The organism is Streptomyces viridifaciens, assembly GCF_001888885.2.
GTDB classification, from domain to species: domain Bacteria; phylum Actinomycetota; class Actinomycetes; order Streptomycetales; family Streptomycetaceae; genus Kitasatospora; species Kitasatospora aureofaciens.
Window position 1 is genome coordinate 2996373 of the sequence record NZ_CP090841.1, and the last position, 56799, is coordinate 3053171.

Genomic DNA, 56799 nt, shown 5'->3' on the forward strand with positions numbered 1-56799 from the left:
GCGCGGACCGCCCCTCCAGCCGGGCCAGCGGGGCCCCGATGCAGTAGTGGATGCCGTGCCCGAAGCCCAGGTGGGGGTTGTCGCTCCGGGCCAGGTCGAGGGTGTTCTCGTCGGCGAACCGGGCCGGGTCGCGGTCCGCCGCCGCGAGCACCACCAGCACCGGGTCGCCGACCGGGATCTCCACCCCGCCGACGGTCAGCGGCGCGGTCGCGAACCGCCAGGTCGCCAGCTCCACCGGCCCGTCGTAGCGCAGGAGTTCCTCGATCCCGGTCTCCAGCAGCGCCGTCTCGCCACGGACCACCGACTCCTGCAGCAGCGCCCGCTGCTCCGGGTTGCGCAGCAGCGCGTACGTCCCGTTGCCGATCAGGTTGACCGTCGTCTCGAACCCGGCGAACAGCAGGATGAAGGCCATCGCGGCGGCCTCGTTCTCGGTCAGGTGCTCGCCGTGGTCGCTCGCCCGGATCAGACCGGAGATCAGGTCGTCGCCGAGGTCCGCCCGCTTGCGGTGGATCAGCTCCAGCAGGTACGCCCGCATCCGCTTCACCGCCCGCCCCACGCCGCCGCGTTGGCCGCCTCCATGGCGGATCATCATTCCGGCCCAGTCGCGGAAGTCGTCCTGGTCCTCGGCCGGCACGCCCAGCATGTCGCAGATCGCGTAGATGGGGAGCGGGAAGGCGAACTCGTGGATCAGGTCCGCCGAACCGCGCTGCGCGAAGCCGTCGATCAACCGGTCGGTCAGCTGCTGCACCCGCGGCTCGAACTCGGCCACCCGGCGCGGCGTGAACGCCTTCGACACCAGGCGGCGCAGCCGGGTGTGGTCCGGCGGGTCGATGTTCAGCAGGTGGGTCATCAGGTCCGCCTGCCGCTCCCCCGGGATGCCCACCCGGCCGGTGCGGTGCGCCTGCTCGCTGTGGTGCGCCGGGTTCTTCGACAGCCGGCTGTCCGCGAGTGCCTGCCGGGCGTCCGCGTACCTGGTCACCAGCCAGGCCTCCACCCCGCTCGGCAGCTTGGTGCGGTGCACCGGGGCGTGCTCGCGCAGCCAGGCGTAGGCGGGGTACGGGTCGGCCGCGAACTCCCAGGTGAAGAGCTGCGGGGCGGACTGGGCGGCGGGCTGGACGCCGTCGGGCTGAGCTGGCATGGGTCGACCGTAACCGGTGGACCGCACGGGCCCGGGACGACCGCCGGGGAGCCGCCGCGTCACCGGTGCGCGAACCGTCCGTGAGCGGCGCGTGAGCGGCACGTGAGCGGCGCGCCAACAGCACGTGGACAGCCCTTGGACAGCTCTTGCCCGGGCGGCAGGCGTGAGCCTGGTCACCTGCGGGGTAATCCCTGTTGCGGAGGGTCAGGACGTGCCTACGATCCTCCGCAGTACGCGTGGGCGCCGGTGCGGTGCCGCCCACAGGGAGGAGCAGGCCATGCGGGTCAGCGGAGCAGTCGTCGTCATCGCGGTACTCGACGGCGGTTCGGGAGCCGACCTCGCCCGCCGGTTCACCGCGGCCGGCGCCGCCGGGATGCTGATCGCCGACCAGCACGTCGGGATCGCCGAGGACCTCGCCGCCGAACTCGACCGGCCGGGCTGCCCGGTGGTGGGCGTCTGCGGCGACATCCGCCGGCCCAGCGACGTCGCCGCCCTGGTCGACACCGCCGAGAAGCACCTCGGGCCGATCGACCTCTTCTGCGTCGCCGGCCCGGAGGGCGAGCGGGTCGTCTCCCTCGCCGACCTGCCCGACCACCTCGACCTGGAGCGCCTCGCCGAACTGGTCGCCCTGATCGGCGAGGCCATCGGCGAACTCGTGCCGCCGCAGCGTCGCCCCTCGGAGAGCACCGCCACGGCCGCCTGAGCCGGCCGTCCCGCCCTACTACGGTTCGAGCCCCTCGGCCGCGCGCACCGCGTCCCGGTAGCCGCGCGCGGCCGAGCGCAGCGCCGCGTCCACGTCCACCCCGGCGTCGTGCGCCCGCTGGGTCACCGCGAGCAGCAGCCGGCCCGCCGACTCCGCGGTCAGCTCGGCCGGCAGCTCGTACGGCTCGTCCGGCACCCCCGTGAAACCGGCCCGGCGCACCCGGGACACCAGCTTCGCCGCGTACGCCAGCGCGGGCAGCCCGGCCGGCACGCCGTCCAGGACGGACTCCCGGTCCGTCTTCTCGGCCGCCTTCAGCTGCTCCCAGTTCGCCTCCACCTCGGCGGCGCCCCCGGCCTCGACGTCCCCGAACACGTGCGGGTGCCGGTACACCAGCTTGTCCACGAGGTCCCCGGCCACGTCGTCGACGCTGAACGGCTCGGTGGGGTGCTCCTCGGCGATCCGGGAGTGGAAGAACACCTGCAGCAGCACGTCGCCCAGCTCCTCGCGCAGCGTGTCCCGGTCCCCCTCCTCGATCGCCTCGACCAGCTCGTAGGCCTCCTCGACCAGGTACTTCACCAGGCTCTCGTGGGTCTGCTCGGCGTCCCACGGGCAGCCGCCGGGCGAGCGCAGCCGGTCCATCACCGAGGCGAGGTCCAGCAGCCGGGCCCCGGGCAGGTCGTACGAGCCGGGCAGCACCTCGATCTCCGGCACCTCGCCGGCGTGCTCCACGGCGAGGCGGGCCAGCGCGTCCGTCAGCCCCGGGTCCCCGTCCGGGCCACCCAGCCAGACCGTCGGCCCGGCCTGCGCCGGCTGCCCGGTCAGCAGCCGGGCCAGGGCAGGCGCCGGCCCGGCCGGCACCACCTCGACCGTCACCCCGGCCTGCCGCACCGCCGCCACCTGCGGATGCCCCTCGTCGGCGACCAGCACCCGCCCCGCGGAGCGCAGCGCCTCCCAGGCCGGCCAGGCCAGCAGCCCGGGGGCCACCCGGTGGGTGGTGGTCAGCAGGATCAACTTCGCGCCCGGAGCGTTCGCAGGCACAGCATTCGTCGTCACACCTCGAACCTACCCGCCCCGCCCGGCCCGGGCCCCGCCGATCCCGGAGGGCGACGGCGGCCCGGGCCGGAGCCCGGGCCGCCGGTCGCCGGGGGCTACTTCTTCGCCCCCGCCAGGTCGTCGAACATCGCCGACAGGAACTCGGTGCACCAGTCCAGCAGCTCCCGCCCGACCAGCGGCCTGCCGCCGATGCGCCCGGTGCTCGGCCGCGGCACCAGCAGCTGCTGGGCCGCCGCCTTGACCTGGCTGCGCGGGTAGAGCCGGTTCAGCCGCAGCTGCTGGGACTCACGCAGCTCCACCGGGCCGAAGCGGACGTTCGAGCCCTGGAGGGTGATGTCCGAGATCCCGCACCGCCGGGCGTACAGCCGCAGTGCGGCGACCAGCAGCAGGTTCTCCACCGGCTCCGGCAGCTTCCCGTAGCGGTCCACGAGTTCGTCCCGGACCTGCTGGATGTCCGCCTCCGAGTTGACCGCCGCGATCGAGCGGTAGGCCTGCAGCCGCAGCCGCTCGCCGGGCGCGTAGTCGTGCGGCACATGGGCGTCGACCGGCAGCTCGATCTTCACCTCCAGCGGCTCCTCCTCCGGCTCCGCGCCGCCGTTGGCCAGCGACTCGCGGAACTCGGCCACCGCCTCGCCGACCATCCGCATGTAGAGGTCGAAGCCGACGCCCGCGATGTGCCCGGACTGCTCGCCGCCGAGCAGGTTGCCGGCGCCGCGGATCTCCAGGTCCTTCATCGCGACGTACATGCCGGCGCCCATCTCGGTGTGCTGGGCGATGGTGGCCAGGCGCTCGTGCGCGGTCTCGGTGAGCGGCTTCTCCGGCGGGTACAGCATGTACGCGTAGCCGCGCTCCCGGCCGCGGCCGACCCGGCCGCGCAGCTGGTGCAGCTGGGAGAGGCCGAAGGTGTCGCCGCGCTCGACGATCAGGGTGTTGGCGTTGGAGATGTCGATGCCGGACTCCACGATCGTGGTCGACACCAGGACGTCGAACTCCTTCTCCCAGAAGTCGACGACGACCTTCTCCAGCTGGGTCTCCCCCATCTGCCCGTGCGCGGTGGCGATCCGCGCCTCGGGCACCAGGTCCTTCAGCCGCGCGGCCGCCTTGTCGATCGACTCCACCCGGTTGTGGATGTAGAACACCTGGCCCTCGCGCAGGAGTTCACGCCGGATCGCGGCCGAGATCTGCTTCTCGTCGTACGGCCCGACGAAGGTCAGCACCGGGTGGCGCTCCTCCGGCGGGGTGGTGATGGTGGACATCTCACGGATGCCGGTGACCGCCATCTCCAGGGTGCGCGGGATCGGCGTCGCGGACATGGTGAGCACGTCCACGTTGGCGCGCAGCTTCTTCAGCTGCTCCTTGTGCTCGACGCCGAAGCGCTGCTCCTCGTCGACGATGACCAGGCCGAGGTCCTTGAACCTGGTCTCGGAGGAGAACAGCCGGTGGGTGCCGATGACGACGTCCACCGAGCCCTCGAACAGCCCCTCCAGGACGGCCTTGGCCTCGCTGTCGGTCTGGAAGCGGGACAGCGCCTTCACCGTCACCGGGAAGTTGGCGTAGCGCTCGGCGAAGGTGGAGAAGTGCTGCTGCACCAGCAGCGTGGTCGGCACCAGCACCGCCACCTGCTTGCCGTCCTGCACCGCCTTGAAGGCGGCCCGGACGGCGATCTCGGTCTTGCCGTAGCCGACGTCGCCGCAGATCAGCCGGTCCATCGGGACGGACTTCTCCATGTCGGCCTTGACCTCGGCGATGGTGGTCAGCTGGTCCGGCGTCTCCGCGTACGGGAAGGCGTCCTCCAGCTCACGCTGCCACGGGGTGTCCGGGCCGAAGGTGTGGCCGGGCGCCGCCATCCGCGCCGAGTACAGCCTGATCAGGTCGGCGGCGATCTCCTTGACCGCCTTCTTGGCCCGCTGCTTGGTCTTCGCCCAGTCCGCGCCGCCGAGCCGGTGCAGCGTCGGGGCCTCGCCGCCGACGTACTTGGTGACCTGGTCGAGCTGGTCGGTCGGCACGAACAGCCGGTCGCCGGGGTGGCCGCGCTTGGCGGGGGCGTACTCCAGCACCAGGTACTCGCGGGTGGCGCCCTGGACGGTGCGCTGCACCATCTCCACGTACCGGCCGACGCCGTGCGCCTCGTGCACCACGTAGTCGCCGGCCACCAGGGCCAGCGGGTCGATCGCGTTGCGCCGACGGGACGGCATCCGGCGCATGTCCTTGGTGGAGGACTTCTGGCCGGACAGGTCGGTCTCGGTGATGACGGTGAGCTTGAGGGCCTCGTCGACGAAGCCGTGCTCGATGGAGCCGCAGGCGACGTACACGACGTCCCGGGTGGGCGCCTCGGCGAGGTCGGCGACCAGCCGGGCCGGGATGCCCTCGTTGCCGAGTACCTCGGCCAGGCGGGAGGCTGGGCCGTGGCCCTCCGTCACCATGACGACCCGCCAGTCGGCGGCCAGCCGCTCCTTGGCGTCGGCGATCGCCCGGGCGGTGTCGCCCCGGTAGGCCTCGACGGCGTGCATGCCGAGGGTCAGCGTGTTGGCGTCGAACTCCAGGATGGTGTCGACCGTGGACTCGCTGGTCGCGAACGGGCTGACGGACCACCAGGGCAGCCCGATCTCGGCGGCGTGCTCGCGCACCTCGGCGAGCGAGCGCAGCGAGGCGGCGGAGACGTCGATGGTCTCCAGGTCGATCGGCCGGTCCCCGCCGGCCGCCGCGGCGACCCAGGAGGCCTGCAGGAACTCCTGGCTGGTGGCCACCAGGTCGGCGGCCCGGGTGCGGACCCGCTCCGGGTCGCACACCACCGCGACCGAGCCGAGCGGCAGCACGTCTACCAGCAGTTCCATGTCGTCCACCAGCACCGGCGCCAGCGACTCCATGCCCTCGACCGCGATGCCCTCGGCGATCTTGTCCAGGATCTCGGCCAACCCGGGCTGCTCGGCGGACAGTTCGGCGGCCCGCGCGCGCACCTCGTCGGTCAGCAGCAGCTCACGGCAGGGCGGCGCCCACAGGCCGTGCTCGGCGATCTCCAGCGAGCGCTGGTCGGCGACCTTGAAGTAGCGGATCTCCTCGACGTCGTCGCCCCAGAACTCCACCCGCAGCGGGTGCTCCTCGGTCGGCGGGAAGACGTCCAGGATGCCGCCGCGGACGGCGAACTCGCCGCGCTTCTCGACCAGTTCGACCCGCGCGTAGGCGGCCGCCGCGAGCCGGCGGGCCACCTCCTCCAGGTCGTGCGACTCCCCGCGCCCGACGGCCACCGGCTCCAGCTCGGCCAGCCCCTTGACCTGCGGCTGGAGCACCGAGCGGACCGGGGCGACGATCACCTGCACCGGACCGGCCGCCGGGTCGTCGGCCCGCGGGTGCACGATCCGGCGCAGTACGGCCAGCCGGCGGCCGACGGTGTCCGACCGGGGCGACAGCCGCTCGTGCGGCAGGGTCTCCCAGGCCGGGTACTCGGCGACCGCGTCGGGGGGCAGCAGCGAGCGCAGCGAGGCGGCCAGGTCCTCGGCCTCCCGGCCGGTGGCGGTGACGGCCAGCACCGGACGGCCCCGCTCGCCGGCGGCGTGCCCGGCCAGCGCGCGGGCCAGCGCGGCGATCGCGAACGGCCGGGCGGCGGGCGGTCCGACCAGGTCCAGGTGGCGGCGGCCGCCGGCCGCGGCTCCGGTGGCGGTGGCCGCCTCGATCGCCTCGGCGAGCGCCGCGTCCCGCGCGACGACATCGAGCAGTCCGGTCAGGCTCATCTGGGGTCTCTTCTTCGTCCCGTGGCTGGTGCTGCCTCCGGGCGGCGAGAAGCCCGCCGGGGCAACGCGAACGGCCCGGCACGCCGAGCGGCCGGGGGTCTCCAGCCTACGCCGCGGCACGGACGGGCACGCGGCGTACGAGTCCGGCGGGGCCGCGCCGACCGGGCGCCGGAGCGCGCGGGGACGGACCGGCGGGCGCACCCACCGTACTGTCAGGGACACGACCGCAGGCGAACCACTGGACGGAACACCGGTCGGCCGGCGGACGCACCGGCCGGACACCGGTCCGGGCCGGACCCCACCATCCGCCACGCACTGGACATACTCCTGTCACTGGCCGTCCATGGAGATCGCGCACCATGGTGAACGTGCCCGCCGCACCCAACCGTGGGGGATGGCTGTGGCGGCACTGTCGCACCCCCGATGGGGGTCGGAGGTGCGAGGCCGGGCGACCCTGGGTGGGGGCGCCCGCCCAAGCGCCGGGAACCGTGGCGCCCTTTCCTGGAGGGCGCCACGGGTCTCGGCCTCTTCGCCTTCGCCCTCCCGCCCTCGCTCTGCTGCCCCCGTCCACCGCTCCGGACGTCCGCACCCGTCCGGGCGGCGGGCAGCGCCGTGCCGGGACTACCAGCGGGACAGGTTGATGTCGTACATCATCACCTGGTGGCCCTGGTTGGCGTTGAAGTCGTAGCGCTCCCAGGTGAAGACGGTCCAGGAGCCGAGGCCGCCGCCCAGATAGGTGATGACCTTGTTGTTGCCCGCGTCGATCCGGTCGACGTTGTAGATCCGCACCGCCATCCAGCCGTCGTTCGCGAAACAGAGCTGCCCGCTGTAGCCGTAGTTCCACACCTTCGCGAAATCGTCCCGGCCCCCGCAGTCGATCCGCTCCACGGCTCGCGCCGCGGTGGTCGGCAGCAGCGTCGCGGCGGCGGCCGTCAGAACCGCCAGCACGCCCACCCGCCGGGCTGCGCCATTTCTTCCCCGACCGGCCGTGCGGGGATTAGTGCGGCGAATCATGTAACCCCTCCATCGATAGCGGTTGGGCACCCGAGATTTGCACGGCGGGGCAGCGCCGGACAGCCGTTTTCCGGCCAAGCCGGGCTTTCGACGGAACTCGGTGAACGTACCCGGACGAAATGAGCTAGGGTCCCAACACGCCTGCCGCGCTGGAGGATCGGAGCAAAAGCTTGGCACGACCCGACAGATTGGGACGATTCACCGCAGCCGCCCTGGCGGCCGTTCTTCCGGTTTTATCCGCGGGCTGTGCGGACAACTCCGGGAAAGGATCCTCCGATTCCGCGCCGACCCCGCCGGAGATCGGTTCGACGGCCGCTCCGGAATCCGGTCGGGGCGGAATGACCGGACTTCCGCTCTCCGCTTACCAGGCCGACGACCGGTCCGCGGTCAAGGAGATCCAGGCGCGGAACGCGCTGATCGTCTCGTGCATGCACCGGGCCGGCTTCTCCGCGTTCACCGGGGACGGCCTGCAGGCAGCGCAGCCGCCGGACAACGCGACCGCGCTGCCGGCCGGCGCCTGGGGATACCTCGGGGCCGAGGCCGCGGCCACCCTGGGCTTCCACCCGCCGAAGCGCACCCCGCCCCGGCCGAACCCCGCCCCGGCCGGCTCCGGCGAGGCGTACGACGGCGCCCGGGTCGACTGCGACCGGCAGGCCGCCGAACGGATCGGCTCACCGCCCGCCGCGGGCAGCCGGCTGGTGGGCCGGCTGTTCGACGAGTCGACGAAGGCCACCGCCAAGGACGCCCGGGTGGTGGCGGCCACCCGGCAGTGGAGCGCCTGCATGACCACTGCCGGGTTCGGGGCCACCACTCCGGAGGAACTGCCGCAGCGGTACCAGACCGCGCCGGGGGTCACCCCGGCCGAGCTGGCCGCCGCCCGCGCGGACGCCGACTGCACCGCCGGAACCGAGCTGGCGGGCCTCTGGTTCGCCGTGCTGGCCGGCTACCAGCGCCAGCTGATCGACCGCAACGCGGAGGCCCTGACCGCCCAGAAGGAGGCGGTCAGGGCCCAGGACGCCAAGCTCACCGAGCTGATCGCGGGTGAGGGCGGCAGCTGACGACCGACGGCTAGCGGCGGCGGTAGGTCACCGTGTTGGGGGCCGCGTAGCCGGCGCCGTCGTCCACAATGATGATCTTCGGGATGATCCGGGTCTCCTCGACGCCGTCCGCACCGTCCGCTTCCGCTGCGCCCGCCGCGCCGTCCCCTTCGGCCGCCGGCAGGGGCGGCACGGCCGGCTTCGGGGGCACCGCGACCGGGGCGACCGGGCCGGTCACCACCTCGGTGTCCTGGGCGCCCCCTGGGGCGGCGGCCCTGGGGAGAGCCGAGACGGCCGAGGAGCCACCGAGCACCGGCCGCCGCACCGCGGTCGTCCGCTCCTCGGCCCGGGCGTCCGCCCCACTGTCGGCCGGCACCGCCTTCGGCAGGTCCGGCGCCGGGATCTCCCCGGTGTCCGCCTCGGAGTCCACCGGCTCCGCGTCGGCCACCGCGTCCACCGGAACCGGAGCCGCCGCGGCCCCGGCGGCGGCGAGCGCCCCGGGCTCGATCTGCCCGACGGCCGCGCCGGTGAGCGAGGCCAGGGTGGCCTTGATGTGGTCCAGGTGCTGCTGCACGGTCTCCAGCCGGGCCTCGAACTCGCGCTGCTCGCGCTCGCTCTCCGCGTTGATCCGCTCGGCCTCCCGGCGGGCGTTCTCGATCAGCTGGTCGGCCTTGGCCTGGGCGTCCGTCTCCAGTTGCTTGATCTGGTTCAGCACGGTCTCCCGGTGCTGCTCCGCCTCCTTGACCCGGCGCTCGGCGGTCGCGGAGAACTCGGCCTCCTCGGCGTCGGCCTTGGCCAGTGCCGCGGCGAAGGCCTCGTCGGCCCGGCGCCGCTTGGCGGCCAGCTCGGCCTCGGCCTGCTCGCCGGCCTCGGCGGCGGCCACCCGGACCTTGGCGGCGTAGGCGGTGGCGCCGTCGCGGGCGGCGCGGCTCTCCCGGTCGGCCTCGGCGCGGATGGCCTCGGCCTCGGCGCGGGTGCGCTCCTCGGTGCGGCGGGCGGCCGCGTCGGCCTCGGCGCGGGTGGTGGCGGCGTACTCCTTGGCCGCCTCGGCGAGCGCCTGCCCCTGCTCGTACACCTCGTCCCGCAGGTCCTCGGCCAAGCGCTCGGCCTTCTCCCGGACGGCGCGGGCCTCGTTCACGGCCATCTCGGCCAGGCCGGCGGCCTGCTCGCTGAGCACCTGGTAGTCCGGCTCCGGGGCCTCGTCGGCGGCGCGGCGGATCGCCTCCAGCCGGGTCTCCATCTGCCGGATCCCGGCTCCCAGGACGCTCAACCGCTCCCAGGCCTCGTCGCGTTGTGCGGTCAGGGCGACGAGCGCCCGGTCGACCTGCTCGGGCGCGTAGCCGCGCCGGGCCTGGGTGAAGCCGTACTGGGGGACGGCGTCGCTCATGGGCTCTTCCCCTCGTTTCGCGGGCTGCGGAGCCCATGATCGGACGGAACGGCCGGATCCGGAACCGGTTGGGAGACCGGGGCCGGATTCGACCGTCGTGCGGACCGGAATAGGTCGAGGACCGGGCGAACAGACCCATCCTCTTGACCTATTTTGCGCAGATCCGGACGAAACCCCAACGAGGCACAGCTGCCGGGACGTGCCGGAGAGGTCGTTCCGGACACCGGAACGACCCCTCCCCACCTGCGAGGATCGCGACGGTCCGCTACAGCAGACCGTCCCAGAACTGCTCCAGCAGCACGGCCCACCAGGTGTCCGTGGACTGCAGGGCCGCCGGGTCGATCGCGGCGAGCTCCGCCTGGAAGTCGGTCGTCCAGCGACCGGCCTGCTCCGGCGTCAGCCCGTACCGCAGCCGCCACATCCGGCCCAGCAGGGCCAGCGCGCGGACGAACTCCGGTACACCGCTGTTGACGAAGCGCGGCGGCTGGCCGGTTCCGTCGACGTCCACGGCGACCACGTTCGCGGTGCCGTACTGGACGCACAGCTGGCGGCCGTAGTCGTTGCCGAGCACCAGGTAACCGCCGAAGTCCGCGGCCGCGGGCAGGCCGCGCTCGGCTGCCAGTTCGGCCAGCGTCGGGATCGGCCGGCCCTCCTGCGCCTGGGCCCAGAAGAACGGCCCGAAGTCGCGCGGCAGCCCGGCCCACATCAGGGTCTGCGACACCGGCTCGGGCACGCCCTGGCGGGAGACGGCGCGCTGCTCGTAGCGGAACAGGTTCTGCCCGAAGGCCGTCCCGAGCTCCTGGGCGAGCTGCTGGGGCGGCAGCGGGGGCAGCGGCTGGACCGAGCCGGGCGCGGGCAGCGGGGCCCGGAACGGGCGGACCCGCTGGGCGCCGGAGGCCAGCTGGTGCAGCTCGTCCAGGTGGTCCAGCAGCTCCGCCATACCGGCCTGCCGGGAGGCGTGGTCGCGGCCGTACGGGGCGGTGTGGGTGAGCCGCACGTTCGGCCAGGAGGCCGCGATCATGCGGTTGCAGTAGCCGCCGGGCAGATCGCAGGACTCCAGCTCGGTGTACAGCTCCAGCACCTGCTCCGGGGGCACGTTCAGCCGGCGCAGGTCCTGGAGGATCTTCCACTCCGGGTGCGGGGTGCCGGGCTCGCTGCGGTGCAGCAGCTTCTGCTCCGAGCCGTCCGGGCCCCGGTAGCTGAGCGCGGCGAAGTAGCCCGGGCCGACCGCGGGCACCCCGGGCGGCACCGGCGCGCCCGGCGGCGGGCCGGTGACCGGAGTCGGCGGGACGACGCCGGGCGCGGCGCCCGCGTTCGGGTAGCCGTACCCGGCCGCGGGCGCGGCGGGGGCGGCCGGGCCGCCGGGCGGTGGCGGGACGGCGGGGCCGCCGGACGGCGGGGTGCCCGGGTCCGCCGGGCCGCCGAGCAGCGCCGGGTCGATCGCACTGGCCAGCTGGGTCGCCTCGTACGCCACCCCGGCGGCGGCTGGAGCGGGCGCGCCCTGGGGGGCAGGGGCGGGAGCGGCACCGGCGCGCAGGCCCGCCGGGGGCGGGGGCGGCGGGGTCGAACCGGCCGAACGGCCGCCGGGACCGCCGGCGGGCGCGCCGGAGCCGGGGGTGTGCCGCAGCTCGGCGGGCGGGGGCGGCGGCGGGGCGGACCCGGCGGTGCGGCCCGGCCCTCCCGCGCCGGACGGTCCGGACGCGCCGGCCGCACCACCGCGCAACGCACCCGGCGGGGGCGGCGGCGGAGCCGAGCCCGGGGTGCGGCCGAGGCCGCCCTGGGCCGCGACGGCGGGCGGGGCGGCCGGGCCGGGGGCGCCGGGCAGGCCGGCCAGCCCGCCGGGCGAGGCCAGCATGGTGGGCGCCTGCTCCACCGGGGCTCCGCCGACGGGCGGGGCGGCCGGGGTGCCCGGCGTGGCGAGCATGGTCGGTGCCTGCTCGACCGGGGCACCCGGAGTCACCGGGGCACCGGGCAGGCCCATCAGGCCGGGCATCGCGTCCGGCGGCGCGAGCAGCGTCGGTGCCGGCTCGACGGCCGCGGCGGGTGCCGGGACCGGCGGGGCGACGGGGGGCGCGGCCGGGGGCTGGGCGGCCGGGGGCTGGGCGCCGACCGGCGGGACCGGGGGCATGCCGTGGCTGCCGCTGCCCGGGGGCATCAGCATGGTGGCGGCCTCGGCCCCGGCGGGGGCGGGCGCGTCGGGCAGGTCCGAACCGGAGGTGCGCAGGCCCTCGGGCATCAGGACGGTCGCCGCCTCGGCACCGACCGGGGCGGCCGGCGGGCCGGGTGCGACCGGCGGCACCGGCGCCGCGGCCGGCGACTGCGGGGCGACGGGCGGCTCCTCACCGGGCGGCGGGGCCAGCATGGTGGGCGCGTCCCCGGCGGGCCGGTCGGAGACCGGCGGCTCGGTCAGCACGGCGGGCGCGGACGGCACGGCGGCCGCGGGCGGCACCGCAGGCACCGGCGCAGGCGGCTGGGGCTGGGGCTGGGGCTGGGGCTGGTCGGCGGACACCGGAGCAGCCGGAGCGGGAACCGGAGCAGGCGCAGCGGCCGGAGCGGCGGCAGCGCCCCCCAGCTTCTCCGCCTCCGCCGCGATCGCCGCCGCCCCCGCCTCCTGCAGCCACTGCGGCGGGCTGAGCAGGAAGGAGGTGGCCTCCACCGGCCCCGGTGCGGGCTTCGCCGCCCCGGCCGGGTTGGCCGCGACCGGCCGGCCGTACACCTCCTCGTACTGCCGGACCACCTCGTTCACGGGCAGCGCGGGCCACAGTGTGCTGGCGCCCGAGTCACGGGCGATCACCAGCCGCGCCTCACCCGAGCCAGAGCCAGAGCCAGAGCCCGGACCGGCTCCGCCGTCGGCACCGGCAGCGACCGCCGCCTCCGCGGGCGAGACCGCCCAGCAGACGAAGCCCAGGTCGAACTCCCGGACCCGCACCTCGCGCTGCTGCCCGTGCGGCACGCCGCCGTTGATCCACTCCTCGGCGAGCTCCTGCGCCTGCGCGTACGTCACCACGCCCGGTTCACCCCTGTCCCCGTCGTCCCCACTCGTTCCCTCAACGCCGTTCCCGCGGTCACGTCAGTCCACCGGGACGGCCCGGGCGAACCCGCCGTCCACCATCAGCTCCGCGACCGTCTCCAGCTCCGGCGGGCTGCCGGCCAGCCGCAGCAGGAAGGCGTCGAAGTCGTCGCCGCAGGGCAGCAGCAGCCGGGCGCAGCGCTCCTCCGGGGCCTCCGGGGCGCCGGAGTCGCGGGCGTCGTCGTACAGGTGGAACCAGACCGAGCCGATCCGGTCGCCGCGCACCTTGAGCGCGACGATGCCGCCCTGCGCGTAGGCGATGCCCAGGTAGTCCTTGGTGAGGTGGTCGCGCAGGCACTTGTTGGCGTACACGACGTCCTCGGTGCCGTACTCCTCGGTGAGGGTCAGGAACGGCTGGTCGAGCAGCATGCCGAGCTCGGTGTCCAACGCCACGCCGACCGGGCCGCGGCCGCCGCCCAGCTTGAGGAAGGTGCGGTAGGCGCCGGGCAGCCGGTAGCCGAGGCGCTCCTCGGCGCGCTGCACCAGGTCCTCGGGGACGCCGATCGGGTCCCCGCCGTCCCTGGCCAGCGAGAAGTGGACGGGCCGGCGCTCCTGCAGCGGGCGGGTGCCGCGGCGGGTGTGGTCGGCGGGCGAGGTGGCCAGGCCGCCGTGGTGCCGCAGCAGGGCCTTGACCTCGACCGGGACGAGCTCCATCCGGCGCCAGCCGGGGGCGGCCCGGCCGACCGCGTGGTGCCAGGTCCAGCCGGGCGGGGTGGCCACGGCGGTCTCCAGGTCGGCCCAGAGCGGGTGGCCCTGGGTGAACAGCGCGACGTTGGCCGAGACGTAGTCGGTCAGCCGCAGTTCGTCCACGCCGAAGCCCTCCGGCGGGTCGGCGACCTCGGCCGCCGCGGCGGCGTACGGGCCGAAGTCCGGGTAGCCGGACTCGTCCACCCGGACCCCGGCCGGGTGCCGCTCCGCGCGAACCGGGTCCGGGAACTGCACCACCTGACCTGCGTACGCCGCGTTCGGTGCGGCGGCGACGCCGGGCCGACCTGTCGTCATCTGGGAGCCCCCACTGGCTGCTGCAAATTCTTCGGTGCGCTTGCTGGGCACCAGCCTATTGGTTCACCCGCCCGGCCGATCCCCCGCACCCGGAGCCCGTTCCAACACCTCCACGACCCGCAGTTGCCGCGCCTCCGTGAGGTGCGGGTGCAGCGGCAGGTCGAGCGGTTCCCGGGCGGCCCGCTCGGCGGCCGGGAGACTCCGGCGGGACCCTCCACGGCTCCCGCGCCCGGGGCGGACCGGCGCCCGGCCGACGGCCTCAACGTCCGGCGCGGGCACCGGAGTCGGGCCCGCCGACGGTTGTCCGCACGCCGGCCGCGCCTCCTCCGGCCGCTGCCGGAACCGTACCGGCCGGGGTCCGGGCCGGGGGGCGGTTTCGGTAGATCGGTGGACAAGTCATGACGAGACCGTGCGGATCCGGCCCCGGCCCGGCCAGGATGCGGATGGGCGGGGACGCGATCCGCCAGGAACCGTACGGGTGTTCGCCCGGCCCGCACCCCGGTTGTGCGGTTGTCGGGGTCGAATGACAGGCTTGCCCCGGACCCCACGGGACCGACAGGAACCGGACCGCCAGGAACGAGGAGGAGGAAGCCGCATGACCACCGGTGAGCCGGCGGGCCCGCCCGTGCTGCGCCACCACCGCGACAGCCTGCTGCCCGCCGTCGCCGCCGCGCTGTCGCTCAAGGGCGGCGAGGTGCACACCCTGGCGGGCGCCAAGGAGGACCGGCGCCCGGTCCTGCACCCGCTGGTCGGCGAGTTCCTGGACACCCTGCCGGTCGAGGCCCGCGAGCGGTTCACCGGCCGCTGCCCGGAGGCCGTCCTGCTCTCCCAGTACCTGACCACGGTCGACGGGAAGCGCTCCAAGCGCGCCGCCCGCAAGCCGATGAGCCTGCACGAGGCCCGCAAGGCGCTCAAGGGCGCCCGGATGACGACCCTGCGGATACGCGAGGAGGGCGACCCGGCACACGGCACCCACGCCCCGCCGTGCCGCTCCTGCGCCCCGATGCTGGAGCACTTCACCGTGCAGAGCGTCGCCGTCGGGCCGCCGGCGCGCTGAGCCGTCCGCCCACCGGACCCCGCGCCCGCAGCCCTTCGTACGCCCCCGTCCCCGAGCCTCCGGAGCACGCCCTGAATCCGCCCAGCCCGCCCCCGCCCGCACCGGCCGCACTGGCCCCGGACACCCTCGCCCCGGGCAGCCCGTCCCCGGCCGCCGCCGGACGGGCCCGCCCGCGCTTTCCGGCCGACGTCGCCGCCGAGCTGAAGGCCTCCGGCTGGCACCCCGGCCGCTGGCAGATCCGGCAGGCCGAGGAGTGGGCCGACACCCTGGTCGGGTACGGCGGTCCCGGCGGCGTCCCGCACGCGGTGTTCCCGGCGGCCGTGGAGGCCTGGGCCGAGTTCGGCGGCCTCGCCTTCGACCTGTCCGGCCCGGGCCGCCAGCTGGCCCGCACCCCCTTCCTGATCGACCCGATGTGCGGCCTGCACCAGCCGCGCACCCTGTTCGACCTCGGCCGGGCACTGGGCACCCAGCTCGCCCCGCTCGGCGAGGAGGCGTACGGGCAGGCACTGCTGGCGGTCGACCAGGAGGGCCGGGTCTACAGCCTGGACCACACCGGCGAGTGGTTCCTCGGCCACGGCATCGACCAGGCGCTCAGCACCCTCGTCCTGGGCACCGCCCCGGAACGGCTGCGCACCGCCGAGGCGTACGACTAGGACCTGTCTGCAAACTCGCGTCTGCGGGGCGGCGGATCCTGCCGGACCGGCCTGAAGCGCTACCCGAGCCGGTCGCTCCGGACGGCCAGCCGGGACGGCAGCACCGCCTCCACCCGGAACCCGCCGTCCGCCTCCGGCCCGGACGAGAAGGTGCCGCCCAGCGCGATCACCCGCTCCCGCATCCCGACCAGCCCGTTGCCGCCGCTCGGCAGCTGCGCCGCGCCCCGCTCCCCGCCCGGGCAGGCGTTCACCACGCTCACCCGCACCCCGTTCGGCGCGTACGCCAGCAGCACCGACACCTGGGCGCCGCCCGCGTGCTTGTGGGCGTTGGTCAGCCCCTCCTGGACGACCCGGTAGGCGGTCTGCTCGGCGTCGCCGGTGAAGTCCTGCCGGCTGCCGCTGACCGTCAGCGTCACCGCCATCCCGGCCGCCCGGGACTGGTCGACCAGCCGGGGCAGCCCGGCCAGCGAGTCCGGCTCCGGCTGCCGCTCGTCGTCCATCCGCAGCACGCCGAGGATCTCGCGCAGCTCGTTGAGCGCCTGCCGGCCCACCTCGCCCATCAACTTGGCGCTCTGCGCGGCCTTCTCCGGGTCCTTGACGGCTATTCGCTCCAGCGCCCCGGCGTGCACCACCATCAGCGAGACCCGGTGCGCCACCACGTCGTGCATCTCCCGGGCGATCCGGGTGCGCTCCTCCAGCCGGGCCCGGCGGGCCCGCTCCTGGGCCTGCTCGGCCAGCAGGTCCAGTTCGGTCTCCAGGCCGTGCGCACGGTCCTTGAGCGACTCGATCAGCCGCCGCCGCGCCCCCACGTACAGGCCGGTCACCACCGGGGCGACGGTCAGGCCGACCGCCACCAGCAGCGAGAACAGGATCTGGATCCACAGCGGCGGCTGCTCCACCGACGAGTCGCCCGGCACGATCAGCGTCACGGCGATCACGGCCGCCGCCTCGGCGAAGGCCAGTCCGGACAGCGCCACCACGCGGCGGCGCCGGGAGGGCCACTCCCAGGTCTCCGCCAGCGTGTACAGCGACACCACCAGCAGCAGCACGCCCAGCATCCCGGGCGTCACCAGCAGCGTCGCCAGCACCGGTACGGCCGGCCAGCGCCGGCGCACCACCAGCGAACCGCCGGCCAGCGTGCCGAGCACCGCGATCCCGACCGCGCCCGCGAGGCTCACGTGGATCCGGGCGGACAGGAAGGCGATCGTACCGGCCGAGCACTCGACCGCGGCGAGCAGCGCAAGCCCGATGTCGAGGAGGGCGCTGCGCCGCCGCTTCCACCACCAGAACGACCGGACCGGCACGCGCTCCCCAGGCGACTTGCTCATGCCTGACAGGTTAAGCGGCAACCCCTTCCCTTCCCCACCGGGATTGCGGGGTACGCCGATCACGCCCGTCAAGTGGTCCAGACCACAGGCGGTCCTCGGCAGCCCTGTCCGCCATCCGGCCACCTCTCGGACAGCAAACGCCCCGACACCTATGCTGGTCGCGTCGGACAGCGCGGTCCGCACGCGTCACACCCGCCACACTGCGCGTGGACCTGTGACGATGAGCCGTTGCCGAACCCCACCACCACAGGGAGCCAGCCGTGACCGCTCCGGTCCCCAACCCGGCGGACAGCCCCACCGCCATCGCCGACAATGCCGCCCTGCGTGCGGACATCCGCCGCCTCGGCGACCTGCTCGGCGAGACGCTGGTCCGCCAGGAGGGCCCCCAGCTGCTGGGCCTGGTCGAACAGGTCCGCCTGCTCAGCCGCACCGACGGCGAGGCCACCGCCGAACTCCTCTCCGACATCGACCTGGACACCGCCGCCAAGCTGGTCCGCGCCTTCTCCACCTACTTCCACCTCGCCAACGTCACCGAGCAGGTGCACCGCGGCCGGGAGTTCGCCACCCGCCGCGCCCGTGAGGGCTCGCTGCTCGCGCAGACCGCCGACCAGCTCGCCGACGCGGACCCCAAGCACCTCGAGGACACCCTGGCCCACCTCGCGGTCCGCCCGGTCTTCACCGCCCACCCCACCGAGGCCGCCCGCCGCAGCGTGCTCAACAAGCTGCGCCGGATCGGCGAACTCCTCGACCGCATCCACCACGAGGAGCTCGCCTCCGGCCTGGCCGCCGCCGACCCGGCCCGCACCAGCAGCGCCAAGCGCTCGGCCGACCGCCGCCTCGCCGAGGTCATCGACCTGCTGTGGCAGACCGACGAGCTGCGCATCGCCCGCCCCGAGCCCACCGACGAGGCCCGCAACGCCGTCTACTACCTGGACGAGCTCTACCGCGAGGCCGTCCCCGAGGTCCTGGAGGAGCTGCACGAGGAGCTCGCCCGGGTCGGCCTGCGCCTGCCCGACGGCGTGCGCCCGCTCACCTTCGGCACCTGGATCGGCGGCGACCGCGACGGCAACCCCAACGTCACCCCGCAGGTCACCTGGGACGTCCTCAACCTCCAGCACGAGTACGGCATCAAGGACGCCCTGGACGCGATCGACGACCTGCGCAACACCCTCTCCACCTCCGAGCGGCTGGCCGGCGCCTCGGTCGAACTGCTCGCCTCGCTCAACACCGACCTGCACCGGCTCCCCGAACTCAGCCCCCGCTACAAGCGGATGAACGCCGAGGAGCCCTACCGCCTCAAGGCCACCTGCATCCGGCTCAAGCTGGAGAACACCCGCGAGCGCCTGGCCGGCGGCACCCCGCACGTCGAGGGCCGCGACTACGTCGGCACCCGCGAGCTGATCGCCGACCTGCGGCTGATCCAGGACTCACTGCGCGCCCACCGCGGCGAACTGATCGCCGACGGCCGCCTCGCCCGCGCCATCCGCACCATCGAGGCCTTCGGCCTCCAGCTCGCCACCATGGACGTGCGCGAGCACGCCGAGGCCCACCACCACGCCCTCGGCCAGCTCTTCGACCGGCTCGGCGAGGAGGCCTGGCGCTACGCCGACATGCCCCGCGAGTACCGGCAGAAGCTGCTCGCCAAGGAGCTGCGCTCGCGCCGCCCGCTCGCCCCCACCCCGGCCCCGCTGGACGCGGCCGGCACCAAGACCCTCGGCGTCTTCAACACCATCCGCGAGGGCTTCGAGCGCTTCGGCGACGAGATCGTCGAGAGCTACATCATCTCGATGTGCCAGGGCGCCGACGACGTCTTCGCCGCCACCGTGCTGGCCCGCGAGGCCGGCCTGATCGACCTGCACTCCGGGATCGCCAAGATCGGCATCGTGCCGCTGCTGGAGACCACCGACGAACTCCAGCAGGCCGACCGCATCCTGGACGAGATGCTCTCCGACCCCTCCTACCGGCTGCTCGTCTCGCTGCGCGGCGACCTCCAGGAGGTCATGCTCGGCTACTCCGACTCCTCCAAGTTCGGCGGCATCACCACCTCCCAGTGGGAGATCCACCGCGCCCAGCGCCGGCTGCGCGACGTCGCCCACCGCTACGGCATCCGGCTGCGCCTGTTCCACGGCCGAGGCGGCACCGTCGGCCGCGGCGGCGGCCCCTCGCACGAGGCCATCCTGGCCCAGCCCTGGGGCACCCTGGAGGGCGAGATCAAGGTCACCGAGCAGGGCGAGGTCATCTCCGACAAGTACCTGCTCCCCTCCCTCGCCCGGGAGAACCTGGAGCTGACCGTCTCCGCCACCCTCGCCGCCTCCGCGCTGCACACCTCCCCGCGCCAGGCCCCCGAGGAACTGGCCCGCTGGGACGCCGCGATGGACCGGGTCTCCGAGGCCGCCCACACCTGTTACCGCGCCCTGGTCGACCAGGAGGACCTGCCGAAGTACTTCTTCGCCTCCACCCCGGTCGACCAGCTCGCCTCGCTCCACCTGGGATCCCGCCCGTCCCGCCGCCCCGACTCCGGCGCCGGACTGGACGGCCTGCGGGCCATCCCCTGGGTGTTCGGCTGGACCCAGTCCCGCCAGATCGTCCCCGGCTGGTACGGCGTCGGCTCCGGCCTCGCCGCCGCCCGTGCGGCCGGTCTCGGTGACGTGCTGGACGAGATGTACGGCCAGTGGCACTTCTTCCGCAACTTCTTGTCCAACGTCGCCATGACGCTGGCCAAGACCGACCTGCGGATCGCCCGCCACTACGTCGAGCAGCTGGTGCCCGCCGAGCTGCGGCACATCTTCGACCAGATCGTCGCCGAGCACGAGCTCACCCTGCGCGAGGTGCTGCGGCTCACCGGCGAGAGTGAACTGCTGGAGCACAACCCGGTGCTGAAGCAGACCTTCACCGTCCGCGACGCCTACCTCGACCCGATCTCCTACCTCCAGGTCGCGCTGCTGCGCCGCCAGCGCGAGGAGGTCGCCGCCGGCCGCCACGAGGACCCGCTGCGCGCCCGCGCGCTGCTGCTCACCGTCAACGGCATCGCCGCCGGCCTGCGCAACACCGGCTGACCGCCGCCCGGGCACGCGTCGGGGCCGGTGCTCTCCACGAGCACCGGCCCCCACGCCGTTTCAGAGGCCGACCGAGACCAGGTTTCCGTACTGCCGGACGATCTCCGCCCGCGCGGTCTCCGCCTGCGGGGTGTGGACGATCACTCCCTTGCCGTCCAGGGCGATCTCCACCCACGCGATGTACACGCCCTTCGTCGCCGACCAGTCCCCGGCCTCGGCCCGGATCTCCTTGGCGAGGGTCAGCTGCGAGGGGTACGAGGGCGCGGCGACGAACCGCAGCTTCACCGTGGGCCACGGGGCCACGGCCTGCGACGCGGCGGCGTCCAGGCCCGTCGGGGCCGGGTTGCGCATCACGACCAGCGTGCCCTCGGCCGTGTCCAGGCAGGTCGCGAAGTAGTGGTCCCCGTACTCCTGCCGCGCCATCCGCTCGACCGCCCGGCCCGCCGCCACCAGGTCCGCCCCCGCCTGCTGGTCCGACGCCGGTGCCGAGGACGGGCCGCTCCGGCCGCAGCTCAGGACGGTCTTCACCCGCTCGTCGGTCTCGGCTCCCCGCGATGTTCTGCCCGGGGTCCCGGTCGGCGTCACGACCGCGGTCCCGGTCGGCGTCACGACCGGGGTTGCCGCCGGCCCGGCGCCCGAGGCCGCGTTCCCCCCGCCGCCCAGCTGCGTCAGCGCCCCCGCGCCGACCGCCAGCACCGCCACCGCCGTGACGGCCCGCACGACCCCCCGTCGCCGGGCCCGTCGGCGTCCCGCCTCGCGCAGCTCGGCCAGCGGCGGGCTGCCGCCGATCCCCGCCGCCCGGGCCCCGAGCCGGACGGACAGCTCCTCCTCGAACTCGTCCTCAGCCCTCACGCCCCACCAACTCCCTCGCCGGTTCCACTTCCTGTCGAAGCGCCTTGAGCCCCCGCGCCAGGTGGGTCTTCGCCGTGGTCACCGAGCACCCCAGCTCCACCGCCACCTGGGCCACGGGCAGGTCCAGGTAGTAGCGCAGCACCACCGCCGCCCGCTGCCGCCGCGGCAGACCGGCCAGCGCCGCCGCCAACTGCCCGTCCCGCTCGGCCTCCTGGACCGCCGGCCCGTCCGGCAGGACGGATGTCAGCACCTCGCGTCTGGTCCGGCGCCACCGCGAGACGTGGGTGCGCACCATCGTCCGGCGGACGTAGCCCTCGGCCGCGCCGGGCTCCCGGATCGCCGACCGCTTCGGGTACACCCGTGCCAGGGCGTCGTGCAACAGGTCCCGGGCGTCGTGAACATCCCCGGTGATCAGGTACGCCCCCCGCAGGAGGGCCTGGTACCGCGCCGCGACGAACTCGTCGAACGGGTCGGATCCGGAACCCCCCGGGCGCATCGATTCGCGCTTCATACCCTCAGGACGCACCGGCCGCCGGAAACGGATGACAGGACGACGAGGGGCCGGTGCCCACTTCCGTGGACACCGGCCCCTCGCATCACGTTCCTACTCCGCGGGCTCCCCCGCGCGCCGGCGCTTCAACCACAGCGCCGCTCCGCCGGCCGCGACCACCAGGCCGCCCCCGACCGCCAGCAGTCCGGCGTCCGGGCCGACCGAGTCGCCCAGCACCGGACCGAACTGCGCCGCCGCGGGCTCCGGCGTGACCCCCGGATCCGGCTCGGCCACCGGATCGGCGTGCGCCACCGCACCGCTGGACAGCAGCATCCCCGCCGCTCCCAGCGCACCGGCGGTGCCCACCCGTCGTCCGAGCTGCTTCAGCCGAATCACCCGGAGCCGCCGAAGTCGGCGGACCGGACGCAATCTCCGCATCGAGAACTCCCCAGGACCCGTTCGCGTACCAGGCCGACGCTATCCGATCCCGCACAGGGTTCTCACATGGTTTCAGGTTTGGCGGGGCAAGCGTTGCACGACTGTTGTGTACCCGGCACACCGTGCACATGACGGACGGTCAGGAGTTGTACGTGCCCTGCGCCCGCTCCAGCCCCTCGGACAGCAGCGCCTCCACCGCGTCCGCCGAGCGGTCCACGAACCACTCCAGCTCCTTGCGCTCGGTCGAGGAGAAGTCCTTCAGGACGAAGTCCGCGACCTCCATCCGGCCCGGCGGGCGGCCGATCCCGCAGCGCACCCGGTGGTAGTCCGGCCCGAGCGACTTGGTGATCGACTTCAGCCCGTTGTGGCCGTTGTCCCCGCCGCCCAGCTTCAGCCGCAGCGCCGCGTAGTCGATGTCCAGCTCGTCGTGGACGGCGATCAGCGCCGAGGCCGGCACCTTGTAGAAGTCCCGCAGCGCCGTCACCGGCCCACCGGAGAGGTTCATGAAGGACATCGGCTTGGCCAGCACCACCCGCCTGCCCGCCAGCCGCCCCTCGGCCACCTGCGCCCGGCTCTTGTGCGCCTTGAACTTGGCGCCCATCCGCTGCGCCAGCAGGTCCACCACCATGAAGCCGATGTTGTGCCGGTTCCTGGCGTACTGCTCCCCGGGGTTGCCCAGCCCGACCACCAGCCAGGGGCCCTCGTAATCCTCGGCCATGCCTCTCTCCTTCGCGCTCGACTCCGCGCTCGACGTCATCATCCCGGACGCACCGCTGCCCCGGCCGCTCCAGGGGAGCGACCGGGGCAGCGGTCAAAAGCCGTGAAGGCTACGAGGCTCAGGCCTCGGCACCCTCGGCCTCGGCGGCCTCGTCCTCGACCGGGGCGGCCTGGGCGGCGATGACCTGCAGCACGACGGCGTCGGCGTCGACGGCCAGCGAGACGCCAGCCGGCAGGGCGATGTCCTTGGCGTGGACGGAGGCACCGGCCTCCAGGCCCTCGACGGAGACGGTGACGGCCTCGGGCAGGTGGGTGGCCTCGGCCTCGACCGGCAGGGCCTGCAGGACGTGCTCCAGCAGGTTGCCACCGGGGGCCAGCTCGCCCTCGGTGTGGACCGGAATCTCGACGGTGACCTTCTCGCCACGCTTGACCAGCAGCAGGTCGACGTGCTCGATGGTGCGCTTGATGGCCTCGCGCTGGACGGCCTTCGGCAGGACGTACTCGTCCTTGCCCTCGATCGGAACGACCAGCAGGGCGTTCGGGGTCTTGAGGGCCATCATCAGGTCGTGGCCGGGCAGGTTCAGGTGAACCGGGGCGTGGCCGTGGCCGTAGACGACACCGGGGACGAAGCCGGCGCGGCGGGCGCGACGGGCGGCACCCTTGCCGAACTCGGTACGGGTCTCAGCGGCAAGGCGGATCTCGGACACGACTGCACTCCTCGTGAAGACTGGCGCGGGGGTGCAGGCAACGCGAAAAACCGCCGGGACCACACCCTCAGTACGTTCGGGGGTCACTCGGCGGCAACGGCCTCTGCCGGCGGACGGAATCCGCTACCGGCAGCGCGTCGATCACGGTGTCGGCGCCCGTCGAGCAGGCACACGGCATCCCTCGCCGAGCAGTTTCACGAGTCTAACCGCACCGGCCCCCTCCCGCGAAATCGGCCCCCTCCCGGGGAAACGGCGGCGGCCCCGGACCGTGGATGGTCCGGGGCCGCCTGCGCGGGGCTTCGTCAGTGCACGCCCCCGAAGGTCAGTGCACGCCCTCGAAGGTCAGTGCACGCCCTCGAAGAGGCTGGTGACCGAGCCCTCCTCGAACACCTCGCGGATCGCGGCGGCGATCGACGGTGCGATGGACAGCGTGGTGATCTTGTCCAGCTGGAGCTCCGCCGGGGTGGGCAGCGTGTTGGTGAACACGAATTCGCTCACCCGCGAGTTCTTCAGCCGGTCCGCGGCCGGGCCGGAGAGCACACCGTGGGTGGCGGCCACCACGACGTCCGCGGCACCGTTGTCGAACAGCGCGTCGGCGGCGGCGCAGATCGTGCCCGCGGTGTCGATCATGTCGTCGACCAGGACGCAGACCCGGCCCTTGACGTCACCGACGACCTCGGCCGACAGGATGGTGTTGGCCTGGGTCATGTCGCGGCGCTTGTGGATGATCGCCAGCGGGGCGTCCAGCCGGTCGCACCACTGGTCGGCGACCTTGACCCGGCCGGCGTCCGGCGAGACGACGGTCAGCTTGGAGCGGTCCACCTTCCCGCCGATGTAGTCGGCCAGCAGCGGCAGCGCGAACAGGTGGTCCACCGGGCCGTCGAAGAAGCCCTGGATCTGCGCGGTGTGCAGGTCCACGGCCATCAGGCGGTCGGCGCCGGCCTGGCGCAGCAGGTCGGCGATCAGGCGGGCCGAGATCGGCTCGCGGCCCAGGTGCTTCTTGTCCTGGCGGGCGTAGCCGTAGAACGGCAGGATCGCAGTGATGCTCCGGGCGGAGGCCCGCTTCAGAGCATCGATCATGATCAGCTGCTCCATGATCCACTGGTTGATGGGAGCCGTGTGGCTCTGCATCACGAAGCAGTCCGCACCGCGGGCCGACTCCAGGAAGCGGACGTAGATCTCGCCGTTGGCGAAGTCCAGGGCCTTGGTCGGGACCAGCTCGCTCCCCAGCGCCTCGGCAACCTCCTTCGCCAGTTCCGGGTGGGCACGGCCGGAGAAGAGCTTGAGCTTCTTCTCACCCGACGTCGTGATCCCGCTCACTGCACCGTCTCCTCGCGTTGCGGACGCTGAATCCCTCTCCCGAGGAGGGCAGGCGCAGCCCGCACCCACGGGGGATCAGGGAATTGTCGGTACGCCTGGACACGGGCGGTAGGCCCAGTGGCGCACGTATGTCCCCAAGGTTACGCGCCCGCGCAGAAACCGTCCGCCCCGGGACCGTCCGGCCGGCCTCCGGCGCCCGGTCAGGCCTCCCCGGCGCCGTCCCCGGCGCCGTCCACCGCGGCCTTGGCGGCCTGCGCGGACACCGTCCCGGGGCGCTTGCGCTCGACCCAGCCCTCGATGTTGCGCTGCTGCGCGCGGTTCACGCCGAGTGCGCCGGGCGGAACGTCGGTGCTGATCACCGAGCCCGCGCCGGTGTAGGCGCCGTCACCGACGGTCACCGGGGCGATGAACATGTTGTCCGAGCCGGTGCGGCAGTGCGCGCCGATGACCGTGCGGTGCTTGTTGACCCCGTCGTAGTTCACGGTGACCGAGGCCGCGCCGACGTTGGTGCCCTCGCCGATCGTGGCGTCGCCGATGTAGGAGAGGTGCGGGACCTTGGCGCCCTCGCCCAGCTCGGAGTTCTTGACCTCGACGTAGGTGCCGACCTTCGCCTTGCGCGCCAGCTTGGCCCCCGGCCGCAGGTAGGCGTACGGGCCGGTGGCGGCCAGCTCGCCGATCTCGGCGCGGTCGGCCGTGGTGTTGCTCACCCGGGCGCCGGCGCCGACCAGGGTGTCCTTCAGGGTGGAGTTCGGGCCCACCTCGCAGCCCTCGCCCAGGTGGGTGGTGCCCTGCAGCTGGGTGTTCGGCAGCACGACGGCGTCCGGCTCGTACGTCACCTGGACGTCGACCCAGGTGGTGGCCGGGTCCACCACGGTGACGCCGGCGCGCATCGCCTGCTCCAGCAGGCGGTCGTTCAGCAGACGGCGGGCCTGCGCCAGCTGGACCCGGTCGTTGATGCCCAGGATGTCCCGGTGGTCCTCGGCGACCACGGCGCCGACCCGGTGCCCGGCCTTGCGCAGGATCTCCAGGGTGTCGGTCAGGTACTCCTCGCCCTGCGAGTTGTCCGTGGTGAGCTCGGCCAGCGCCTCGGTGAGCAGCTTGGCGTCGAAGGCGAAGACGCCCGAGTTGATCTCGGCGATCGCGCGCTGGGTGTCGGTGGCGTCCCGCTCCTCGACGATCGCGGCGACCGTGCCGTCCTCGTCGCGCAGGATCCGGCCGTAGCCGAAGGGCTCGGGGACGACGGCGGTCAGCACCGTGACGCCGTTCTGCTGCGCCTCGTGCGACTTCGCCAGCCGGCGCAGGGTGTCCCCGGTCAGCAGCGGGGAGTCCCCGGCGGTGACGATCACCGTGCCGTCCAGCGTGACGCCGTCGGCGGCCAGCGCCTCCAGCGCGGTGCGCACCGCGTGGCCGGTGCCGTTCTGCTCCTCCTGCACGACCGGGCGCACGCCGGGGTAGTGCGCCGCCAGGTGCTCCTCGACCTGCTCGCGCTGGTGCCCGACGACCACGACGAGCTGTCCCGGCGTCAGCTCCCCGGCCGCCGACACCGCGTGACCCACCAGCGAGCGCCCGCACACCTCGTGCAGCACCTTGGGCAGCTTGTTCGACTTCATCCGGGTCCCGCCACCGGCGGCGAGCACGACAACGGCGGCAAGCGAATTGGCACCCATGCGGGGAGGCTCCTCATTAGGTTCACAGAGAGGGCAGAGCAGGCCAGAACGCGGGTCCGCACATGTGCTCTGGCAGTTCGAGGATAGTGCGGGGCAGCCGGCCGGAATGCCAGCGGCCCGGCCCGCGCATGCCCGCCCGCGGCCGTACTCAGTGCTCCCGGAGGAGGATTCGAACCCCCATAAGCTGGACCAAAACCAGCTGTCCTGCCCTTAGACGATCCGGGACCGGAGCGCCCGCCGCCGGAGCCCCGACGGCGCGCTGGGGCAAGACTACGGGGTAGCGCGCTTCACATCTACCACCTGTGCCGACCGTGCTGGCCCGTCCGATCCCGGCACGGCGGCGGTCCCGGGTTCATCCATCCAGTCGGGTGAATTCACCCGGGCGCCGCGCAGCGGTGTGTTCCCCTGGCCGCGGAGCGCAACCTACGATTCCGTAGGTTACGCCAACGTAGGTTTTGCCGTCCCGGTCCCGGGACGCCGCGAAGGGATGCCCATGACCATCCAGGCCGGCGAGGAGCGCGCGGGGGCCGCCGCGCTTCCCGATCCCTCCTCCGATCCCTCCGCCGACGCCGCGACCCGGCTGTCCGCCACCCGCGGCGGGGAGAAGCAGGGTCTCGCCGAGCGGATCGCACTCGCCCTCTTCATCCTCGTGCCGTTCGCCGCCCTGGTCGCCGCCGTACCGGTGGCCTGGGGGTGGGGACTCGGCTGGACGGACACGGCGGTCACCGTCGCGATGTACTTCCTCACCTGTCACGGCATCACCGTCGGCTACCACCGCTACTTCACCCACGGCGCCTTCAAGGCCTCCCGCCCGATGCGGCTGGTCCTCGCGATCGCCGGCAGCCTGGCGGTCGAGGGCCCGCTGGTGCGCTGGGTGGCCGACCACCGCAAGCACCACCGGTTCAGCGACAAGGACGGCGACCCGCACTCGCCGTGGCGCTACGGCGAGAGCGTCCCGGCGCTGATCAAGGGCCTGTGGTGGGCGCACATGGGCTGGATGTTCGACGAGGAGCAGACCCCGCACCTCAAGTACGCGCCGGACCTGGTCGGTGACCCGGCCATGCGGCGGATCTCCCGGCTGTTCTGGCTCTGGACCACCATCTCACTGCTGCTGCCCGCCCTGGTCGGCGGTCTGGTGAGCCTCTCCTGGCAGGGCGCGCTGTCCGCCTTCTTCTGGGGTTCGCTGGTCCGGGTCGCGCTGCTGCACCACGTCACCTGGTCGATCAACTCGATCTGCCACGCGATCGGCCGGCGCCCGTTCCGCTCCCGGGACCGCTCCGGCAACGTCTGGTGGCTCGCGGTGCTCTCCTGCGGCGAGTCCTGGCACAACCTCCACCACGCCGACCCGACCTCGGCCCGGCACGGGGTGCTGCGCGGGCAGATCGACTCCTCGGCCCGGCTGATCCGCTGGTTCGAGCTGGCCGGCTGGGTCCGGGACGTCCGCTGGCCGGACCCGCAGCGGATCGCCGCCCGCCGCGCAGCATGAGGCGGCGCTTCCAGCATGATGTAGGGGTGAACGGGAGCAGCGCAGACAGCACAGGCGGTCACCAGAGCACGCGGACGGACGCGGCGCCCGGAACGGCGCCGGCCCGTCCGCGGGCCGCCGCTGCGGCGGGCGCGGCCCCCGACGGCGGCACCGAGGGCGCCGCGGAGGCGGTGCCCGGTACGGCGCCGGCGCCGCGCCGGCGGGGCGGCCGGGTCCGGATGACCGGCAAGCAACGCCGGGAGCAGCTGCTGGAGATCGGCCGAACGGTCTTCGCCGAGCGCGGCTACGACGGCACCTCGGTGGAGGAGATCGCCGAGCGCGCCGGCGTCTCCAAGCCCGTGGTGTACGAGCACTTCGGGGGCAAGGAGGGGCTCTACGCGGTGGTGGTGGACCGCGAGATGCAGCTGCTGCTGGACATGGTGACGGGGGCGCTCACCGGCGGGCACTCGCGCGAGCTGCTGGAGCAGGCGGCGTTCGCGCTGATGGACTACATCGACACCTCGACGGACGGCTTCCGGATCCTGGTCCGGGACTCGCCGGTGGCCCAGTCGACCGGCACCTTCGCCTCGCTGATCAGCGACATCGCGACCCAGGTCGAGGACATCCTCGGTCTGGAGTTCAAGTCCCGGGGCTTCGACGCCCGGCTGGCCCCGATGTACTCGCAGATGCTGGTCGGGATGGTCGCGCTGACCGGCCAGTGGTGGCTGGAGGTCCGCAAGCCGGACAAGGCGACGGTGGCGGCGCACCTGGTGAACCTGGCCTGGCACGGGCTGGAGGGCCTGGAGCGGCACCCGAGGCTGGTCGGCGACCGCAGGGCCTGATCCGCCACCGCCCCGTTCCACAGCTCCGTCCCGCCCTTACCGCCTCACTCTCGTCCGCCTCTGCCCCACTCCTGTCCGCTTCGGCCTTACCGCTTCGGCCTTACCGCTTCACCCCCACCGCGAAGATCCGCCGGAACGGGAAGACCGTCCCGTGCGGCCCGGCCGGGTAGGCCTCGCGCAGCAGCCGCCCGTACTCGGCGAGGAAGGCGGCCCGGTCGGCCTGGTCGGTGAGCCGGCCGAGCACCGGGCGCAGCGCGGTCCCCTTGACCCATTCCAGTACCGGGTCCGGCCCGGGCAGCAGGGTGCTGTAGGTGGTCTCCCAGACGTCGACGGCGCAGCCGGCCCCGGCGAGGGCGTCGAGGTACCGCCCCGGCGGGTGGACGCCGCTGCGGACGGCGTCGGCACCGAGGGTGTCGCGCCAGCGGGGGCTGCGGCGCAGTTCGGCGAGCAGGGTGTGGCTGGGGGCGTCGAAGTTGCCCGGCACCTGGAAGGCGAGGACCCCGCCGGGCCGAAGGGCGTCCGCCCAGCGCGCCAGCACCGCCAGGTGCCCGTCCACCCACTGGAGGGTCGCGTTGGAGGCGATCAGGTCGGGCCCGGCCGGGGCCGGGTCGTAGTCGCGGGCGTCGGCGAGCAGGTAGTCGGCGGTGGGCTCGCCCTCGGTGCGGGCGGTGGCCAGCATCGGGGCGGAGTTGTCGACTCCGGTGATCCGGGCCTGCGGCCAGCGTTCGCGCAGGACGGCGGTGGAGTTGCCGGGGCCGCAGCCGATGTCGAGGATCGTTGCGGCGGGCTCGTTCGGCAGGGCGGGGACGCGGGCGAGCAGGTCGCGCAGCGGGCGGGTACGTTCGTCGGCGAAGCGCAGGTACTGCGCCGGGTCCCAGACGGGGCTGGTCATGGTTCACCTCGCAGGTATCTCGATATCAAGATATCTCCCGCAGCCTCCCCCGCACATTTCTCGATGTCAAGAGACTTCACATCGACACATCCACCGATACACTGATCGCCATGGAGGACGAGGTCGACAGGCTGGTCGCAGCGTGGCGCCGGGAGCGCCCCGACCTCGACGTGGAGCCGCTGGAGGTGCTCAGCCGGGTCAGCCGGCTCGCCCGCCACCTCGACCGCGCCCGCCGCACCGCCTTCGCCGAGCACGGCCTGGAGCCCTGGGAGTTCGACGTCCTGACCGCCCTGCGGCGGGCCGGCTCCCCCTACCAGCTCTCCCCCGGACAGCTGCTCACCCAGACCCTGGTCACCTCCGGCACCATGACCAACCGGATCGACCGCCTCACCGGCAAGGGCCTGGTCAAGCGCCTGCCCGACCCGGACGACCGCCGCGGCGTGCTCGTCCGGCTCACCGACGACGGCCGCGACCGCGCCGACCAGGCGCTGGCCGGCCTGCTGACGCACGAGCGCGAACTGCTCGCCCAGCTCAGCTCCGGCCAGCAGGGCGAACTCGCCGCCCTGCTGCGGCTGCTGGTCGCACCGTTCGACAACATCCCGGGCTGAGCCCCCGGCCTCCGGCTACGGGGCCGAGGCGATGGACGGCGGCACGACCGGCTCCGCCGGACTGACCCCGGCCCGGCGGGCCACCGCGACGGCGGCCAGCGTGGAGTGCACCCCCAGCTTCCCCAGCACGTTCTGCATGTGGGTGCGGACGGTGTGCGGCGACAGGTAGAGCCGCTCCGCGACCGCCTGCCGGCCCAGGCCCGCCACCATGCAGCGCAGGATCTGCTTCTCCCTCGGCGTCAGGGTGTCGACCAGCCGCTCGCTCTCGGTGCGGTCCCGCCGGGCGGTGGTGAGCTCGCGGATCACCCCGGTGAGCAGCGCGGGCGGCAGGTGCGTCTCGTCCCGCAGCACTCCCCGGACCACCGCGAGCAGCCGGGCCAGCGAACTCTCCTTCGCCACCCAGCCGGTGGCGCCCGCGTGCAGCGCCCGGGCCGCGCGGTGCGGGTCGTCCACGGTGGCCAGCACCACCGCGCGCAGCCCCGGATGGGCCCGGCGGAGCCGGCCGAGCAGGGTGATGCCGTCCGGCTGCGGGGCGGCGGGCCTGAGCTGCTCTGCGCGGGCCTGGTCGGCGCGCAACTGGTCGGTACGGAGCTGGTCCGCGCGGGCCTGCTCGGCGCGCAGCTGCTCCGCGCGTACCTGCTCCGCGGAGCGGGCCACGGCCCCCGGGACGGCGGACACGGCGCCCGGCCGGCGCGGCGGCGGTACGGCCGACAGCGGTACGGCCGGGGGCGGTACGGTCGGCGGCGGGCGGCGGCGGGCCTCCTCGGCCGGTTCGCCGCCGGGCCTGGCCCGGGCGCCCGGCCCGGCCGCCTCGCCCCCCAGGTCGGCGTCGATCAGCGCCACGTCGTAGGCCCGCCCCTCGGCGGCGGCACGCTCCAGCGCCCGCTCGGCGGCGGCCGCGCTGCCGGCCGCGCCCACCTCCACGTCGGGCTCGGCGGCCAGGGCCGCGGCCAGCGCCTCGGCGAAGATCCGGTGGTCGTCGACCACCAGGACCCGGATCCGCCCCATCGTCACTACCCCCTGCTCAGAGCGCCCGAGCCCGGGAGCGGGGACCGGTCCGGCGTCCGCGTTCCGGACCCTCCGCTCCGCCCGCCCACCGGTGGCCGGTGCGGCCGAAAGGGCGCCGGCCCCCACCGGTACCGCACTCAGCGTACGGGCCGGGAAACGCTCCCGTGCCGGTTCGGTGAAGTTTCGTCAGGAGTGGCGCGAGCGGCGCGGCCGGCCAGCCGGGCGGCTCCGGAGAGACGCCCAACTGACCGGCCGGGACGGGCGGTTGGCCCTGGCGGGCGGACGGTCCTACTTGCCGTTCTTCTCCAGGGTGAACTTCCAGGCGTCGGCGACGATGTCGTCCAGGTTCGGACGGCGCGGCGTCCAGCCCAGCGCCTCGTGGGCGCGCTCGGCGGAGGCCACCAGCACGGCCGGGTCGCCGGCCCGGCGGGCGGCGACCTGCACCGGGATCTCCCGGCCGGTGACGCGCTTGACCGACTCGATCACCTCGCGCACCGAGAAGCCGCTGCCGTTGCCCAGGTTGCAGATCAGGTGCTCGCCCGGCTTGGCGGCGTCCAGCGCCAGCAGGTGGGCGTCGGCCAGGTCGGCGACGTGGATGTAGTCGCGGATGCAGGTGCCGTCCGGGGTCGGGTAGTCGTCGCCGAACACCGCGATGTGCGGGCGCTGTCCGAGCGCGGCCTGGAAGACCAGCGGGATCAGGTGCGACTCGGGGTCGTGGCGCTCGCCGTAGGCGCCGTACGCGCCGGCCACGTTGAAGTAACGCAGCGAGACGGCGGCCAGGCCGTGCGCGACGGCCTCGCTGGTGATCATGTGGTCCATGGCGAGCTTGCTGGCGCCGTAGGTGTTGGTCGGCGAGGTCCGGGCGGTCTCGGCGATCGGCACGACCTCCGGCTCGCCGTACACGGCGGCGGTGGAGGAGAACACCAGCTTGCGCACGCCCGCCGCGCGCATCGCGGTGATCAGCTCCAGCGAGCCGGCCACGTTGTTGCGCCAGTACTTCTCCGGGTCCACGACCGACTCGCCGACCTGCGAGGAGGCGGCGAAGTGCAGCACGCCGTCGAAGGAGCCGTCCAGCACCTTGCCGGCCTCCTGGATCCGGCCCTCGACGAACTCGGCACCGGCCGGGACACCCTCACGGAAACCGGTCGAGAGGTCGTCCAGGACGGTCACCTGGTGACCCGCCTCCAGCAGGTGGGCGGCCACCACGCTGCCGACGTAGCCGGCGCCACCCGTGACCAGGTACTTACTCATGATGAGACCTCCAGCGGGCGATGGTCCGCCCGGTCGGGGGCGCCATCGAAGGAATGCGAACGACTGGGGTCAATTGTCCCCGTCCGGCGGGGTGCTCCCGACCACCGGGGCTCCCGCTCCCGCGCATTCTCACCCACTCCTCAGCCGTCCTCCACAGGCGCCCGCGGCCAACCCCCGTCGGCCCCACCGCTCAGGCGTCGGCCCCACCGCTCAGCCTTCGGCCATCCGTTCCAGCAGGCCGGTCCGCGCGGCCACCGCGGCCGCCTCCAGCCGGGTGCGCGCGCCCAGCTTCATCAGCACGCGCTGCACGTGGGTACGGGCGGTGCTCGCGGCGATCCGCATCCCGGCGGCAATCGCCGCGGTGTCCTCGCCGTCCGCGATCCGGGCCAGCACCTGCACCTCACGGCGGGTCAGCAGCCGCAGCAACCGGACCGACTCGTCGTCCGGTTCGGCCACCGGGCGCAGCAACTGGTCGAAGGCCCCGCGCAGGACGTCCACGGCCACCGCGGCCTCGCCCGCCCGGGCCCGTCCGATCGCCCGCTCGACCACCTCGATCCGCTCGTCGCTCGGCACGTAGCCCGCTGCTCCGGCCGCGAACGCGCAGGCCACGCCGCCGAGTTCACCGACCGGCCCGAGGACGATCACGGCCACCTCGGGGCGCTCCCGGCGGATCCGACGCAGCCCGTCGAAGGCGCCCGGCTCGCCCGGCGCGGACACTCCCAGCAGGCACACCTCGGGCCGCCGCCCGGCGACCAGGTCGGCGACGACGCCGACCGGGGAACCGACCGCGAGCACCCGGTGGCCGCGCAGTTGCAGTGCCGTGGCCAGCGCCTCGGCCAGCAGCCGGTGGTCGTCGACCACCACGAGTCGAACACCCATGACGCCCTCCCGGTCGGGGCCCGGCTCGCACCCGCACCCCCTCGGGCGGGCGGCCGATGACGCACCATCACAGCGCATTCCGTACCCGCCCCGCTAGGCCGCCGCGTGTCACCGGAACCGGAACGCACCCGGGCCGGGGAACGCGAAAGACCCCCGCCGCGAGGCGAGGGTCTTTCAGTGGAGCCCCCATGCGGAATCGAACCGCAGACCTTCTCCTTACCATGGAGACGCTCTACCGACTGAGCTATAGGGGCTTGCCGGGTTTTTGTTTTCCCGGGCCGGTCGAACAAGGAAGACATTACACGGCCGTCGACCCGAAAGGGAAATCGGCCCCGCTCCGCCCCCCGGCCGCCCGGTTCGCCCGCTCGATCCGCCCGATCCGCCTGATCCACCCGACCGGTCCGCCCGGACCGTGCCGCCGGGCAGCCCGCTACCGGGACCCCTCGGGGTGCGCCGCGTCGAACTCCTCGCGGGCCGCGAGCATCTGCCGGGCGCGCCGCTCCGTCCAGTGGCCGAGCGGGGTGACCAGTTCGGCCAGCTCCCGGCCGAGCGGCCGCAGGTCGTAGACCACCCGCGGCGGCGTCTCCGGGAAGACCGTACGGAGCACCAGGCCGCTGCGCTCCAGGTTGCGCAGCGACTGGGTGAGCATCTTGCGGCTCACTCCGCCGACCCCGCGCTGGAGCTCGGAGAAGCGCTGGGGTCCGCAGGCGGAGAGGCTCATCAGGATCAGCAGCGACCACTTGTCGGCGAGCTCAGCGAACATCTCGCGGCTTGGGCAGAGCTGGGCGAAGACGTCGTGCTCCTGCTCCGCCTGCGGCTCGGCCCCGGTGCGGGCGGTGTCCTCCGTCGTCATGGCGTCCAGGGTAGACCTGCGGTCTCCGATTCGAACCTGGTCTCCGATCCATGCTTGGTCTCTATCAGAGACCTGGTCTATATTGGAGACCGATCGACCGGCCGTAGCCCGCCGGACCCGCATCCGTTCCCCCGCCGCACAGGAGTGCCCCCGCATGACTGCCATCCGCCCGACCGTCGCCCTCGCCTACCACTCCGGCTACGGCCACACCGCCGTGATCGCCGAGGCCGTCGCCCGCGGCGCCGCCGCCGCCGGTGCCGAGGTCGTCTCGATCGCCGTCGACACCATCACCGACGAGCAGTGGGCCCAGCTCGACGCCGCCGACGCGATCGTCTTCGGCTCCCCCACCTACATGGGCACCGCCTCCGGCGCCTTCCACGTCTTCGCCGAGGCCACCAGCAAGCGCTGGTTCACCGACGCCTGGAAGGACAAGGTCGCGGCCGGCTTCACCAACTCCGCCTCCAAGAGCGGCGACAAGGCCAGCACCCTCGGCTACTTCCAGACCCTCGCCGCCCAGCACGGCATGAACTGGGTCAACCTCGGCCTCAAGCCCGGCTGGAACGCCACCACCGCCAGCGAGAACGACCTCAACCGCCTCGGCTTCTTCAACGGCGCCGCCGCCTCCTCCCCGTCCGACGCGGGCGCCGAGGCCGTCCACAAGGCCGACATCGCCACCGCCGAGCACCTGGGCGAGCGCGTCGCCCGGCACACCGCGATCGTGCTGGCCGGCCGCGCCGCCCTGGCCGGCTGACCGCCCAGGCCCCCCGCGTACGGCTACGCCGCCGGGTCCGCCCCCAGAACGGGCGCCCGGCGGTATCCGCCGTCCACCGCCGCCAACTCCGCACCCGTGGTGTCCGGCAGCACCCACAGACAGCCCAGGGCCAGCACGCCCAGGGCCGCCAGGTACCAGCCGGCCGGCTGCGCCGTGCCGTACGCCGCCGTCAGCCTGGTCGCCACCAGCGGCGTCGTCGCCCCGCCGACCACCCCGCCCAGGTTGTACGTCAACGCGGCACCCGTGTAGCGCACCCGAGTCGGGAACAACTCGGGCAGGAACGCCGCCAACGGGCCCATCAGACAGCCCAGCACCACCATCGCCCCGGCCAGCCCCAGGAACATCAACGGCCGGCGCACCGTCTCCAGCAGCGGGAACAGCACCAGCGACCACCCGGCCGCCAGGCCCGTCGCCCACCGCAACGTCCGCCGACGGCCCCACCGGTCACTGTGCGAAGCGCTCAACCACACCGTCACGGCCCCGCCCGCCGCCCCGGCCAGCAGCATCGCCAGCACCAGCGTGCTCGCCACCCCGAGACCGGACGTCGCGTACGCCAGCGCGTACGTGGTGGTCAGGTAGAACAGCGCGTACCCGACCGTGATCGCCCCGCCGCCCGCCAACACCGGCCGCCAGTGCTCGCGCAGCACCTCCACCACCGGCGGACGGTCCCGCCGCACGTCCGCCCGGAACAGCGGCGACTCCGCCAGCCGCAGCCGCACGAACAGCCCCACGGCCACCAGCACCAGCGAGGCCAGGAACGGCACCCGCCAGCCCCACTCCCGGAACGACCTTTCGTCCAGCACCAGTTGGAGCGCCAGGAACCCGCCGTTCGCCAGCACGAACCCGGCCGACGGCCCCAACTGCAGGAACCCCCCGTACCGCCCGCGCCGCCCGGCCGGCGCGTTCTCCGCGATCAGCAGCGCCGCCCCGCCCCACTCCCCGCCCAACCCGACGCCCTGGCACACCCGCAGCACCACCAGCAGCGCCGGCGACCACCACCCCCACACCGCGAACCCCGGCAACAACCCCACCGCCGCCGTCGCCAACCCCATCAACAGCAGCGACACCACCAACGTCGCCTTCCGGCCCACCCGGTCCCCGAAGTGCCCGAACACCACCGCCCCCAACGGCCGGGCCAGGAACGCCACCGCATACACCGAGAAGGCCGCCAACAGCGCCCCCACCGTGCCCAGTTCGGGAAAGAACACCGGCCCGAACACCAACGCGGCCGCCGTCCCGTACAGGAAGAAGTCGTAGAACTCGATCGCTGTCCCGATCAACGCCGCAGCCGCCGCCCGCCGCAACTGCCCAACCCGCCAAGCACCCTCCGCATCCATACCACCCACCCTCACCACCACCCGGGCCCCCCACCAGCCCCCACCCGAGTGACCCCAGCGCACACCCCCAACCCCCACGCCCACCCCGCGCACCGCGCGCCGCTACCGCGCGCCCCGCACGATCACGATCAGCCGCCGGACCAGCAGCATCACTGCCAAACCCGCAGCCAAGACAACCGCCACGATCACCGAAATGGCCACGGGCCAGCCGAGACCGCTGTTCCCGCTCCCGACGTCCGCCGCGGCCGCGGTGGTGGGCAGCGGCGGGACCGTCGGCGACGGGCCGGCAGGCGTCGCGGCCGGCGTCGAGGCCAGGAGGGTGGACGACGGGACCGGTACGGGCGCGTCCGCCGGGAGCGGCGACACGTCCGCCGGTCCGGGATCGCCGGGATCCGTCAAGGCGATCCTCGGCCGAACCGCGCCCCAACCAGCGCCATCCGTGCGGACCGTGCCCCCGTTCGACCTTCCCGCGGTGTTGATGAGCACCCGCAGAACCTGATTCGCCGTCCAGCCCTTGTGTACCGCCCACACCAGCGCCGCCGAGGCGGACACCAGAGCGGTCGCATAGGACGTGCCCTGGCCCTTGCAGTAGCCGGTGGAACCCATACAAGCAGTGATCACATCCACGCCCGGGGCCACGAGAGCCACGTAGGACCCATGCTGGGATTCCTGTGTCACATCGCCATTGCGGTCGACAGCCCCGACGCCGACGACGTTGGGCAGCGCAGCCGGATACTGGACGAGGTTGCCGTCCCGCTTCGAGTTCCCGACACCTGCAACCACGAGCACCCCCTTCGCCCTCGCCTCCGCCAGAATGCGGTTCAGCTTGGCGACGTCCTCTGGCGTGGCCGTGACGGCCGAGCTCTGCTCCGAGATGCTGACGACCTTCGCGCCCTGGTCGACCGCATAGCTCACGGCCTGGCCCACCTCGTCGAGGAAGTCCGATGAAATGGAGGCTCCCAGGGATCGATCCGATCCATCATTCATCTTCAGGGGGAGGATCTTGACCCCAGGCGCCAGCCCGTAAGCGCCCGTTCCACCGGTGCTCCTGCCGGTCCCGGCGATCAGGCCGGCCATTTCCGTCCCGTGGCCATCCGCGTACGACCCCACCCCGCCGGGGCTGCCGCTGAAGTCCTTACCCGGGAGGAACTGGCCCGCCAGGTCCGGATGATCCAGCTTGAAGCCTCCGTCGATCACCGCAACGGTGATCCCCTCCCCCTTCGACGCCTTCCACATCTCCGGGGCATGCATGGCTTCCAGATGCCACTGATCAGCCCGGATCGAACCACCCGCGACCGCCGGCCCGGCCGCGCTCCCCACCACGCACACACTCGCGACCCCGGCGGCCACAAGCCGCCGGGCCCGCATCCAGTGGCTCCCCACCCGATCCCCCTGCAACAACTGGACTACTTCGCGTACGGGTTGTCCTCCGGCGGCACGGGCGGCTGGTACGCCGGCGGAGCCACCAGCGGCACGGCGGCCGCAGGCTGGGCAACAGCCTTCCTCCGCCTCAACACGGCGAACACCACCCCGCCCACAACCGCCAGCCCAGCCACCACTCCACCCACGACGGGCAGTCCGCCGCTCGACCCGGACGACGCGTCAGCCTTCGGGCGTGCAGTCGGCACACCCACCGCCACCTCGGACGGGCTGTCGCCCGGACTCGACGACGACGCAGGAGCTGGCGAAGCCGCAGATGCAGATGGACTCGCCGTGGGCACGGGCGCGACCGGAATCGGCGACACATCCGCCGGGCCGGGATCCCCCGGATCTGTCAACGCGACCCGGGGGCGCACGGAGCCGTAGCCGCCGAGATCATTTCGTACACTCCCGTCATGCGGTTTGCCCGCCGTATTGATGAGAACCCGCAAAACCTGATTCGCAGTCCAGTCCTTGTGCACCGACCACACCAATGCAGCCGAAGCAGAAACTAGAGCAGCCGCATCGGATGTGCCGTGGCTCTTGCAGTATCCAGTATCAGCGGCACAGGCTGCGACGATATCCATGCCCGGCGCAGTAAGGATCACCTGCGGCCCCTGTTCGGATTCCGACGTCACTACAGCGTCGTGATCGAGTGCTCCGACGCCTACAACGTTTGGCAATCCTCCCGGGTAGGAGACAGGGTTTCCCGACTGCGCCTGGTTCCCGACGCTTGCCACGACCAGCGCCCCCTTGGCCCTCGCCTGCGCAAGAATACCACTCAGCTTGACCACGTCATCCGAAGCAAATCTGGCCGCATCCATACCTTGCGAGATATTGATGACCTTTGCGCCGTGATCGACCGCATAATTCACCGCCTGGCCGATCTGGTCAAGAAAGTCGGTCGGAGAAGCTCCGGAGACTGAACCGTTATTGATCTTGAGCGGAAGGATCTTTGCGCCAGGTGCCAGGCCGTAAGCTCCCGTCCCTCCGACACTCTCGCCGGTGCCGGCAATCAGGCTCGCCATTTCCGTGCCGTGTCCGTCGCCATACGACCCTACGCCACCAGAACTGCCACTAAAGTCCTTGCCCTGCAGAAACTGCCCTACCAAGTCTGGATGGTCCAGCTTGAATCCACCATCGATCACCGCAACAGTGATTCCCTGCCCCTTGGACACTTTCCACATCTCCGACGCATGCATGGCGTCCAGGTGCCACTGCTTCTCTCGAATCGATCCGTCCGCAGCCGCCGCCGCTGCAATGGGGCCGACTACGACTCCCGCCGCCAGAAGTGCCGCAGTTGCAGCCCGCCAACGCATTCGCACGTTCGTCCGCCCCATCACAACTCCTCGTCGTCCTCCCCGCGACCAGGGAAGCATGCCAAAACAGATCTGCCCGGTCACTGGGTGAGCCCAGTGACCGGGCAGACAGAGCGTCTTACTCAACCACGTCCGGGTTGCTGTGCGGCGTACCGCTGGTCCAGGTCTCCTCGTCCTCGTGGAGGTAGTCCGCGCGGTTGCGGCGGTCGCGGTCCTTCTTGCCGCCGTGGCCGCCCGCGCCCGGGGCCATCATGCCGTTCTGCCCGGACCGGGAACCGCCCTCGGCGGCTCCCGCTGCGGCTGCACGGTTGCGCAGGCCCGTACCGCCCGGGGTGAACTCCCCACCGGCAGCAGGGCCCTTGCGGCCGCCGACCGTTCCACCGGCGGTCGAGGTCAGGCCCCGACCACGCGAGCCGCCGACACCGCCGCCGACACCGTGGCCGCCGCCCATGCCGGGGTGCATGCCCATCCCGCTGCCCATGGACGATCCGCCGACCCGCCCGCCGCTCGCCGCGCCCTCCCGGCCGAAGACCGTTCCACTGGGCAGGCCCGGGGTGCCGGCCTTGCCGGGAACCGAGCCGCCGTTGAACGGGCCGGTGCGGAGGGGCACCGAGCCGCCGCCCTTGCCCGGGATGCTGCCGATGCCCTTGGCCGGAACGGAGCCACTGCTGGTCCCTCCCGGGAAGCCGCCGATGGGCCCGCCGCCCGGCAGGCCGGGCAGGCTGCTGGGGCCACTGGGGCCACCCGGGTAGGCGGGAGTTCCGCTCGGGCCGCTCGGCAGGACGGGGCCGCTACCGGGACCGACCGGGGAGGTCTGGTCCGGCAGGGTCGGAATGCTGTCGAGGCCGGTACCCGGCTGGGTGATCGGGCCCGACGGGTGGGACGGCGGGGTGGTGGGGGTGCCCGGGTCCTGCGGCGGCGGAGGCAGCTGACCGTGGTCGTACGGGGGGACCGGTCCGTGGTGGGTCGGGTAGGAGGGGTCCTGCCAGCTTGTCGACGGGTCTCGGGGCCTCATGGTGGCGCCGCCGTAGGTTCCACCGGATGGGCTGTAGCTCCCGCCGGTGCTGCCACCACTCGTTCGCGGAGCACGCATGGAACCGCCGTAGGCACCGCCGCTATCCCCGCCGCGGGAAATCGCCGTGGAATCGTTCTGGTTCGTATCAGGTGTCCCCGGCAACACCACGTTGTCGCCGAGCCCGTTCAGTGTCGTCGTCGCCGCGATGTAGGCCTGCCCGAGCTTCTCCATCTGATGGATGGCATCCTGATGCGCCGTATAAAGCTCACGGGATCCGGCCATTGCCTGCGTTTCAGTGACCCACGCGTCACCTACGCTTTGCCTCATCGCCGCATCGATTTGCGCGGTGGAAGGGCCGCTGCCATCCGGATTCAAGGTGGTCAACTTCAGGCGGTTGAGCACCACAGGATCAGGTTTCTGCGTCTTACGGGTGTTCACCCAGTTGAGGGCATCGGACGGCACGGGCGGCATGCCGGACTTGACGGTGCTGAGCGTCTCACCGGCCAGGTGCATGGCGTCACCGGCACCCGTGGAGTACTTACCCAGCAACTCCGCCGACTGCTGTAGGTTTCCAGCCCAGGTCTTGAAGTTCTCCGCGGCCTGGCCTTCCCAGACAATGTTACCGAGATGCGCTTTGAGGGCGTCGCTCAGCTCTTTCAGAACGCGACCAGCCTGCCCAAGCTGATTACCACGGCTCAGCACCACGGTGGGGTTGGTGTGCTGCACCATGTCAATGAGCTGCTGGTGCTGGAAATCATCGAACTTGGTTTCGCCTGCCATTACCTGCTCCCCGTCTCCCCGTACGTCTTCCCCCGAGCCGCTCTTTAGTAGTCGGCCTCGGCGCCCTTCGATGCAGGCCTGTTCGCCGCCACCTTCGGCGTGGTCACGCCCGCGCTCTGCGCGACCGCCTTCTGCGCAGCCGCCGCATTGTCATCGCTCGTCTGGTAGGCGCCCGCCGACTTTGCGACCGCGTCCTTCATGGCCGTGATCTGGGACAAGAAGTCCTTGTGGAGCCTGACGAGCTCCGCATGCACCTTGCCGTAGGCGGTCGTGAGGTCCGTCGCCTCCGTGAACGTGGCGCTGGCCAAGTCCGTACCCTGAAGCTTCTGCTCCTTCATGTTGTACGGCGCGGCCGCTGACCCCTCCATCGCTTGGAGCAGCGCCTCGACCTTGTTCGCGAAGACAGTGAGCGTGTCAATCTCGATCTTGACGTTCTGCCCACCGAAGGCGGTCACGAGGTCCTGGGCGCTCGAATAGGTCTGCGACTCACTGATGGTGGGGCCGTACATCTTGGGGTTGGCGGGCAAGGTATACGCGCCCCCGCCAGTCGGGCTGGCCCCCGCCGGCGTCGTCCCCGCGCTGGGCGCGCTGCTCGTCGGATCCGTCACAGCAATCCACTCCTCCCCCGTACGGCCGGACGCCCGGGCGGCTACTCCCGGGCCCTTCCGGCCGCAACACACCGTCAACTTCTGGGTCTGACCGTCCTGGTCGGTTCGACCGCCCGCCCTGGGGGCGGTCTGCCGCCTCCGTCATGGTAGCCACCGCCCCTGTCGGACCGGCAGGGACCTTGGCCTGCCCGGGCTCGATCGGTACGAACTTGACACGTACAACCCGCTTCCGGCCGCTGGGTAGACTGACCCGGTACGCCCCATCTGCCGCGCAACGTCGCACAGCAGCGACCCGAGGCCGCAGAACGGACGTGACGGCATGCCTGCGCACGAGCAGATCCCGACCCCCTGGTGGGCCCGTGCCGTGCGGCCGGCGCGGCCGCCGGTGCCGGTGGTGTTGATGGTGCGGGCGGCGGTCGGGTTGGCGGTGCCGCTGAGCGTCGGGCTGCTGTCGCATCGGCTGGATCTGGGGGTGTTCGCCGGGCTCGGGGCGATGCACGCGACGATGAACGACCGGGTCGAGCCGGTGCTGCTGCGGGTGGGCCGGGTCGGGTCCGCGGTGGCGGCTTCGGCGTCGGGGATGCTGGTCGGTACGGCGTTGCAGCACGCGCACGTGGGTGCCGCCGTGCTCGGCGTGGGACTGACGTTGACGGCGTTCGTGTCGGGTGCGCTGAGTGCGACCGGTCCGCGTGGCTCGGCGGCGGGGATGCTGCTGCTGGTGTCGGCCGCGCTGGGCAGCGGGATGCCGTTGCCGGGGCCGTGGTGGGCGGCGGCGCCGATGATGCTGGTGGGTGCCGCGTTCGTGGTGCTGCTGGGCCTGCCGGCCACCGCGCACCGCCGGCCCGCTTCCGATCCGCGCAACCGGGCGTTGGCGGCGGTGTACGAGGCCCTCGGCCGCACCCTCGCCGATCTGGGCACGGTGCGGGGCGCGGGCGCGCGCCGGGTGTTGACGGCCCGGCTGAACCAGTTGCAGGACCTGCTGCCGAACCGCCGTCGCCCGGACCGCGCCGGCCTGCGCCCGATGTACGAGGCGGCCCTGGCCGCGACGGAGGCGGCGACGGGCCTGCTGTGGGCCTGGCGGCCCGTCCCGCCGGAGGTGGCCGCGGTGCCGGGGCTGCTGGCGGAGGCGGTGCGGCGGGGCGGTGGCGAGGTGGTGGTGCCGGACTGGGGGCCGGACACCCCGGCCCGGCAGGCGTTGGACGTGGCGTTGCGGGCCGCCGCCGAGGCCGTGGCGGGCCGCCCGGCGCGGATCGGTACCGCTCCGGCGCCCCCGCCGGACCCGTGGCGGCTGCGGGCCGGGCTGCTGTCGGGACCGTCGGTCCGGTACGGCCTGCGGGTGGCGCTGTGCATCGCGGCGGGTTCGGTGGTGACGGCGAACTTCCCGCTGAGCAGGAGCTACTGGGTGCCGATGACGATCGCCTTCGTGTTGAAGCCGGATCTCGGTTCGGTGTTCCTGCGCGCGGTGAGCCGTGCGGTCGGCACGGTGCTCGGTGTGGCGGTGACGGCGGCGCTGCTGTCGCTGACCACCGAGGAGTGGGCGCTGACCGCGGTGGCGGCGCTCTGCGTCGCCCTGCTGCCGTACGCCACGGCGGCGCACTACGGGCTGAACACCCTGGTGATGACGCCGATGGCGCTGGTCCTGCTCCAACTCGGCGGGCAGAGCAGCGCGGCCGAGTTCTGGCCCCGGGTGCTGGACAGCGTGCTGGCGAGCGCGGTGGTGCTGCTCTTCGGCTACCTGTTGTGGCCGGAGCGTCCGCGCCACCGGATCGAGCCCCGGCTGGTCACCGCGACGACCGCGCTGCGCGCCTACCTGGACGCGGTGACCGACCACCGGAGGACGGGCGAGGTGTGGCTGCGCCGTACGGCCTACCGGTCGTTGGCGGACGCCCGGCACGAGGTGCGGCAGGGCTTGGCCGAGCCGCCGCCGACCGGGCGGCTGGCCGAGCAGTGGCTGCCGGCCACGGCCGCGCTGGAGCGGCTCGGCGGCGCGGTGGCGGCGTTCGCCGCGCAGGTCCGGTACGGCGGCCGGGTGCCGGACCCGGCCGAGACGGAGCGGGTCCGCCGGGCGCTGGACGAACTGACCGCCGCGGCCCGTGAGCACCGGCCGCCGACCAGCCCGGCGGCCCGGCCGAGTGCGCCGCACGACCCGGCGCTCAGTGCGCTGGGCCGTGCGGCGGACGAACTCGAAGTACTGCTCAGGAAGCGGTAGTTCGGCCGCGGAAGGCGGCGGTTCAGACCTGCTCGGCCAGCTCCAGCCAGCTCATCTCCAGCTCCTCCTTCTCCTCCCGGACGGCGCGCAGCTGCCCGTCCAGTTCGGCGACCTTGGAGAAGTCGGCGGCGTGCTCGGCGAGTTGGGTGTGCAGCTTGGACTCCTTCTCGTCCAGCTTGGCGATCTGCCGCTCCAGCTTCTGCATCTCCTTCTTCGCGGCGCGCAGGTCCCCACCGGACAGCCCGGCGGCGGCACCCTCACCAGCCGGAGCGCCGACGGAGGAACCGGAAGGAGCGGAGGAACCGGAGGAGGCGGAGGAACCGGAGGAAGCCGAGGAAGAAGCCGTGGCGGCCGCCATCCGTGCCCGCCGCTCCAGGTACTCGTCCACGCCGCCCGGCAGCATCCGCATCTTCTTGTCGCCGAGCAGCGCGTGGACGACGTCCGTGGTCCGCTCGATGAAGAACCGGTCGTGGCTGATGACGACCATCGAGCCGGGCCAGCCGTCGAGCAGGTCCTCCAGCTGGTTGAGGGTCTCGATGTCCAGGTCGTTGGTCGGCTCGTCGAGGAACAGCACGTTGGGCTCGTCCATCAGCAGCCGCAGCAGCTGGAGCCGCCGCCGCTCGCCGCCGGACAGGTCGCCGACCGGCGTCCACTGCTTGTCCTTGCCGAAGCCGAACTGCTCGCACAGCTGCCCGGCACTCATCTCCCGGCCCTTGCCGAGGTCGACCCGCGAGCGCACCTGCTCGACGGCCTGCAGCACCCGGGTCTCGGGGTCCAGTTCGGCGACCTCCTGCGACAGGTAGGCCAGCCGCACGGTCTTGCCGACCTTGATCACGCCGGAGGCCGGCTGCACGTCGCCCTCGGAGGCGTACGCGTCCCGCATGGCGCGCAGCAGTGAGGTCTTGCCGGCGCCGTTGACGCCGAGCAGGCCGATCCGGTCGCCGGGGCCGAGCTGCCAGGTGAGGTTCTCCAGCAGCAGCTTGGGGCCGGCCTTGACGGTGACGTTCTCCAGGTCGAAGACGGTCTTCCCGAGCCGGGCGTTGGCGAACTTCATCAGCTCGCTCTTGTCCCGGGGGTCGGGCACGTCCGCGATCAGCGCGTTGGCCGCCTCGATCCGGTAGCGCGGCTTGGAGGTGCGGGCGGGGGCGCCGCGGCGCAGCCAGGCGAGCTCCTTGCGGGCCAGGTTCTGGCGCTTCTGCTCCTCGACGGCCTCGATCCGGGAGCGCTCGGCGCGGGCGAAGACGTAGTCGGAGTAGCCGCCCTCGTACTCGTGCACCTCGCCGTGCTGGACGTCCCACATCCGGGTGCAGACCTGGTCGAGGAACCAGCGGTCGTGGGTGACGCAGACCAGCGCGGAGCGGCGCTTCTGCAGGTGCTGGGCGAGCCAGTTGATGCCCTCGACGTCGAGGTGGTTGGTGGGCTCGTCGAGGATGATCAGCTCCGGGGAGCCGAGCAGCAGCTTGGCGAGGGCGATCCGGCGGCGCTCGCCACCGGAGAGCGGGCCGATGACGGTGTCCAGGCCGTCGGCGAAGCCGGGGAGGTCGAGGCCGCCGAAGAGGCCCTCGATGATGTCGCGGATCCGGGCGTCGCCGAGCCACTCGTGGTCGGCGCGGTCGGCGATGACCTCGTGCCGGATGGTCGCCTCGGGATCGAGCGAGTCGTGCTGGGTGAGGACGGCCGGTTCGAGGCCGCCGCTCCAGGTGATCCGGCCGCCGTCGGGCTCCTCCAGCTTGGCGAGCATCCGGATCAGGGTGGTCTTGCCGTCGCCGTTGCGGCCGACGACGCCGATCCGGTCGCCCTCGCTCACGCCCAGGCTCACCGCGTCCAGCAGGGTGCGGGTGCCGTAGACCTTCGTGACGGACTCGATGGTGGCGAGGTTGACGGCCACGTGTGCTGCGCTCCTGGGTTCGGCGGTCGCGGGGCGGCCCGCCCTCAGCGGTGGGACGCCCCCTCTCGGGGGCTCCCCGATCACTCCAGCCTAATGGGCCCGGCCGGCAGCCCCGGACGCGTCAGGAAACCACCGAAGCGCCCGGCACCGGCCCGTACGTGGCGTGCGCGGCCCGGCAGGTGCCGGAGGCCAGCAGGGCCGCGGCGACAGCGGTGGCCGCCTCGGCGTCCTTGGCCAGGAAGGCGCAGGTCGGCCCGGAGCCGGAGACCAGGGCGCCGAGCGCGCCGGCCTCGGTGCCGGCCCGCAGGGTGGCGGCCAGCGAGGGGCGCAGCGAAAGTGCCGCGGGCTGGAGGTCGTTGGCGAGCGCGGCGGCCAGGGCGACGGCGTCGCCCTCGGCGAGGGCGGCGAGCAGCGCCGGGTCGGCGTCGGGGGTGCGGACGTCGGTGTCGCTGGAGCCGGTGCCGGCCTCCTCGCGCAGCCGGTCGCACTCGCGGAAGACCGCCGGGGTGGACAGCCCGCCGTCGGCGACGGCGAAGACCCAGTGGAAGGTGCCGGAGACGGCGAGCGGCTCCAGGATCTCGCCCCGGCCGCGGCCCAGCGCGACGCCGCCGAGCAGCGCGAACGGCACGTCGGAGCCCAGTTCGGCGGCGAGTTCCAGCAGCGTCTGGAAGGGCGTGTCGAGCTTCCACAGCGCGTCGCAGGCGACCAGCGCGGCGGCGCAGTCGGCGCTGCCGCCGGCCATGCCGCCGGCCACCGGGATGGCCTTGGCGATGTGCAGGTGCACGCCCGGGTCGGCGATCCCGTGGTGGGCGGCGAGCAGCCGGGCGGCGCGGGCGGCGAGGTTGCTGTCGTCGAGCGGGACGGCCCCGGCGTCGGGACCGGAGCAGGTCAGCGTCACGCCCTCGCCGGAGGTTGCCGTGACCTCGTCACCCAGCGCGACCGCGAAGAAGACGTTGGCCAGGTCGTGGAACCCGTCGGCGCGCAGTCCGCCGACCCCGAGCTGGACGTTGACCTTGGCCGGCACCCGTACGGTGATCACTCGCTGTCCCTCACAGGCTTGTGCTCGGCGATCGCGGCGAACTGTTCCACCGTCAGCATCTCGCCGCGCAGCTTGTGGTCGATGCCGGCGGCCGCGAGCGCCTGCTCGGCCCCGGCGGCGGAGCCGGCCCAGCCGGCCAGCGCGGCGCGCAGGGTCTTGCGGCGCTGGGCGAACGCGGCGTCGACCACCGCGAACACCTCCGCGCGGCTGGCGCTGGTCTTCGGCGGTTCGCGGCGGACCAGCGAGACCAGCCCGGAGTCCACGTTGGGGGCGGGCCAGAACACGTTGCGCCCGATGGCGCCGGCCCGCTTCACCTCGGCGTACCAGTTGGCCTTGACCGACGGCACGCCGTACACCTTGTTGCCGGGCTTGGCGGCGAGCCGGTCGGCGACCTCGCTCTGCACCATCACCAGGGTCCGCTCGATGCTGGGGAAGGTCGCCAGCATGTGCAGCAGGACGGGCACGGCCACGTTGTACGGCAGGTTGGCGACCAGCGCGGTGGGCGCCGGGCCGGGCAGTTCGGTGACCTCCATGGCGTCGCTGAACACCAGGTCGAAGGAGTCCGCCTTGCCGGGCATCCGGGCGGCGACGGTGTCCGGCAGGTGCTGGGCGAGCACCGGGTCGATCTCGACCGCCGTGACGTGCCGCGCCACCTCCAGCAGCGCCAGCGTCAGCGAGCCGAGCCCGGGCCCGACCTCCACCACCGCGTCCTGCTCCGTCACCTCGGCGGCCCGGACGATCCGCCGCACGGTGTTGCCGTCGATGACGAAGTTCTGCCCGCGCTGCTTGGTCGGCTTCACGCCGAACGCGGCCGCCAGCTCCCGGATGTCGGCGGCGCCCAGCAGGTGGCTGTCAGGGGTGGGGTCGGTGGTGCTCACGCGCCAAGGATACGGGCGCACGGGCCGGCGCCCGGACGCACCGGTGCCGGGGGCGAGCCTCAGTACCCGAAGGCCCGGGCGGTGTTCTCCGCGACGGCCGCCGACAGCTCGTCCTCGTGCAGGCCCAGCGTCGCCGCCATCGAGCGGACCGTGACCGGGATGAGGTACGGGGCGTTCGGGCGGCCTCGGTAGGGGTGCGGGGTGAGGAAGGGGGCGTCGGTCTCGACCAGGATCCGGTCGAGCGGGGTGGCCAGCAGGGCGTCCCGCAGCGGCTGGTTGGCCTTGAAGGTGACCGGGCCGGCGAAGGAGAGGTACCAGCCGTGCTCGGCGCAGACCTTGGCCATCTCGGCGTCGCCGGAGTAGCAGTGGAAGACCGTCCGCTCCGGGGCGCCCTCCGCCAGCAGGACGGCGATGACGTCCTCGTGGGCGTCGCGGTCGTGGATGACCAGCGCCTTGCCGTGCCGCTTGGCCATCTCGATGTGGCGGCGGAACGACTCCTTCTGGATCTCCACGCCCTCCGGCCCGGTGCGGAAGTAGTCCAGGCCGGTCTCGCCCACGGCGAGCACCTGGGGCAGGGCGGCCAGCGCGTCGATCTCGGCGAGCGCCTCGTCCAGGGCCGCCCGGCCGCCGGCCGGGCGCTGCTGCCCGGACCAGCCGTCCGGATCGCCGAGGAAGATCCGCGGCGCCTCGTTGGGGTGCAGGGCGACGGCCGCGTGCACCTGCTCGTACGAGGCCGCCAGTTCGGCGGCCCAGCGCGAGCCGGGCACGTCGCAGCCCACCTGGACCACGGTGGTGACCCCGACCGAGGCGGCCCGGGCGAGCCCCTCGGCCGGGGTGCCGGCCTGCATGTCGAGGTGGGTGTGCGAGTCGGCCACCGCCACGGCCAGGGGTTGCGGCAGTGGCGGCGGGGTCGACCGGTCGTCGTCCTTGGCGGGCATCAGGAGGCCGGCTTCTCTTCCAGGCGCGGGAACAGGATCTCGCCCTTGGTGACGGTGGCGCCGGCGGGCAGCCGGCCCCAGTCGCCGGAGGTGGCGACGGGCTGCGCGGCGAGCGCGCCGAGGCCCTCGGCGGCGCCCAGCGAGGCCCACAGCTTCTCGGCGGTGGACGGCATCACCGGGTTGAGCAGCACGGCGGTGCCGCGCAGCGCCTCTGCGGCGGTGTAGAGGATGGTGGCCAGGCGGGCCTGCCCCTCGGCCGACTCGTCCTTGGCGACCTTCCACGGCTCCTGCTCGGTGAGGTAGCCGTTGACCTGCTTGACGAACTCGAAGACCGCCGCGAGGCCGCCGGCGAAGTCCAGCTCCTCGCCGATCTTCCGGTCGGCGACCTCGACGGCCGTGCGCAGCCCGTCCGCGACGGCCTGCTCGGCGTCGCCGTGCGCGGCGGAGGCGGGCAGCGCACCGCCGAAGTACTTGCCGACCATCGCGGCGACCCGGGAGGCCAGGTTGCCGAAGTCGTTGGCGAGCTCGGAGGTGTAGCGGGCGGTGAAGTCCTCCCAGGAGAACGAGCCGTCCGTGCCGAACGGGATCGCCCGCAGGAAGTAGTAGCGGTACGCGTCCACGCCGAAGTGCGAGGTGAGGTCGGTGGGCGCGATGCCGGTCAGGTTGGACTTGGACATCTTCTCGCCGCCGACCATCAGCCAGCCGTTGGCGACGACCCGCTTGGGCAGCGGCAGGCCCGCGGCCATCAGCATGGCCGGCCAGATCACCGCGTGGAAGCGCAGGATGTCCTTGCCGACCAGGTGGACGGAGGCCGGCCACAGCTCGGCGAAGCGCTCCGGGTCGCTGCCGTAGCCGGCCGCGGTGATGTAGTTCTGCAGCGCGTCCACCCAGACGTAGAGGACGTGCTTCTCGTCCCAGGGCAGGGGGACGCCCCAGTTGAAGGTGGAGCGGGAGATCGAGAGGTCCTTGAGGTCCTGCTCGACGAAGCGCAGCACCTCGTTGCGGGCCGAGGCCGGCTGGATGAAGTCGGGGTTGGCGGCGTAGAACTCCAGCAGCCGCTCGGCGTAGGCGGAGAGGCGGAAGAAGTAGTTCTCCTCCTCCAGCCACTCGACCGGCTTCTTGTGGACGGAGCAGAGCTTCTCGTCCTCGGTGGCGCCGTCCAGCAGCTCGGAGGGGAGCTTGAACTCCTCGCAGCCGACGCAGTACGGGCCGGAGTAGCCGCCCTTGTAGATCTCGCCCTTGTCGTACAGGTCCTGGACGAACTCCTGCACCCGGGCGGTGTGCCGCTCCTCGGTGGTGCGGATGAAGTCGTCGTTGGCGATCTCCAGGTGCTGCCAGAGCGGCTTCCAGGCCTCCTCGACCAGCTTGTCGCACCACTCCTGCGGGCTGACGCCGTTGGCCTCGGCGGTCCGCATGATCTTCTGGCCGTGCTCGTCGGTGCCGGTCAGGTACCACACCTTCTCGCCGCGCTGGCGGTGCCAGCGGGTGAGGACGTCGCCCGCCACGGTGGTGTACGCGTGGCCCAGGTGGGGACGGTCGTTGACGTAGTAGATCGGAGTGGAAACGTAGTACGCCGGGGCGCTCGCCCCGGTGGTGCTGTGGTCTGCAGTGGCCGCCATGGTCGGCAAGCTTAGTCGGGCCCGAACGCACCCCTCGACCGCGTTGCGGCCGGAACGGCGGGCCGCCCGCCGCGCTGCTCGCGGCGGGCGGCCCCGGGTCCGACGGTCAGCCCAGCAGCCGCGCCCAGAACCGGGCCCAGCGCCCGCGCGGCTTCACGGGCTCGGGCACCGCGGGCACCGGGGTCGCCCCGGCCGGCTCGGCGTGCGCCGGGTAGCCGGGGGCGTGCTGCCAGGGCTGGTCGGCGGAGGCCACCCGGCCCTCGCGCATGATCCGGACGGTGTGGCCACCGCAGCCCGGGCAGGTCGGCTTGAGCAGCGGGGACGGCACCCGGACACCGTTGGCGTGGTACTCGAACACGATGTGGCCGTCCCTGGCCACGTGGTGCTCGATGTCGTACGCCTGCTCCCAGCCGTACCCGCAGCGCAGGCAGGCGAAGGAGTAGGCCTCCCGTACGGTCTCGACGGGAGTGTGCGCCCGCCCCGCCAGGCCGGGGACGTTCAGCGCGTTGCCACTGCGGGGGCTACCGATCGTGTCGCTCATAGCCAACTCCCACTGCCCGTCGGGCGCTCGCCCGGCTGGGTCTTTCCATTCCAGGAAATGCCCGGACCGCCCCGTCCGACGCCCTTCTTGTGAAAGCTTGGATGCGGGTTGGGAAGCCCTATACGAAGGGCCTCCCGGAGCCCGCCCACCAGGACCGAAACTTCAGCTCAGCGGGCGTTTACCGGGGCCTTCTCTCCACCGTACGACTCCCCGCCCGCCTCGCAACCCCCGGAAATTCACCCCTTTTTCAGGGCCTCTCCCGACGCCTCCTTCTTGGCCGCGACCACCGCGTCGAAGACCTCCCGCTTTGGCACGGAGAGTTCGACCGCGACCGCCGCGATGGCCTCCTTGCGCCGCTCCCCGGCCTCCTCCCGGACGGCCACCAGCCGGGCCAGTTCGGCCGGGGTCAGCTCCCGGGGCGCGGCCGGCGGGGCGCCCGCGACCACGACGGTGATCTCGCCCTTGACGCCCTCCGCCGCCCAGGCCGCCAGCTCGCCGATCGGCCCGCGCTTGACCTCCTCGTAGGTCTTGGTGAGCTCGCGGCACACCGCGGCCGGCCGCTCCGGCCCGAAGGCCTCGGCCATCGCGGCGAGCGCCTCGGCGATCCGGTGCGGCGCCTCGAAGAAGACCATGGTGCGCGGCTCGGCGGCGATCGAGGCCAGCTGCCGGGCCCGGTCGCCGGCCTTGCGCGGCAGGAAGCCCTCGAAGGTGAAGCGGTCGACCGGCAGGCCGGACAGCGCCAGCGCGGTGAGCACCGCGGACGGCCCGGGCACGGCGGTGACCTTGACGTCCGCCTCCACGGCCGCCGCCACCAGCCGGTAGCCCGGGTCGGAGACGGAGGGCATCCCGGCGTCGGTGACCAGCAGCACCCGGGCGCCGCCGAGCAGCGCCTCCACCAGTTCGGGGGTGCGGCCGACCTCGTTGCCCTCGAAGTAGGAGACGACCCTCCCGGCCGGGGTCACCCCGAGCGCCTGGGTGAGCCGGCGCAGCCGCCGGGTGTCCTCGGCCGCGATCACGTCCGCCGTGGCCAGCTCGGTGAGCAGCCGGGGCGGGGCGTCCGAGACGTCGCCGATGGGGGTGCCTGCGAGAACGAGTACTCCTGTCACGGGCCCCATCCTTGCAGTTCGCGGGCGCCGGGGCTTTTGGTGACGATTCGGGCAGCTTCCGAGGGACCGCTCACACGTACGAGGAGCGCCCCTACGATGTGGCGGATGAACGGCGACACGGCGGCGCAGGCGCCCACTGGTACGGACCACTCCGCGCAGGGCGGTGCCGGCCTGCCGTCCCCCCGCTCACCCGGCTCGCCGCTGAGCTGGCGGGAGCGCCTGGCCCGGCACGGCTACCGCGCCCGCCCCACCGGCACGCTCACCGAGCGACTGGTCCCGCCGATGCCGGACGGCCCCGGGGTGACGGAGCCCGGCGTCCCGCAGTCCCCGGTGCTGCTGCGGCTGGGGATCACGCTGCCGCAGGGCCTCTGGTACTTCCTGTGCCGCTGGTCCGGCTGGCTGGGCCCGATCGCGGTGGCGGTGTTCGCCGGGCTGCTGCGGTTCACGAACCTGGGGCAGCCGCACGCGATCATCTTCGACGAGACGTACTACGCCAAGGACGCCTACGCGCTCTGGCAGGGCGGCTACGAGATCAACTGGCCGGAGGACGCCAACACGACGATCATGACGCCGGGCGCGGCCGTCCCGTACCGCTCGACGGCGTCGTACGTGGTGCACCCGCCGGTGGGCAAGTGGATCATCGGCGCGGGTGAGCAGCTGTTCGGCATGAACCCCTTCGGCTGGCGGTTCGCGGTGGCCCTGCTCGGCACCCTGTCGGTGCTGATGCTGGCCCGGATCGCCCGCCGGATGTTCCGCTCCACCCTGCTGGGCTGCGTGGCCGGCCTGCTGCTCTCGGTGGACGGCCTGCACCTGGTGCTCAGCCGGACCGCGCTGCTCGACCTCGTGGTGATGTTCTGGATGCTCGCGGCCTTCGGCTTCCTGCTGCTGGACCGGGACCACACCCGGGGCCGGCTGGCGGCGCGCCTGGGAGGGGTGGCGGACCCTGCGCGGGCCCAGCGGCTCAACCTGGGCTGGCGCCCGTACCGGATCGCGGCCGGCGTCTGCGTCGGCCTGACCTGCGCCACCAAGTGGAGCGGCCTGTACGTCGCGGCGGCCTTCGGCGTGCTGACCGTGCTGTGGGACGTCGGCGCCCGACGACTGGCCGGGGCGCCGCGCCCGTACCTGGCGGTGCTGGCCCGGGACGTGGTGCCGGCCTTCGTGTCGGTCGTGGTGGTCTCGGTGACCGTCTACCTGGCCTCCTGGTGGGGCTGGTTCGCCAGCAGCAACGCGCCCGGCCGGGGCGGCTGGGGCCGGGACTGGGCGGTCGGCCGCTCCACCGACTACCCGTGGATACCGGAGGGCCTGCGCGCCCTGTGGCACTACCACTCGACGGTCTACGAGTTCCACACCCACCTGACCGACCCCCACACCTACCAGTCCAACCCGTGGTCCTGGCTGGTGCTGGGCCGCCCGGTGTCCTTCTACTACGAGTCCCCCAAGTTCGGCCAGGACGGCTGCACCGTCAGCGACTGCGCCCGCGAGGTGCTGGGCATCGGCACCCCGCTGCTGTGGTGGACCGCGGTGCTGGCGCTGGTCTACTGCCTGTGGCGCTGGGCGTTCCGGCGGGACTGGCGGGCGGGCGCCCTGCTGTGCGGCCTGGCCGCGGGCTACCTGCCGTGGTTCCTGTACCAGCAGCGGACGATCTTCCTCTTCTACGCGGTGGTCTTCGTCCCGTTCCTCGTCCTCGCCGTGACGATGCTGATCGGTGCGCTGATCGGACCGGCCGGCGCCTCGCGGGACCGCCGGATCATCGGCTCCGCGACGGCCGGTCTGCTGGTGCTGCTGATCATGTGGAACTTCCTGTACTTCTTCCCGCTGTTCACCGGGCAGACCATCCCGCTGGAGGACTGGCGCGCCCGGATGTGGTTCAACAGCTGGATCTGAGCCGCCGGCCCGGCCGGGGGGCGGCCGACACACCGTTCCCCCGGGACGTCCGTACCCGGTCCACGACACGTACCAGATCCGTCACAAGTCCCCGGCGTTTCGTCGGCGTCCTCATCAGGGCTGCCTAGGGTGGTGCACGTACCGCGTTTCCGGCCCCGCCGGTTGCGCCCGGCCGCGAGACCCCTGGGGGATTTGCACCATGCGCAGTGGCGCGAAGTTCGGCATCATCACCGGCGTGTCCATCGTCGTCCTCGCGGGCGGCGGCTACGGGGCGTACAGCCTGATGGGCGGCTCGGACTCCGGGTCCGGCGGCAAGCCCCGCACGGTGGTCGCCGACCCGCCCTCGGCCGACCAGGCGGCGAGCGGTGCGAAGGACTTCCTGGCGGCCTGGGCCTCCGGCGACATCGCGAAGGCGGCCTCGCTCACGGACGACCCGACGGCCGCCACCACCGCGCTGACCGCCTTCAAGACCCAGGTGAAGCCCAGCGCGCTGACCCTCACCCCGGCCGGCCCGGCCACCCCGCAGGCCTTCGCCTCGGCCACCGGCACGCCCACCCCGGCCAAGCCCACCGGCGCCGCCTCGGCCACCCCGTCCGCGACCGGTACCCCCGGCGCGGGCGACTCGCCGTCCGCCACCCCCGGGCCGACCGGCGTGCTGATGGGGTTCAAGGCCCGCGCCGAGTTCGAGGGCACCAGCCGGGTCTGGGACTACAACGGCTTCCTGAGCGTCGTGAAGATGAGCGACAACACCCCGGCCGTGCACTGGGCGCCCTCGGTGATCCACCCGCACCTGTCCGGCAACGAGACGATCGCCACCCAGCAGGTCTTCGCCCCGCCGTCCACCGTGGTGGACCGCAACGGCAAGGCGCTGCAGGGCGCCTCGCTCACCCCGGCGCTGATGGCCAGCCTGCAGGAGAACGCCCGCAAGCTGCTGCCGCCGGACCCGAACAAGGACCAGGACGCGGGCAGCGCGGTGGTGATCACCGACCCGTCCGGCAAGACCGCCTCGGACAAGCTGTTCACCATCGTCGAGCCCAAGCCCGGCAAGCCGTTCAAGGTGACCATCGACAACACCCTCCAGGCCGCCGCCGAGAAGGCGATGACCGACCTGGGCGGCAAGCAGGGCTCCATCGTGGCGATCGAGCCGAGCACCGGTCAGGTGCTGGCCTTCGCCAACGCCCCGGCCACCGGCCAGAACCGGGCCTTCACCGGCCTGCTCGCCCCCGGCTCGACGATGAAGATCGTCACCTCCACGGCCCTGCTGGAGGCCGGGCTCAGCCCGGACACCCCGGTGGCCTGCCCGGAGAAGAGCAGCAACCCGGTGGCGATCCCGAACGACTTCCCCGGCGCCTTCCCGGAGTACACGCTCCAGAAGGACTTCATGGTGTCCTGCAACACCGCCTTCATCAACCAGGGCCTGACCAGCCTCAAGCCCGAGACGCTCGCCGGCACCGCCAAGGACGTGTACGGCATCGGCCTGGAGTGGAAGACCGGCCTGCCGAACGCCGACGGCAAGATCCCGGCGACCCCGGGCAGCAAGGACGAGCAGGCCATGAACTACATCGGCCAGGGCAAGGTCCAGATGAACCCGCTGGCCATCGCCTCGGTCACGGCGACCGTCCAGAGCGGTTCGTTCAAGCAGCCGGTCCTGGTCGCTGGCCTGCCGCAGCAGCAGGCGGCCCGGCAGATCTCGCCGGACGTCGCCGCCAAGCTGCGCGCGATGATGAACGCCACCGCCGTCGGCGGCACGGCCAGCCAGGTGATGGCCGGGATCACCGACAACGCGGGCGCCAAGACCGGCTCCGCCGAGGTCCAGGGCGCGTCCACCACCAACAGCTGGTTCACCGCCTTCCGCGGCAACCTCGCGGTCGCCGCCGAGGTCCAGGGCGGCGGGCACGGAGTGGACGCGGCCGGCCCGGCCGTCGCCTCGCTCCTCAAGGCCGGCCACTGACGCCCCGGTCCGCGAAACGTACGGAGCCCGCCCCGCCGTCACCGGCGGGGCGGGCTCCGTCGCGTCACGGCCCGTCGTCGTGCGGGCTCAACGGCGCGGCACGGCGGGCGCCGGCGCGTCCGGCACCGGGCGCGGCGGCACCGGCCGGCGGCTGGTCCAGCGCCGGGCCGCCAGCCGCGGCCAGATCATCAGCACGGCCGGCAGCGCCAGGTACCCGAACCGGCCGGCCGGGGCGAGCGTGAAGGCGATCGCCAGTCCGGCGGCCAGCAGGTCGGCGGCCGCTATCGCGGAGACCGGCGGACGGGCCAGCAGCCAGATCGCCACCCCGACCAGGGCCGTGGTCATCAGCGCCAGCGAGACGGAGTGCCCGGTCGGTCCGAAGCCGGCCAGCACCTTGCCGGGCAGCGGACTGCCGGCCGGGGTGCGGATCGCGGTCATCCCGAGCGGGAAGCGCACCACCTGGTCGCGCAGTGCCTGCGGCTGGGTCAGCACGGACGGCAGCAGCACCGCCGCGCTCACCCCGGCCCCGATCAGCGCGGTGCGGGCGGCGGGCCGACGCCCGTACAGCCGCCAGAGCAGCAGGACGGCCACCGGCAGGGCGGGCCAGGCGGTCCACTTGAGGCTGCAGGCGAGGGCGAGCACCAGTCCGGCGCTGACCGTGCGGTCCCGCTCGGCGAGCGCCATGGCCAGGCAGCAGACCCCGATCAGCGGCAGGTCCACCCCGCCGACGACGAGGGCGAGCGCTATCAGCGGCGAGGCCGTGAGGACGGCCAGCGGCAGCAGTGGCGCACGGTCCCTGGAGGGCCGCAGCAGCCGCCAGGCTCCCAGCAGGCAGGCGATGAAGGTGAGGGCGAACCAGATCCGGGCGTCCCCGGCGACCCGGGCGAAGGCGGTGGAGCTGCCGAGCAGCTGGCGCGGCAGTCCGAACAGCGACATCGCCGGCAGGTACGGGTTGTAGTCGGTGACCACCACGGGGTGCTGGAGGTAGACGTCCCCGGTGGTGAGCAGCAGGTGGGCGGAACGTTCGACCACCATGACCTCGGACTGGTGCCGACCGGTCACAGCGAGTAGCCCGAGCGGGGCCAGCACGGCTCCGACCAGGGCGACCACGGCGGCGGCCTCGGCGGCGAAGCGGCGCGGCAGGGTCAGGCACAGGAGCCCGGCCACGAGGTAGGCGGGGGCCGCGACGAGGCCCCACAGCCGCTGGTTGGCCAGGTCGGAGACCAGCGGGAAGGCGGCGGCCCAGCCGGCCGCGATCAGGCAGCCGAGCAGCTGGACCCG

Annotated in this window: 46 protein-coding genes and 2 tRNA genes (2 of these 48 running past the window's edge); 13 read left to right on the top strand and 35 right to left on the bottom strand. The window is 73.2% G+C overall.

The window, feature by feature from the left end; genetic code table 11:
• Window positions 1–1138: the 5' portion of a cytochrome P450 family protein gene (locus BOQ63_RS20335; RefSeq protein ID WP_030290803.1), read on the bottom strand. 164 nt of this gene lie to the left of the window's left edge; the window shows 1138 of its 1302 coding nt (coding positions 1–1138); its start codon is at window positions 1136–1138; the stop codon falls past the left edge of the window.
• A 277-nt stretch (window positions 1139–1415) separates the two neighbouring features.
• Between BOQ63_RS20335 and BOQ63_RS20340 the strand changes: the two genes are divergently transcribed.
• Window positions 1416–1841, top strand: coding sequence for an SDR family NAD(P)-dependent oxidoreductase (locus BOQ63_RS20340; RefSeq protein WP_030290801.1), 426 nt, complete (start codon window positions 1416–1418; stop codon window positions 1839–1841).
• Between the two features lie 18 nt (window positions 1842–1859).
• On the opposite strand, the gene BOQ63_RS20345 is transcribed toward BOQ63_RS20340, so the two are convergent.
• The 3 genes from BOQ63_RS20345 to BOQ63_RS20355 all read right to left on the bottom strand — a co-directional run bounded on the left by BOQ63_RS20345 (window position 1860) and on the right by BOQ63_RS20355 (window position 7570).
• Window positions 1860–2879: a nucleoside triphosphate pyrophosphohydrolase gene (locus tag BOQ63_RS20345; protein ID WP_030290799.1), complete on the bottom strand. Its 1020-nt coding sequence runs from the start codon at window positions 2877–2879 to the stop codon at window positions 1860–1862.
• Window positions 2880–2989: 110 nt separating this feature from the next.
• Window positions 2990–6622 (bottom strand): transcription-repair coupling factor, encoded by a 3633-nt coding sequence (gene mfd / locus BOQ63_RS20350; RefSeq protein WP_030290797.1) that lies wholly within the window; start codon window positions 6620–6622, stop codon window positions 2990–2992.
• A 621-nt stretch (window positions 6623–7243) separates the two neighbouring features.
• Window positions 7244–7570, bottom strand: coding sequence for a beta/gamma crystallin domain-containing protein (locus BOQ63_RS20355; RefSeq protein WP_157846534.1), 327 nt, complete (start codon window positions 7568–7570; stop codon window positions 7244–7246).
• A gap of 404 nt (window positions 7571–7974) precedes the next feature.
• On the opposite strand from BOQ63_RS20355, the gene BOQ63_RS20360 reads away from it, so the two are divergent.
• Window positions 7975–8694, top strand: coding sequence for a hypothetical protein (locus BOQ63_RS20360; protein ID WP_072654741.1), 720 nt, complete (start codon window positions 7975–7977; stop codon window positions 8692–8694).
• A 10-nt stretch (window positions 8695–8704) separates the two neighbouring features.
• Here the strand turns inward: BOQ63_RS20360 and BOQ63_RS20365 are convergent, their stop codons facing one another.
• The 3 genes from BOQ63_RS20365 to BOQ63_RS20375 form a co-directional block, all read right to left on the bottom strand.
• The gene (locus BOQ63_RS20365; RefSeq protein ID WP_150476014.1) at window positions 8705–10060 is read right to left on the bottom strand and encodes a coiled-coil domain-containing protein; all 1356 of its coding nucleotides are present in this window, start codon (window positions 10058–10060) and stop codon (window positions 8705–8707) included.
• Between the two features lie 265 nt (window positions 10061–10325).
• A complete protein-coding gene (locus BOQ63_RS20370) occupies window positions 10326–13067 on the bottom strand; it encodes an SUKH-4 family immunity protein (protein WP_150476016.1) in 2742 nt (913 codons plus the stop codon).
• Window positions 13068–13130: 63 nt separating this feature from the next.
• The gene (locus tag BOQ63_RS20375) at window positions 13131–14132 is read right to left on the bottom strand and encodes an HNH endonuclease (protein WP_030290661.1); all 1002 of its coding nucleotides are present in this window, start codon (window positions 14130–14132) and stop codon (window positions 13131–13133) included.
• A gap of 595 nt (window positions 14133–14727) precedes the next feature.
• Between BOQ63_RS20375 and BOQ63_RS20380 the strand changes: the two genes are divergently transcribed.
• Window positions 14728–15189, top strand: coding sequence for a YwqJ-related putative deaminase (locus BOQ63_RS20380; RefSeq protein ID WP_046387190.1), 462 nt, complete (start codon window positions 14728–14730; stop codon window positions 15187–15189).
• A gap of 110 nt (window positions 15190–15299) precedes the next feature.
• Window positions 15300–15842 (top strand): SUKH-3 domain-containing protein, encoded by a 543-nt coding sequence (locus tag BOQ63_RS20385; protein WP_150476376.1) that lies wholly within the window; start codon window positions 15300–15302, stop codon window positions 15840–15842.
• 59 nt (window positions 15843–15901) lie between these two features.
• Here the strand turns inward: BOQ63_RS20385 and BOQ63_RS20390 are convergent, their stop codons facing one another.
• Window positions 15902–17170: a sensor histidine kinase gene (locus BOQ63_RS20390; protein ID WP_030290667.1), complete on the bottom strand. Its 1269-nt coding sequence runs from the start codon at window positions 17168–17170 to the stop codon at window positions 15902–15904.
• A gap of 260 nt (window positions 17171–17430) precedes the next feature.
• On the opposite strand from BOQ63_RS20390, the gene ppc reads away from it, so the two are divergent.
• Window positions 17431–20226, top strand: coding sequence for a phosphoenolpyruvate carboxylase (gene ppc / locus BOQ63_RS20395; protein WP_051824484.1), 2796 nt, complete (start codon window positions 17431–17433; stop codon window positions 20224–20226).
• A gap of 60 nt (window positions 20227–20286) precedes the next feature.
• Here the strand turns inward: ppc and BOQ63_RS20400 are convergent, their stop codons facing one another.
• The 4 genes from BOQ63_RS20400 to pth form a co-directional block, all read right to left on the bottom strand.
• Window positions 20287–21078: a hypothetical protein gene (locus tag BOQ63_RS20400; RefSeq protein ID WP_030290670.1), complete on the bottom strand. Its 792-nt coding sequence runs from the start codon at window positions 21076–21078 to the stop codon at window positions 20287–20289.
• On the bottom strand, window positions 21068–21589 hold the full coding sequence (locus tag BOQ63_RS20405; protein ID WP_223885989.1) for a SigE family RNA polymerase sigma factor: 522 nt from the start codon (window positions 21587–21589) through the stop codon (window positions 21068–21070). Before BOQ63_RS20405 ends, BOQ63_RS20400 begins: the two co-directional genes overlap by 11 nt.
• Before the next feature lie 93 nt (window positions 21590–21682).
• Window positions 21683–21934, bottom strand: coding sequence for a hypothetical protein (locus BOQ63_RS20410; RefSeq protein ID WP_143174751.1), 252 nt, complete (start codon window positions 21932–21934; stop codon window positions 21683–21685).
• A gap of 211 nt (window positions 21935–22145) precedes the next feature.
• On the bottom strand, window positions 22146–22724 hold the full coding sequence (pth, locus tag BOQ63_RS20415; protein WP_030290675.1) for an aminoacyl-tRNA hydrolase: 579 nt from the start codon (window positions 22722–22724) through the stop codon (window positions 22146–22148).
• Here pth and BOQ63_RS20420 point away from each other — a divergent pair.
• Window positions 22723–22830, top strand: a complete 108-nt coding sequence (locus BOQ63_RS20420) for an NAD-glutamate dehydrogenase (RefSeq protein ID WP_141763840.1) — start codon at window positions 22723–22725, stop codon at window positions 22828–22830. The two genes, pth and BOQ63_RS20420, sit on opposite strands and share 2 nt — an antisense overlap.
• A 12-nt stretch (window positions 22831–22842) precedes the next feature.
• Here BOQ63_RS20420 and BOQ63_RS20425 read toward each other — a convergent pair whose 3' ends face one another.
• The 4 genes from BOQ63_RS20425 to BOQ63_RS20440 form a co-directional block, all read right to left on the bottom strand.
• On the bottom strand, window positions 22843–23430 hold the full coding sequence (locus BOQ63_RS20425; RefSeq protein WP_030290678.1) for a 50S ribosomal protein L25/general stress protein Ctc: 588 nt from the start codon (window positions 23428–23430) through the stop codon (window positions 22843–22845).
• A 342-nt stretch (window positions 23431–23772) separates the two neighbouring features.
• A complete protein-coding gene (locus tag BOQ63_RS20430; protein ID WP_030290680.1) occupies window positions 23773–24750 on the bottom strand; it encodes a ribose-phosphate diphosphokinase in 978 nt (325 codons plus the stop codon).
• A gap of 200 nt (window positions 24751–24950) precedes the next feature.
• Window positions 24951–26417, bottom strand: coding sequence for a bifunctional UDP-N-acetylglucosamine diphosphorylase/glucosamine-1-phosphate N-acetyltransferase GlmU (gene glmU / locus BOQ63_RS20435; protein WP_030552304.1), 1467 nt, complete (start codon window positions 26415–26417; stop codon window positions 24951–24953).
• Between the two features lie 154 nt (window positions 26418–26571).
• Window positions 26572–26642, bottom strand: a tRNA-Gln gene (locus tag BOQ63_RS20440).
• Between the two features lie 268 nt (window positions 26643–26910).
• Here BOQ63_RS20440 and BOQ63_RS20445 point away from each other — a divergent pair.
• Window positions 26911–27903, top strand: coding sequence for an acyl-CoA desaturase (locus BOQ63_RS20445; protein WP_072654748.1), 993 nt, complete (start codon window positions 26911–26913; stop codon window positions 27901–27903).
• A 218-nt stretch (window positions 27904–28121) separates the two neighbouring features.
• Entirely contained in the window at window positions 28122–28724 is a 603-nt protein-coding gene (locus BOQ63_RS20450) for a TetR/AcrR family transcriptional regulator (protein ID WP_223886267.1), read from the top strand.
• 100 nt (window positions 28725–28824) lie between these two features.
• Here BOQ63_RS20450 and BOQ63_RS20455 read toward each other — a convergent pair whose 3' ends face one another.
• Window positions 28825–29616, bottom strand: a complete 792-nt coding sequence (locus BOQ63_RS20455) for a methyltransferase domain-containing protein (protein WP_030290688.1) — start codon at window positions 29614–29616, stop codon at window positions 28825–28827.
• Between the two features lie 110 nt (window positions 29617–29726).
• Between BOQ63_RS20455 and BOQ63_RS20460 the strand changes: the two genes are divergently transcribed.
• The gene (locus BOQ63_RS20460; protein ID WP_030290689.1) at window positions 29727–30224 is read left to right on the top strand and encodes a MarR family winged helix-turn-helix transcriptional regulator; all 498 of its coding nucleotides are present in this window, start codon (window positions 29727–29729) and stop codon (window positions 30222–30224) included.
• 15 nt (window positions 30225–30239) lie between these two features.
• On the opposite strand, the gene BOQ63_RS20465 is transcribed toward BOQ63_RS20460, so the two are convergent.
• From BOQ63_RS20465 to BOQ63_RS20485, 5 genes are all read right to left on the bottom strand, one after another.
• Window positions 30240–31232: a LuxR C-terminal-related transcriptional regulator gene (locus tag BOQ63_RS20465; RefSeq protein WP_030552309.1), complete on the bottom strand. Its 993-nt coding sequence runs from the start codon at window positions 31230–31232 to the stop codon at window positions 30240–30242.
• A gap of 288 nt (window positions 31233–31520) precedes the next feature.
• Entirely contained in the window at window positions 31521–32486 is a 966-nt protein-coding gene (gene galE / locus BOQ63_RS20470; RefSeq protein ID WP_094742910.1) for a UDP-glucose 4-epimerase GalE, read from the bottom strand.
• Between the two features lie 207 nt (window positions 32487–32693).
• Complete coding sequence (locus tag BOQ63_RS20475) at window positions 32694–33362, bottom strand: LuxR C-terminal-related transcriptional regulator (RefSeq protein ID WP_030290693.1); 669 nt, start codon at window positions 33360–33362, stop codon at window positions 32694–32696.
• Between the two features lie 178 nt (window positions 33363–33540).
• Window positions 33541–33616: transfer RNA gene (locus BOQ63_RS20480), tRNA-Thr, on the bottom strand.
• A gap of 176 nt (window positions 33617–33792) precedes the next feature.
• Entirely contained in the window at window positions 33793–34215 is a 423-nt protein-coding gene (locus tag BOQ63_RS20485; protein WP_072654751.1) for a winged helix-turn-helix transcriptional regulator, read from the bottom strand.
• Between the two features lie 154 nt (window positions 34216–34369).
• Between BOQ63_RS20485 and BOQ63_RS20490 the strand changes: the two genes are divergently transcribed.
• On the top strand, window positions 34370–34966 hold the full coding sequence (locus tag BOQ63_RS20490; protein ID WP_030290697.1) for a flavodoxin family protein: 597 nt from the start codon (window positions 34370–34372) through the stop codon (window positions 34964–34966).
• A gap of 23 nt (window positions 34967–34989) precedes the next feature.
• Here the strand turns inward: BOQ63_RS20490 and BOQ63_RS20495 are convergent, their stop codons facing one another.
• The 5 genes from BOQ63_RS20495 to BOQ63_RS20515 form a co-directional block, all read right to left on the bottom strand.
• Complete coding sequence (locus tag BOQ63_RS20495) at window positions 34990–36267, bottom strand: MFS transporter (protein WP_318277977.1); 1278 nt, start codon at window positions 36265–36267, stop codon at window positions 34990–34992.
• 159 nt (window positions 36268–36426) lie between these two features.
• Window positions 36427–37647 (bottom strand): type VII secretion-associated serine protease mycosin, encoded by a 1221-nt coding sequence (mycP, locus tag BOQ63_RS20500; RefSeq protein ID WP_206780772.1) that lies wholly within the window; start codon window positions 37645–37647, stop codon window positions 36427–36429.
• A gap of 83 nt (window positions 37648–37730) precedes the next feature.
• Window positions 37731–39083 (bottom strand): S8 family serine peptidase, encoded by a 1353-nt coding sequence (locus tag BOQ63_RS20505; protein ID WP_223885990.1) that lies wholly within the window; start codon window positions 39081–39083, stop codon window positions 37731–37733.
• 97 nt (window positions 39084–39180) lie between these two features.
• Window positions 39181–40857 (bottom strand): WXG100 family type VII secretion target, encoded by a 1677-nt coding sequence (locus tag BOQ63_RS20510; RefSeq protein ID WP_143174752.1) that lies wholly within the window; start codon window positions 40855–40857, stop codon window positions 39181–39183.
• A 44-nt stretch (window positions 40858–40901) separates the two neighbouring features.
• Window positions 40902–41465 (bottom strand): DUF2563 family protein, encoded by a 564-nt coding sequence (locus BOQ63_RS20515; protein ID WP_030286414.1) that lies wholly within the window; start codon window positions 41463–41465, stop codon window positions 40902–40904.
• A 319-nt stretch (window positions 41466–41784) separates the two neighbouring features.
• On the opposite strand from BOQ63_RS20515, the gene BOQ63_RS20520 reads away from it, so the two are divergent.
• Window positions 41785–43674: an FUSC family protein gene (locus BOQ63_RS20520; RefSeq protein ID WP_030286415.1), complete on the top strand. Its 1890-nt coding sequence runs from the start codon at window positions 41785–41787 to the stop codon at window positions 43672–43674.
• A 22-nt stretch (window positions 43675–43696) separates the two neighbouring features.
• Here the strand turns inward: BOQ63_RS20520 and BOQ63_RS20525 are convergent, their stop codons facing one another.
• From BOQ63_RS20525 to rsmI, 7 genes are all read right to left on the bottom strand, one after another.
• Entirely contained in the window at window positions 43697–45562 is a 1866-nt protein-coding gene (locus BOQ63_RS20525; RefSeq protein WP_030286417.1) for an ABC-F family ATP-binding cassette domain-containing protein, read from the bottom strand.
• Between the two features lie 121 nt (window positions 45563–45683).
• Entirely contained in the window at window positions 45684–46601 is a 918-nt protein-coding gene (locus BOQ63_RS20530; RefSeq protein ID WP_030552322.1) for a 4-(cytidine 5'-diphospho)-2-C-methyl-D-erythritol kinase, read from the bottom strand.
• The gene (gene rsmA / locus BOQ63_RS20535) at window positions 46598–47479 is read right to left on the bottom strand and encodes a 16S rRNA (adenine(1518)-N(6)/adenine(1519)-N(6))-dimethyltransferase RsmA (protein ID WP_030286421.1); all 882 of its coding nucleotides are present in this window, start codon (window positions 47477–47479) and stop codon (window positions 46598–46600) included. Before rsmA ends, BOQ63_RS20530 begins: the two co-directional genes overlap by 4 nt.
• Before the next feature lie 59 nt (window positions 47480–47538).
• Window positions 47539–48417: a TatD family hydrolase gene (locus tag BOQ63_RS20540; protein WP_030286423.1), complete on the bottom strand. Its 879-nt coding sequence runs from the start codon at window positions 48415–48417 to the stop codon at window positions 47539–47541.
• The gene (gene metG, locus BOQ63_RS20545; protein WP_030286425.1) at window positions 48417–50036 is read right to left on the bottom strand and encodes a methionine--tRNA ligase; all 1620 of its coding nucleotides are present in this window, start codon (window positions 50034–50036) and stop codon (window positions 48417–48419) included. Before metG ends, BOQ63_RS20540 begins: the two co-directional genes overlap by 1 nt.
• Before the next feature lie 106 nt (window positions 50037–50142).
• Entirely contained in the window at window positions 50143–50577 is a 435-nt protein-coding gene (locus BOQ63_RS20550; RefSeq protein WP_046386534.1) for a hypothetical protein, read from the bottom strand.
• A 236-nt stretch (window positions 50578–50813) separates the two neighbouring features.
• A complete protein-coding gene (rsmI, locus tag BOQ63_RS20555) occupies window positions 50814–51683 on the bottom strand; it encodes a 16S rRNA (cytidine(1402)-2'-O)-methyltransferase (RefSeq protein WP_030286429.1) in 870 nt (289 codons plus the stop codon).
• A 105-nt stretch (window positions 51684–51788) separates the two neighbouring features.
• On the opposite strand from rsmI, the gene BOQ63_RS20560 reads away from it, so the two are divergent.
• The gene (locus tag BOQ63_RS20560) at window positions 51789–53567 is read left to right on the top strand and encodes a dolichyl-phosphate-mannose--protein mannosyltransferase (RefSeq protein ID WP_030286430.1); all 1779 of its coding nucleotides are present in this window, start codon (window positions 51789–51791) and stop codon (window positions 53565–53567) included.
• 199 nt (window positions 53568–53766) lie between these two features.
• Window positions 53767–55518 carry a penicillin-binding transpeptidase domain-containing protein gene (locus BOQ63_RS20565; protein WP_030286432.1) on the top strand — a complete coding sequence of 584 codons (1752 nt, stop codon included), beginning with the start codon at window positions 53767–53769 and terminating at the stop codon, window positions 55516–55518.
• A gap of 87 nt (window positions 55519–55605) precedes the next feature.
• On the opposite strand, the gene BOQ63_RS20570 is transcribed toward BOQ63_RS20565, so the two are convergent.
• A protein-coding gene (locus tag BOQ63_RS20570) for a glycosyltransferase 87 family protein (protein ID WP_051835514.1) crosses the window boundary here: on the bottom strand, window positions 55606–56799 show its 3' portion. Its footprint extends 216 nt past the window's final position; only the last 1194 of its 1410 coding nucleotides appear in the window; its start codon lies off the right edge, out of view — the gene reads right to left on this strand; it ends in the stop codon at window positions 55606–55608.

What these genes read in the sequence shown, in the direction of transcription:
- BOQ63_RS20340 (WP_030290801.1), top strand. Translation starts at nt 1,416, where the DNA reads ATGCGGGTCAGCGGAGCAGTCGTCGTCATCGCGGTACTCGACGGCGGT.
- mfd (WP_030290797.1), bottom strand. Translation starts at nt 6,622, where the DNA reads ATGAGCCTGACCGGACTGCTCGATGTCGTCGCGCGGGACGCGGCGCTC.
- BOQ63_RS20360 (WP_072654741.1), top strand. Translation starts at nt 7,975, where the DNA reads ATGACCGGACTTCCGCTCTCCGCTTACCAGGCCGACGACCGGTCCGCG.
- BOQ63_RS20365 (WP_150476014.1), bottom strand. Translation starts at nt 10,060, where the DNA reads ATGAGCGACGCCGTCCCCCAGTACGGCTTCACCCAGGCCCGGCGCGGC.
- BOQ63_RS20375 (WP_030290661.1), bottom strand. Translation starts at nt 14,132, where the DNA reads ATGACGACAGGTCGGCCCGGCGTCGCCGCCGCACCGAACGCGGCGTAC.
- BOQ63_RS20380 (WP_046387190.1), top strand. Translation starts at nt 14,728, where the DNA reads ATGACCACCGGTGAGCCGGCGGGCCCGCCCGTGCTGCGCCACCACCGC.
- BOQ63_RS20390 (WP_030290667.1), bottom strand. Translation starts at nt 17,170, where the DNA reads ATGAGCAAGTCGCCTGGGGAGCGCGTGCCGGTCCGGTCGTTCTGGTGG.
- BOQ63_RS20405 (WP_223885989.1), bottom strand. Translation starts at nt 21,589, where the DNA reads ATGAAGCGCGAATCGATGCGCCCGGGGGGTTCCGGATCCGACCCGTTC.
- BOQ63_RS20420 (WP_141763840.1), top strand. Translation starts at nt 22,723, where the DNA reads ATGCCTCTCTCCTTCGCGCTCGACTCCGCGCTCGACGTCATCATCCCG.
- pth (WP_030290675.1), bottom strand. Translation starts at nt 22,724, where the DNA reads ATGGCCGAGGATTACGAGGGCCCCTGGCTGGTGGTCGGGCTGGGCAAC.
- glmU (WP_030552304.1), bottom strand. Translation starts at nt 26,417, where the DNA reads ATGGGTGCCAATTCGCTTGCCGCCGTTGTCGTGCTCGCCGCCGGTGGC.
- BOQ63_RS20445 (WP_072654748.1), top strand. Translation starts at nt 26,911, where the DNA reads ATGACCATCCAGGCCGGCGAGGAGCGCGCGGGGGCCGCCGCGCTTCCC.
- BOQ63_RS20450 (WP_223886267.1), top strand. Translation starts at nt 28,122, where the DNA reads ATGACCGGCAAGCAACGCCGGGAGCAGCTGCTGGAGATCGGCCGAACG.
- BOQ63_RS20455 (WP_030290688.1), bottom strand. Translation starts at nt 29,616, where the DNA reads ATGACCAGCCCCGTCTGGGACCCGGCGCAGTACCTGCGCTTCGCCGAC.
- BOQ63_RS20460 (WP_030290689.1), top strand. Translation starts at nt 29,727, where the DNA reads ATGGAGGACGAGGTCGACAGGCTGGTCGCAGCGTGGCGCCGGGAGCGC.
- BOQ63_RS20465 (WP_030552309.1), bottom strand. Translation starts at nt 31,232, where the DNA reads ATGGGGCGGATCCGGGTCCTGGTGGTCGACGACCACCGGATCTTCGCC.
- BOQ63_RS20475 (WP_030290693.1), bottom strand. Translation starts at nt 33,362, where the DNA reads ATGGGTGTTCGACTCGTGGTGGTCGACGACCACCGGCTGCTGGCCGAG.
- BOQ63_RS20485 (WP_072654751.1), bottom strand. Translation starts at nt 34,215, where the DNA reads ATGACGACGGAGGACACCGCCCGCACCGGGGCCGAGCCGCAGGCGGAG.
- BOQ63_RS20490 (WP_030290697.1), top strand. Translation starts at nt 34,370, where the DNA reads ATGACTGCCATCCGCCCGACCGTCGCCCTCGCCTACCACTCCGGCTAC.
- BOQ63_RS20505 (WP_223885990.1), bottom strand. Translation starts at nt 39,083, where the DNA reads ATGGGGCGGACGAACGTGCGAATGCGTTGGCGGGCTGCAACTGCGGCA.
- BOQ63_RS20510 (WP_143174752.1), bottom strand. Translation starts at nt 40,857, where the DNA reads ATGGCAGGCGAAACCAAGTTCGATGATTTCCAGCACCAGCAGCTCATT.
- BOQ63_RS20520 (WP_030286415.1), top strand. Translation starts at nt 41,785, where the DNA reads ATGCCTGCGCACGAGCAGATCCCGACCCCCTGGTGGGCCCGTGCCGTG.
- BOQ63_RS20540 (WP_030286423.1), bottom strand. Translation starts at nt 48,417, where the DNA reads ATGCCCGCCAAGGACGACGACCGGTCGACCCCGCCGCCACTGCCGCAA.
- metG (WP_030286425.1), bottom strand. Translation starts at nt 50,036, where the DNA reads ATGGCGGCCACTGCAGACCACAGCACCACCGGGGCGAGCGCCCCGGCG.
- BOQ63_RS20550 (WP_046386534.1), bottom strand. Translation starts at nt 50,577, where the DNA reads ATGAGCGACACGATCGGTAGCCCCCGCAGTGGCAACGCGCTGAACGTC.
- BOQ63_RS20560 (WP_030286430.1), top strand. Translation starts at nt 51,789, where the DNA reads ATGAACGGCGACACGGCGGCGCAGGCGCCCACTGGTACGGACCACTCC.
- BOQ63_RS20565 (WP_030286432.1), top strand. Translation starts at nt 53,767, where the DNA reads ATGCGCAGTGGCGCGAAGTTCGGCATCATCACCGGCGTGTCCATCGTC.